Raw genomic sequence first — 55110 nt, forward strand, 5'->3', positions numbered from 1 at the left:
GATCACCGCCGGGGCTGACGGCACGGCAGGCGGCACAACCGGGGCCACCACCGGAGGAGGGGCGACCGCAGCCGGTGCTACCCGAGCCGCCCCGCCCACCGCCGCCGCCGCCAATCGGTCCGGTGATGATCGGAATCGGAATCGGGAACGGGATCACCGCCGGGGCTGACGGCACGGCAGGCGGCACAACCGGGGCCACCACCGGAGGAGGGGCGACCGCAGCCGGTGGTTCCGGAAGCACCGGGGCCACAGCGGGTTTGGGCAACGGTGCCTGCGGCGGGGGAGACGTCGGCGCCGGTGGCGGACACACCGGTAGCAGCCATCCCGGCGGTGAATCCGGGGCCGGTGGCGATGCCGGCTCTGGTGGTAGTGGTTCCGGTGGTACCGGTTCTGGTGGAACCGACTCGGGCGGGAGCGGTTCGGGTGGTACCGGTTCTGGTGGAACCGACTCGGGCGGGAACGGTTCGGGCAGCAACGATTCCGGCGGAAGCCATTCCGGCGGTAGCGGTACCGGTGGAGATGAGGGCAGTGCGGGCGGTTCCGGCACCAGCCCCGGCGGGTCGGGTAGCGGCAGCGACTCGGGCGGTTCCGACGACAGCGGGGCCAGTGGTCATCCCGGCGGTTCCGGTGGCACATCCGGCGGCTCGGGCAGCACGGGGTCGGGCAGTGACGCGGGCGCGTCCGAGGGCAGTGGATCTGGCAGTGGTGGCTCCGGTGGCGATTCGAGTAGCTCGGGGAGTGGCGGATCCGGCAGTAGTGGGTCGGGTACGGAGTCGGGAGGTACCGGCGGCAGTGGATCCGGCAGCAGCTCCGGAGGTTCGGACAGCAGCGGTTCCGGCGGTGGGCTGGGCGGGAGCTCCAGCGGCGGCGGCTCCAGCTCGTCGGACTCCGGTGGCGGCTCCAGCGGTGGCTCGAGCGGCGGATCCAGCAGCGGCGCCAGCGGTGACTCGGGCGGCGGATCCAGCGGCGGCTCGGGCGGTCACTGACCGAACCGACGCGCCAACGCTTTTCGGTCCAGCTTCCCGATCCCCAAGCGCGGCAGCGCATCCACGATGTGCAACTCACGGGGCGCTGCCGTGGCGTCCAGCGATTCTGCGACGTGGGCGCGCAACGCCTCCAGGGTCGGCGGCTTAGCACCCGCCACCACCACCGCGGCCGCGACCCGCTGCCCCAGCCGATCGTCGGCGACCGGAAACACCGCGCAGTCGGCGACCGCCGGATGGGTTGCCAATACGGCTTCCACCGGGCCGGGTAGCACGGTCAGCCCGCCGGTGCTGATCGCGTCGTCGGCGCGCCCCAGCACGCTCAAGCGTCCCGAAGCATCCAGGGCGCCAACGTCGTTGGTGTGAAACCACCCTGGTTCGGCGAACGGGTCGGGGTCGACGCGATTGCGGTAACCCCGGGCCAGCGTCGGCCCTCCGATCGCGATCCGCCCATCGGCACCGATCCGTACCCGAACCCCCGACAGTGGCACGCCATCGTAGACGCAGCCCCCGGCGGTCTCGCTCATGCCGTAGGTGCGCACCACTCGCACCCCCGCACCAGCCGCAGCGTCCAGGATCGGTTGCGGCGCCGGCCCGCCGCCCAGCAGCACCGCGTCCAGTTCGGCCAGCGCCGCCGTTGCGGCCGGAGCCGTCAGCGCTTTGGCGAGCTGAGTGGCCACCAGGGAGGTGTAGCGCCGCCCGGACCCGAGTTCGGCGACCGCCGCCGGCAGCCGGCAAACGTCGAAACCCGCTGCCACGTCGAGCTGCACCGGGGTGGTGCCGGCCATCAGGCTGCGCACCACCACCTGGATTCCGGCGATGTGGTGCGGCGGCAACGCCAGCAGCCAGCGGCCCGGGCCACCCAGCCGATCCTGGGTGGCGGCCGCGCTGGCCTGCAGCGCCGCGGCGGTCAGCAGCGCCCCCTTGGGCACCCCGGTGGTTCCCGACGTCGTCACCACCAGCGCGACGTCGTTCTCGACCGGCTCTCCCACCCGCAGCGCGGTCAGGACCGACGGATCAGCGTCGGGAGCAACCGGGGTCAATGCGGCGTCGTGGCCGTCCAGGACGGCCGCCACGGCGGGTAACAGCGTGGACACCGCACCGTCGGGTGGCACGACCAGCGCACGCAGGCCGGCTATGGGGTCCCTCCGCTGGTGGGGGCGTCGTCCAGCAGCCAGCCCTTGGCGGCCAACCGCTCCCGCACCCGCTCGACGTCCTCCGGGGCGGGCAGTTCGTTGGTCAGGCGCGCGATGAGCACCCCGATGTCGATGCGGTCGAATTCACCGCGACCGATCAGTTCCCCGGCGACCGCTTTGACCTCGTCGTTGGTCAGCCGCCGGGACAGCAGCGCCAGCAGCGGCACGTAGTCGGTCTGCGGGACGCCGTCGGGATATCCGGCGCGCAGCCAGGCCACGATCGAGGTGAGAAATTTGTTCATACTCAACTTCCCCGCGCCGAGGCTTATGTCGGGATCGATATTACGTCTATTCGAGGCCGAAGACGTCGTCCCAGCCGCCCCAGTCGTCCCACTGCCAGCCGATGCGGTGCTCGATGAAGTCACGCGCGATGAACAACACCCCGGCCAGCACCGCCACCGACAACAGCGTGAAGACCGCCCACCGCAGCACGTTCAGTGCCCGCGGGTGCCCGGTGGGGCCGTCCGCGGCGGCGCCCAGGCGTACCCCGATTGCGAAGAGTGCGGGCAGCGCGGTGCCGATCAGCAGACCGAAGATCAGGATCTTGGCGGTGGCCACATAGTTGAACCAGGTGCTGAGCGTGTTCATGCGCCGATCTCCTCCGCGCCGACATCACCTGACGATCCGGACACTGGGTGCGGTTGCGGCGCAACGACATCCAGACCGTCGGTCATGTGGTTACCCCAGTCGGCGGTGACGTTGGTGTGATCGACCGGGACTTTGCGGGACTGCTGCCAGATCAGCGCCGACACGCCCACCAGCAGGACCAGCCCGACGATGGTGCCCGGGTAGCCGCCGATGGTGTGGATCACCCGGTAGGTGAGCGCCCCGATGGCGCCGGCCATCGGAAGGGTGACCAGCCACGCCGTCGCCATCCGGCGGGCCACCGTCCAGCGCACCTCGCCGCCGGGTTTGCCCAGCCCCGAGCCCAGCACCGAGCCGGTCACCACCTGGGTGGTCGACAGCGAGTAGCCGAAGTGACTGGAGAGCAAAATAATGGCCGCCGATGACGATTCGGCGGCCATGCCCTGCGGGGATTCGATCTCCACGAGCCCCTTGCCCAGGGTTCGAATCACCCGCCAGCCACCGAAGTAGGTGCCGGCCGCCATCGCCAGCGCACAGCTCACGATCACCCACAACGGCGGCATCACGTCGGTCTTGCGGGCGGCGCCATAGGAGATCAGCGCCAAAAAGATGACGCCCATCGTCTTCTGGGCGTCGTTGGTGCCGTGCGCCAGCGACATCAGGGCGGCCGAGAAGACCTGGCCGCGGCGGAACTCCCGCCGGGTGCGCCGGGGGGAGACGTTGCGAATCAGCCGGTAGACCAGCCAGGTCCCGACGGTGGCGACCAGGGTGGCGGCCAGCACGGCCACCACGGTGGGGACCAGCACCTTCGACACCACGCCGTCCCAGCGCACGCCGGACCCGCCGGCCGCGGCGAGCATCGCGCCGACCACCCCGCCGATCAGCGCGTGCGACGAGCTGGACGGGATGCCGAACAGCCAGGTCAGCAGGTTCCAGACGATGCCGCCGACCAGACCACCGAACATGATCTCCAGCGTCACCAGATGGGTGACCACCAGATCTTTGGCGATGGTCGCCGCGACCTGCGTCGACAGGAACGCACCGATCAGATTCAGGGTGGCGCAAAGCGTCACGGCGGTTTTCGGCTTGAGGGCGCCGCTGGCGATCCCGGTGGCGACGGCGTTGCCGGTGTCGTGGAAGCCGTTGGTGAAGTCGAAAGCCAGGGCGGTGATCACGACCGTGATCAACAAGAACAGCTCCAAGGTCACCGGGCGAATTTTTGCAGCTGCCCGCCCGCCTTGTCGAACCGGGTTACTTCGCTTTCGCCCCGAGTAGGTACCAGCCGAAGTGATGGCCCAGGAAGTCGCGAGCGATGAACAACACCCCGATGACCACCACGGCCAGCACTACCAGGAAGATCGCCCAGCTGAGCGCGAGCAGCGCCGGCCGCTTCGCGCTCGCGGTGCCATCAGCGGTGGCGGAGACGCTGCTGCCGATCGCACTGACCCGCACCCCGACCGCGAACAGCGCCGGCAGTGCCCCGCCGACCAGCAGCCCGAATACCAGGATTTTGAGGGTTGCGGCGTAGTTGAACCACTCGCTCATGACCGGACGACTTCGCGGGCGGAGGGGTCGTCGCCGGTGACGACGGTCAGCTGCGGCACTTCCGGGTCGGCGTCGAACGCTGTCCGCAGGGCCTGCTCCACCAGCGGGCTCTGCGCCGGTGCCGGGACGTGACCGTCCAAATTGGCCAGGCCGCCGGTCAGGGTGCCGTCCCATTCGGCGTTGACGTTGTTGTGGTCGATGCGCGCCCGGCGGGAGCGCAGCCAGATGGCCAAGGTGGCGGTGATCAGCAGCGCCACGCCGACGATGATCCCGGGGTAGCCGCCGATCCCGTGCACCAGCCCGTAGGCGCCGGAGCCGACCGCGCCAGCCATCGGCAGCGTCACCAGCCAGGCCGAGACCATCCGGCCGGCGACGCCCCAGCGGACCTGTGCGCCCGGCTTGCCGACACCGCTGCCCAGCACCGACCCGGTGGCGACCTGCGTGGTCGACAGCGAATAGCCGAAGTGGCTGGACAGCAGGATGACCGCGGCGGCGGCCGATTCGGCGGCCATGCCCTGCGGGGGTTTGATCTCGACCAGGCCCTTGCCCAGGGTGCGGATGATGCGCCAGCCGCCGGTGTAGGTGCCGGCCGCCATCGCGAGCGCGCAGCTGACGATCACCCACAGCGGCGGCAGGGTCTCGGACTTGCTCACCGCGCCGTAGGACATCAGCGCGAGGAAGATCACTCCCATGGTCTTCTGCGCGTCGTTGGTACCGTGCGCCAGCGAAACCAGCGCGGCCGAGCCGATCTGGCCGCGCCGGAACATCTTCTCGGAATGCTTTTCGTCGACCCCGCGGGTCAGCCGGTAGACCAGCCAGGTGCCGACCGAGGCGATCAGCGTGGCGATCACGGTGGCCACCACCGCCGGAACCAGCACCTTGGAGACCACACCGCTCCAGATCACCCCGTGCCCGCCGACGGCGGCGATCATCGCCCCCACGATGCCGCCGATCAGGGCGTGCGAGGAGCTGGACGGGATACCGAGCAGCCAGGTCAGCAGGTTCCAGACGATGCCGCCGACCAGGCCGGCGAAGACCAGCTCCAGGCTCACCAGGTGGGCGTCCACCAGACCCTTGGCGATCGTCGCCGCCACCGCGGTCGACAGGAACGCGCCGAGCAAGTTCAGGCACGCCGACAGCGTGACTGCCGCCTTGGGCTTGAGCGCACCGCTGGCGATCGACGTTGCCATCGCGTTGCCGGTGTCATGGAAGCCGTTGGTGAAGTCGAAGGCGAGCGCCGTGACCACCACGATGATCAAAAGGAACAGATCAAGGCTCACGAGAGCATCACAGCGCCAATTCTGGCGGGCGGCGATGCTGTTGTCTAACGATCATGGGCGCGAAACGCCGCTGTACTTCGAGACGTTCCGAACTGTTCGCCTGCCGTTAACCTTCGGCGCGTTTGTCCTGGCGGGTGTCCCGGCGCAGCGGGTGCTCGGGCGGAACCTCCACGAAAATCAGGGTGGTGCCGTCCGGATCGGTGACATGCATCTCATGCAGCCCCCACGGTTCCCGCCGGGCGGCCCGGGCGATCGGAACGCCGCGGCTCTCCAGTTCGGACTGGGTGGCGGCGACGTCGCGCACCTGCAGCCACAGCGCCCCCGGAAACGGCGCTTGCGGACGCTCCGGGTTGCCGTGGCCGGCCAGCTCGATCAGCGACTGTCCGGCGTAGAACACCATGCCGGCGCCGTAGTCGCGGGCGATCGCCAGCCCCAGCTCGTCGCGGTAGAACCGCAGCGAACGCTGGTAATCGGTAGGCCGGAGCAGCACCCGGCTGGCCAGGATCTCCATCAGTTCTCGACGGGCTCGATCCGGTTCCGCTTGACCAGGGCGGTGGCCCAGCCCGCGTTGAGGTTGTCCAAGGCGCGGAACGCCAGCGCCAGCCGCGGCGCGATGCGGATCGGGCGGTAGCGAGCCGCGTCGATCATCCACTCGCCGGCCTCGTCGGCGGTGAGCGCCGGCTTGCCTTGGAACGCCTCGGTCGGCGCGATCATCGGGGTGGCCACCAGCGGGTAGTACAACGTGGTGGACTGCACGCCGTAGCGGGCCCACTCGCTGTCGATGACCCGGCTCACCGCGCTCAGCGCCGACTTGGAGGCGTTGTACACCCCGAACAGCGGCGAGGAGTCGGTGAAGACGCCCCAGGTGGCGACGTTGATGATGTGGCCGTCGCCGCGCTCGCGCATCCCCGGGGCGAACCCGCGGATCAACCGCAGCGGCGAGTAGTAGTTGAGCTGCATGGTCCGCTCCACGTCGTGCCAGCGGTCCAGGGATTCGGCCAGCGGCCGACGGATGGACCGGCCGGCGTTGTTGACCAGGATGTCCACCCCGCCGAACCGCTCGTCGACGTCCTTGACCAGGGCGTCGACGGCGTCCAGGTCCGACAGGTCGCAGGCGATGGCGTGGGCGGTGCCGCCGGCGTCGGTGATCCGCTCGACGAGCGCCTCGAGGTTCTCCTGGCGCCGGGCCACCGCGATCACCGTGGCCCCCGCTTTCCCGAAGCGTTCGGCGCCGGCCTCCCCGATGCCCGACGACGCGCCGGTCACCAGCACCCGCTTGCCGGTCAGGTCGATCGGCTTGGCACCGGGCCGGTGCATCAGTTGCGCGGCGACCGGGGGGCGCATGGTCGCGAGCGTGAGCTGATCGGTCAGGCGGCGTAACGGGCTCTTGCTCATAAATAGCCACTCTATGCGGGTCTGTGCGGGGCGAAGCGCCCGCTCAGAAGTAGCGCGGGAAGGCGCTCCAATCCGGGTCGCGCTTCTGCAGGAACGCATCACGGCCCTCGACGGCCTCATCGGTCATGTAGGCCAGCCGGGTAGCCTCGCCGGCGAACAGCTGCTGGCCCACCAGCCCGTCGTCGAGCAGGTTGAAGGCGAACTTCAACATGCGTTGCGCCTGAGGGGATTTGCCGTTGATCTCCTTGGCCCACTGCACGCCGGTGGCCTCCAGCTCGGCGTGGTCGACCACTTCGTTGACCGCACCCATCTGATGCATCTGTTCCGCGGTGTAGGGCCGGCCCAAAAAGAAGACCTCGCGGGCGAACTTCTGGCCCACCTGCCGGGCCAGATACGCCGAGCCGTAGCCGCCGTCGAAGCTGCCGACGTCGGCGTCGGTCTGCTTGAACTTGGCGTGCTCGCGGCTGGCCAGGGTCAGGTCGCACACCACGTGCAGGCTGTGCCCGCCGCCGGCCGCCCAGCCGTTGACCAGGGCGATCACCGGTTTGGGCATGAATCGGATCAGCCGCTGCACCTCCAGGATGTGCAGCCGCCCGGCCCGGGCGGCGTCCACCGTGTCGGCGGTCTCGCCGCTCGCGTACTGGTAACCGCTGCGCCCGCGGATGCGCTGGTCCCCGCCGGAGCAGAACGCCCAGCCGCCGTCTTTCGGGGAGGGCCCGTTGCCGGTCAGCAGCACCACGCCGACGTCCGGGGACATCCGGGCGTGATCGAGCGCCTGATACAGCTCGTCGACGGTGTGCGGGCGAAATGCGTTGCGCACCTCGGGGCGGTTGAACGCGACCCGCACCGTGGCGTCGGTGACGTGGCGGTGGTACGTGATGTCGGTCAGGTCGGCGAAGCCGTCCACCGGCCGCCAGATGCTCTCATCGAACGGGTTGCTGCTCACGCCTGCGACCGTACCGGGGCGTCGCCGTTAGGTCGCTGGAGCTTCCCGGAACGTGTCGTGCAGGCTCGCCGCGTAGTCCGGTCCCTGTCCCGGTGCGGTGATCGCATCCAAGCGGGCGATGGCGTCGTCGCTCAAGACGATGTCGGCCACGGCCATGTTCTCCTCCAGGTGCGGGATGGATCCGGTACCGGGAATCAGCAAAGTGTTCGCCGAGGTGGTCAGCAGCCAGGCCAGCCCGATCTGGGCCGGTGTGGCGCCGAGCTCGCCGGCGATCTCACGGACGACGGCATTGTCGGTGACTTTCGGGAGGCCGGGGAACGCCGAGCCCAGCGGGAAGTAGGGCACCCAGGCGATGCCTTCGTCGGCGCAGAAGTCGAGCGTCTCCTCCTGGGTGCGGTCGAGCAGGCTGTAGGCGTTCTGCACGCAGACGATCCCGGCCGGCAGGGCCCGCTGCACCACGTCCAGGCCCACGCTGCTGATGCCGATCGCGGCGATCTTGCCCTCGTCGCGCAGCGCGATCATCTCGGCCAGCTGATCGTCCAGGCCGACGTTCTGGTCGCCCTCCGGGATGGGGGCGGGGCCGAGATCGTAGCGCCGCAGGTTGACCACCGGCACGGTGTCCAAACCCAGTTGGCGCAGGTCGTTTTCGACGGCGGCGCGCAGCTCGGCCGGCTTCTGCGCGGCGGTCAGCGGAACGGGGCCGACGCCGGTGTAGGCGGCGCCGACCTTGCTAACGATGACGAGGTCGTCGCGATAGGGCGCCAAGGCTTTTCGGATCCGGTGATTGACCTCGCCGCCGGCGTAGAAAGAGGCGGTGTCGATGTGGTTGACGCCGAGTTCCAGGGCGCGCCGCAGCACCGCCACGGCGTCGTCGGTGGAGATCCTCTCGTCGAGCTGCATGGCGCCGTAGCCGATGCGGGCCACGTGCTGCGTGCCGATGCGGCCGGGTTGGGGCTGGTCTGTCATGGTGGCTCCTATTGGCGGGAAGTGAGACACTGGACGATATGCGGAGGGTCCTCCGCTTCGGCAGCGTAGCAGAAACGGAGGTTCCTCCGCTTTGGTTGGGAAATGTCGTGCCGATGCGCGCCGCAACCGGGAGCGGCTGTTGGCGGCCGCCGCCGCGGCGTTCGGCGGCTCGGACGGGAGCCCGGTGCCGCTGGAAGCGATCGCCCGCGAGGCCGGGGTGGGGATCGGCACCCTCTACCGCCACTTTCCCAACCGCGAGGCGCTCGTCGAGGCCGTCTACCGCGCCGAGTTGGGCGACGTCGCAGCGGTGGCCGAACAGTTGCTCACCCGCCACCCGCCGAAGGTTGCGCTGCGACGCTGGATGGATCGCTACGCCGGCTTCGTGGCGGCCAAGCGCGGCATGGCGGAATCGTTGCGCGCCATGGTCGAATCCGGTGCCGTGACGACCAACGAGACCCGCGAAAGCATCACCGGCGCAGTCGATCTCCTGTTGCGCGCCGGCGCCGCCGACGGCAGCCTGCGCGCCGACGTGCAGGCCGACGATGTGGTCTCCAGTCTGGTGGGCATCTTCTTGACCAGCGCTTCACCCGAGCAGACCGGCCGCCTGCTGGACTTGCTGGTCGCCGGAGTTGCCGCCACCGCTTGAGTCAGGTGGCTACGGTGGGGACGATGACCATCGACGTCTGGATGCAGCACCCGACCCGTCGCTTCCTGGCCGACGACATGCTGGCGTCCCTGCGTCGCTGGACCGGCGGGTCCATGCCCGAGGATGAGATCCCGATCGAGGCCACCGTGTCGGCGATGGACTCGGCCGGCGTGGATTTCGGGTTGCTCAGCGCGTGGCGTGGCCCCAACGGCATGGACCTGGTGTCCAACGACGAGGTCGCCGGCTGGGTGCGGGCGCACCCGAACCGGTTGGCGGGCCTGGCCACCGTCGACCTGGATCACCCGATGGAGGCCGTCCGCGAACTGCGGCGCCGGGTGCGCGACGACGGGTTTGTCGGCCTGCGGGTGGTGCCCTGGCTGTGGAACGCGCCGCCCACCGACCGGCGCTATTACCCGCTGTTCGCCGAATGCGTCGAGCTCGGTGTGCCGTTCTGCACCCAGGTCGGCCACACCGGCCCGCTGCGGCCCTCGGAGACCGGTCGCCCGATTCCCTACATCGACCAAGTGGCACTGGACTTTCCGGAACTGGTCATCGCGTGCGGGCACGTCGGCTATCCCTGGACCGAGGAGATGGTCGCCGTGGCGCGTAAGCATGAGAACGTCTACATCGACACCTCGGCCTACACCACTAAGCGGCTGCCGGACGAGCTGATCAGGTTCATGAAAACCCGGACCGGGCAACGAAAAGTGTTGTTCGGCACCAACTATCCGATGATCATGCCCGATCATGCGCTCGACGGGCTGGACGATGTCGGCCTCGATGACGAGGCGCGGGCGGATTATTTGCACGGCAATGCCGAGCGGGTGTTCAAGTTGGAGATCGGACACTCGGGCGAATAGCCGCCTTCAACTGGTCAGTCGCATATACGGGTGACTGGCGGAACGGCCATTAACCTTGCTAGCTTTCTGCTCACAGCTCCAACGGAAGTGTGAGCATGGCTTCGGTACCGAGTGATCCCACGAAGCTATCGGTTGATCCGGCGCAGTTGCACGCCCACGCCTCGCGGGTGGCCGACGCGACCGAGGTGTCACGCACATTCGCGGCCAGACACGCCGGCTAGTTGGGCGAATGTGCCGCGGCCTGGGCCGGGTCCTCCGCGGAAGCCCTGGTTGAGTTGAGCGCGCACTGGGAGGCCGCCGACGCGAGGTTGCACGGGCGGGTGCACGCCTTCTCCGAGGCGATGCGTGACGGCGGCCGCCACTACACGGCGATGGAGGAAGAGCACGCCGGCAGGTTCACCGTGCTCGTTCCCCGAGGTACCGGCGCCTCGTAGCGGATGACGATCACCACCGACGGCATTGAGAAGTGGAACCTCGAAACTCTGGACACCGTATTCGAGATCGCCACGGAGCGCTCCGCGCGCAAAGCCGACTTCGGTGCGGCGTTAGGTGACGCCGGCAGCGGACTCAAGGACTGGGAAGGCCACGGCGGCGACGCATTTCGACAGGAGCTGGGCAAGCACCGCGCTGACATTGCCGATCACCAGGGTGAGGCAACCTCGATCGCCAACGCTTTCTACACTGCCCGGGCAGAGGTCGCGGCGTGCAAGACGGAGTGGTCCTCTATCAAATCGGCTGCGGCGAGCAACGATTGGGCGATCAGTCCGGATGGGCGGTTGAGCGGGAAAGTCACGTCCCAGAACCGCCATGACTTCGATGCGCTGCAACGTCGGCTGACCAAGCTGATGGCCGACGCCAGCAGGACCGATCAGGATCTGGCCACCGCCATCCGGGCAGTGGTCGGCGACACCAAGGTCACCGTGGACGGTCGCGCGATATTCGGCCCGCCGATGCCCGACAACGGCACGACGACCGCTCAGCAGGTGCCGCCGACCGGCGCGTCGCGTACCCCGGGCGACGCCGCTGGTGATGCAGCGGCCGGAAGTCTGCCGTGGCTGTTGAATCAGGCGCGGCAGGGTGGTGGCTCCGTCCCCCCGGTGCCGCTGAACCCCAAGGACGTCGAGAGCTTCAAAGTAGCGGCTAGGCAGGTACTGGCCAACGACGGTGTTCCGCCGGATCAGATCGAGGCGCGGATCAACGCGGCCGTGGTCGCCGCCCAACAACCGCTGCCGCGCTATATCCCGCCGGCGCCGCAGCGGGGGCCGGCGCCCGGGTTCGGCGACGGCTTCGGTGACCGGTGGAGAGCCGCCGAACAAGGTGTGAAGAATCTGCTAGGCCAGGGCGGACCGGGCGCCCCCGGTGTGCTGGAATCCTGGGGCGGAATGGCCAAGGGCGTCGGCAGTGCGATGATCAACCCCGTCGGCGCCGGCGTCGCGGAAGTCAAAGAGGCGCTGAGGCGCCCAGTCTCCCGTACTACCTCGGAGAGAAGACCTTCGATGCCGGCTCCGCTGCGGCCACCCTTCCGTTCGCTGGGGAAGGTGCCATGGTCCGGGCGGGGCTTCCGGCCGAGGTCCTTACTCCGGGCGGCGAGCCCGCCGCAGTTCTGCGGGACTGGCACCCCACCGGCGGAATGCCGTCGGCGGAGTTTGAAGCCCGGTTTGGCACCCCAGAACACCGGATCTGGCCGGGCAACGACGGGTTTCCGCCGGGGTACGTACCGCAGCCTGCGCAGCTGCCGGAAGGTTCGATTATCGACCGATTTGGTCCCAACCGTGGCCGCTATCTCGCGCCAGACGGCACGCCATTTTCGGATCGTTCATTGGCTCCCGAATCCGTAGGAGGGAACTACAATAGATACATCGTTACCGGGAAGCCTCTGCCCTCTGGGTGGCAAATTGTAGAAGGGCCGGTTGAGCCGTTCTACGGGCAGACGCCATCACCCGGATCGATTCAATACATGATCGTGGGTCCGATGGCGTAAAAGCGACCGTTAAGGAACTAGTCGATAGGGGGATACTGAATGAATACGGACCGCCCCTCGGACGATAAATCTCGAGAGCTTCAAAGTGAAATAGATCGACTGTCGGAGGAGTTGGGAGTTCGCTCGATTCCCGTCGGGATGCGGACTAATGACGGGCTGAACATATTTGTTGCCGATGATGGCTCCTACCACTTTGCTTGCTACGAACGCGGGAAACTTGGCTTTGACCAAGCAGGTGATCTTGATGACCTTCTTTACTGGTATTGTGAGGACATTGTCACAAGTCAGGCTTCCAAAGCGGTGGGTGACCGCGCGGAACGCTTTGTTTACGAGTACGAGGTGCTAAGCGATTTCAGCGTCGCTTGGTCCAAAAGACGAGTCCGCGAGCTCGCTGAGATGTTCAGAAATGGGCAGCCGGAGGATATTGCGCTACTTCCCGCCATGGGCGAACCATTATGACGACTCGCCGGAAGAGCATGCGTACGTCAAACCTCGGGCATGATCTCAACCGGACGTTCGCTCAAAGGGTCGATTACAATTCCCGTGTCTTTCAGCAGCTCGATTGAGCGGATCGTCTTCATTACGCTCGGGATGTCACCCTCTATCATCAGATAACCGGCGCGATTCTTTAGCGCATAGAATTCTTTTATCGATTCGACGCTACGGAAGACGGGGAAAAATCGCATGCCGTCGCGTTCGAGCAAAAAGAGCTTTTGTTCGCCGTCATTTGTCTCTCCGAAGGGGGTGGAGTAGTAGACACTGGCCTCAGTGGGAGGCGTTCCGGTCTGCTGCTTTTTCCTTTTGAACAGGCCCATGGGCTCCCCTCATCGCGGCAGCGTTGACTCTGACGACCTGCTGATCATAATTACCCGACCACGCGCGCCCACCTGGCGCAACTCACCGCCGCACCGGCACCATAGACCCATGCCGCCGCCCCTGGACGACATCCTCGACCGCCTGCACGTGGTGGCGTTGCCGATGCGCGTTAAGTTCCGCGGTATCACCGTTCGCGAACTGACACTGATCGATGGCCCGGCCGGCTGGGGAGAGTTCGGCGCATTCCCCGAATACGAACCCCCCGAGGCGGCGCACTGGCTGGCCGCCGCTCTGGAAAGCGCCTACCAAAATCCGCCACCAGCCCGTCGTAACCGTATCCCGATCAACGCGACCGTCCCCGCCGTCGACGCCGCCGAAGTCCCCGAGGTGCTGGCACGATTCCCCGGCGCAACAACCGCCAAGGTCAAGGTCGCCGAGCCCGGCCAGACCCTTGCCGATGACGTCGGGCGCGTCGAGGCCGTCCGCGCCGTGATCCCCACCGTCCGCGCGGACGCCAACGGAGGCTGGAGCGTCGAGCAGGCGGTGCAAGCGGCAAAGGCGTTGGGGCCGTTGGAGTATCTGGAACAACCCTGTGCCACCGTCGCCGAACTCGCCGAGCTGCGCCGCCGCATCGAGACCCCGGTCGCCGCCGACGAGAGCATCCGCAAGGCCGGCGACCCGCTGGCTGTCGCCAGAGCCGGCGCCGCCGACATCGCCGTGCTGAAAGTCGCACCACTGGGCGGTATTTCACAACTCCTAACCATCGCCGGCCAGATCGGCATCCCGGTGGTGATCTCCAGCGCTATCGACTCCGCGGTCGGTATCAGCGTCGGCCTGCACGCCGCGGCAGCGCTACCCGCCCTGCAACACGCCTGCGGGCTCGGCACCGGATCACTGTTCGTCGAGGACGTCGCGGAAACGCCGCCACAAATCGACGGCTACCTGCCGGTGCAGTCGATCACCCCGGACCTAGAAAGGTTGCACGCCTTGGCCGCCTCGCCGCAGCGGCGGCAGTGGTGGATCGACCGGATCAAGGCCTGCCATCGGCTGCTGGCCGCCTGAGTTCGCGACGCGCCGCAAGTTGTCGCGCAGAGCCGGGCACAACACCACATGGTCGAACCCGCGACACGCCCGTCACCGGCCGCCCACAACTCACACGCTGGGCAGGCGCGCGTCGATCCCGTTCGCGATCGTGACCGCCTCGTCGCTGACGTAGAGCTTGCACGCCAACACGTCGATGGCGACATTGTTGGCCACCCGCAGCGCCCGCTGACATGACCAGCCCGCGCTGTCGTCCTGGTGCTGGGTCATCCACACCGTGGAGTCGACGCCGGCGACCGTGTCGAACGTCCACGGCGTATCGCCGTAGCCGTCCTTGGTGGTGGTGAAAGACCGCTCGCCGCACGGCGCCCACCGCCGGGCGGTCGCGTCGAAGAAGCCCTGCGCATCGGCCCGGTTGACGAACACCGTCGCCGCCTGGATGACGAAGTGGTCCAGGTCGGGTTCGGAGAGGGTCTGGACGATCGTGGCGGTCCAATTGGTGCCGGTGTAGACCGACTGCTCGACGGGCATCCAGGCGGCCATGCAGTCGTGGTCGGGGAATTGCCCGCCCGAGTCGAACATCCGCGACCTCGAGTCTTTGACCCGCATACCGGAGGACCCCATGATGTCGCTGACGGTGGAGGCGTCCAACAGCAGATCCGGCAGCATCGACGCCGCCACCGGCCGGGGCCCGTCGTGGTCGGCCGGCACCGCCCGACCGCCGGTCACCCGCGAACAGCCCGGCAGCATGGCGCAGGCCAGCACCAGCGTGCAAGCCACCCCCGCGGTCCGTCTCCGCATCACCGTCCCCAGCTGCGCAGTTGCGATCCTGACACCATAAGGCGTCGGCGGGTCGCGTACCTTCACACCCGTGACCAACCTCGCTTACGACGACCGTAATCAGGATGGCGATCCGGTTCTGTTCATCGCCGGGCGTGGCGGTGCGGGCCGCGGCTGGCATCTGCATCAGGTCCGCGACTTCCAGCTCGCCCGCTACCGCCCGATCACCTTCGACAACCGTGGTATCGGCGCCACTGAGAACGCCTCGGGGTTCACCACCGCGACCATGGTGGCCGACACCGCGCAGCTGATCGAATCGCTGGGCCTGGCCCCAGTGCGCATTGTCGCAGTGTCGATGGGGGCCTTCATCGCCCAGGAACTGATGCTGGCGCGGCCCGAACTGGTGAAATCTGCCGTGCTGATGGCCACCCGCGGCCGCCACGACCGCGCCCGGGAGTTCTTCTACCAGGCCGAGGTCAGACTCGCCGAGGCCGGGGTGTCGTTGCCCGCCGAGTACGAGGCGAAAGTGCGGATGCTGGAAAGCTTTTCGCCGAAGACGCTCAGCGACGACGCCGCGATCAAAGACTGGATCGCGATGTTCACCATGTGGCCGGTCAAGAACACCCCGGGGCTGCGCTGTCAGCTCGACGTGGCGCCGCTGACCAACCGGCTGCCCGTCTACGCCAACATCACCCAGCCGGTGCTGGTGATCGGGTTCGGCGACGACGTCGTCACTCCGGCGCACCTGAGCCGCGAGGTCGCCGACGCCATTCCGGGCGCGCGCTACCTGGAGATTCCCGACGCCGGCCACCTGGGGTTCATCGAGAAACCCGACCAGGTCAACAAGGCGGCGCTGGAGTTCCTCGCCGAGGTCGACGGCAGGCCGTTGCGCTGGGCACCTCCGCCGTCGGCACACGACTAACCTGGTACCAATGACCAACCCCTCGACGGCACAGGCCCGCATCGTCGTCGACGAGCTGATCCGCGGCGGCGTCCGCGACGTAGTGCTGTGCCCGGGTTCGCGCAATGCGCCGCTGGCGTTCGCGCTGCACGATGCCGACCGCGCCGGTCGGCTGCGCCTGCACGTGCGCATCGACGAGCGCACCGCCGGCTACCTGGCGATCGGGTTGGCCGTGGGTGCCGGCGCGCCGGTGTGCGTGGCGATGACCTCGGGCACCGCGGTGGCCAACCTGGGGCCCGCGGTGGTCGAGGCCAACTACGCGCGGGTCCCGCTGATCGTGCTGTCCGCCAACCGGCCGTACGAGCTGCTGGGTACCGGCGCCAACCAGACCATGGAGCAGCTCGGCTACTTCGGCACCCAGGTGCGCGCGACGATCAGCCTGGGCCTCGCCGAGGACGCTCCCGAGCGGATGGACGCCCTCAACGCCACCTGGCGTTCGGCGGTATGCCGAGTATTAGTGGCCGCCAACGGATCTCGTACCGCCAATGCCGGTCCGGTGCAGTTCGACATTCCGCTGCGTGAGCCGCTGGTTCCCGACCCGGATGACTCCGGTTCGTTGCCGCCGGGCCGCCCGGACGGCCGGCCCTGGACCTACACCCCGCCGGTCAGCTTCGATCAGCCGTTGGAGATCGATCTGACGCCGAACACCGTGGTGATCGCCGGGCACGGTGCCGGCGTGCACCCGAACCTGGCAGCGCTGCCCACGGTCGCCGAACCCACGGCCCCGGTGCCGGAGAACCCGTTGCACCCGCTGGCGTTGCCGCTGCTGCGCCCGCAGCAGGTCATCATGGCCGGCCGGCCGACCCTGCACCGGCCGGTGTCGGCGCTGCTGGCTGACCCGACGGTGCCGGTCTACGCGCTGACCACCGGGCCGCGCTGGCCCGACGTGTCGGGCAACTCGCAGGCCACCGGCACCCGGGCGGTCACCTCCGGGGCGCCGGATACGGCCTGGCTGCGCCGCTGCGCCGAGCTGAACGCCCAGGCCAACGCCACCGTGCGTGAGCAGTTGGTGGCGCACCCGCTGACCACGGGCCTGCACGTGGCCGCGGCCGTCGCCGACGCACTGCGGCCCGGCGATCAGCTCGTGCTGGGTGCCTCCAACCCGGTGCGGGACGCCGCACTGGTGGGGCTGGGCAACGTCGAGGCGGCCCGAGCCATCACCGTGCGGTCCAACCGCGGGGTCGCCGGTATCGACGGCACGGTGTCCACCGCGATCGGTGCGGCGCTGGCGCACGAGCGTGAGCATGCCGATGGCCGCACCATCGCGTTGATCGGGGATCTGACGTTCGTGCACGACAGCTCTGGGCTGCTGATCGGGCCCACCGAACCGACACCACGGCGGCTGACCATCGTGGTGTCCAACGACAACGGCGGCGGCATCTTCGAGCTGCTGGAACAAGGCGACCCGCGGTTCGCCGACGTGTCGTCGCGCATCTTCGGGACCCCGCACGACGTCGACGTCGGCGCCCTGTGCCGCGCCTATCACATCGAGTCGCAACAGATCGAGGTCGACGCACTGCCCGCCGCGCTGGCCGAACCCGCCGGGGGCATGCGGGTAATCGAGGTCAAAGCCGACCGGTCTTCGCTGCGCGCGCTGCACGCCGCGATCAAGGCCGCGCTGTGAGACTACCGCGTTTCACGTCGTTGAAGCCGGTGCTGCACAGCCTGATTCACGGCGCCGGAGCCATCGCCCCCAACACCACGGCCGGGCGTGTGCTGCGCTGGTCCCGCATGGGAGTGCTGATCATGGTGGCCGTGGTGACGCTGCAGTCGGTGCTGTTGGTGGCCGGGGCCTGGCGCAACGACATCGCCATCGAACGCGACATGGGGGTGGCCGAGGCCGAAGTCCTCAACGCGGGCTTTCGGCGCTCGACCATCGAGTTCGTCACCCCGGAGCGGATCACCTACCGCCCCGAGCTCGGGGTGCTCTATCCGTCCGAATTGGCAACCGGGATGCGCATTTACGTCGAATACGACAAGGCCGACCCGGACCTGGTGCGGGTCCAGCACCGCACCGCCGTACTGGCGATCATCCCGGCCGGCTCGATCGTGGTGATCGCCTTGCTGGTCGGCACCGCGGCGCTGGCCGGGCTGGCCTTCGTCGAGCGACGCCGGGCCCGCGACTAGCGCTCTTGCACCAGCCGGTCCAGCCAGCCGGCGTCGTCGGTGTCGACGACAGTTCTCGTGGCGACATCGAAAACCGTTGGGGTGCCGGGGCTGTCCGGGTTCGCCGCCAGCAGCTGAACCCGGTTGAAGGCGTTCATCGAAGTCGGGTCGACGGCCTGCTGACCCGCGGCGATCCGGTCCACCACGTGGGCGGGCAGACCGCTCTCGCGGGCGGTGACCGCGATGTCCTCGAGGCTCGGTGCCCCGCCCTTGCGGTACAGCTCGTTCACGAACGCCTGATAGGTCGCCGCCGCGGTGGCCGGGTCGGCGGCCGCCATCAACGCGTTGCCGACCCGGGCGGAGGTGTCGTTGCCGCGCCGGGCGTCCAGAAACGTCATCCACCGGTAGGTCACCGCGACGTCCCCGGCGGCCAGGTGCCGGCCCAGGTCGTCACCGGAGGCCGCCTCGAACTTCGCGCACTCCGAGCACTGCGGGTCGCAGAAGATCTCCAGCTGCACAGCGGCGTCCGGCGAGCCCGCCAACACCCCGAAGTGGTCGGGAGCCAGCACGGTGCCCGGCGCTACGTCGGCGGCTGCCGGAGCCGCCAACCCGACGCCGAACATCACCAGTACTGCCAATGTGCCTAGCCAAGACCGCATTCCAAGCACCCTATCGGAGGCGGGTAGCGTCGACACCGTGAGCCGCGCGAGCCTGGACAAAGACCCCCACGCGGTGGCATCGATGTTCGACGGTGTCGCGCGCCGCTATGACCTCACCAACACCGTGATGTCGCTGGGCCGCGATCGTGCGTGGCGGCGGGCCACCCGCAAAGCGCTCGGGCTGCAGCCGGGGGAGAAGGTGCTGGATCTGGCCGCCGGCACCGCGGTGTCCACCGTCGAACTCGCGAAATCCGGCGCGTGGTGCGTGGCCGCGGACTTCTCGGTCGGCATGCTGGCCGCCGGCCGCAAACGCTATGTGCCCAAGGTGGCCGGGGATGCCACCAAGCTGCCCTTCGGCGACGGGGTATTCGACGCGGTCACGATCAGCTTCGGGCTGCGCAACGTCGTCGACCACGCGGCGGGCCTGCGGGAGATGGCCCGGGTGACCAAACCCGGCGGCCGGCTGGTGGTCTGCGAGTTCTCCACTCCCAACGTTCCGGTGTTCGCCACCGTCTACAAGGAGTACCTGATGCGGGCGCTGCCGGCGGTGGCGCGCGCCGTGTCGTCGAACCCGGAGGCCTACGTCTACCTGGCCGAGTCGATCCGCGCCTGGCCCGACCAGGCGGCGCTGGCCGAGCAGATCGCCGCGTCGGGCTGGTCGCAGGTGAGCTGGCGCAACCTCACCGGCGGCATCGTCGCACTACACACCGGCCACAAGCCGCTGGACTGACAGCGCGAACACCACGCAGTTCAGGGCCAGAAAGCCTGTGGCGAGCCCGAATTGAGCCGAGATGTCGTGAGCGAGCACGTGGGTGTACATCGCGCAGACGAAGAACAGGACCAGCCCGGCCGACGCGGCGACCCCGATGACCGGGAACCATAGCCCAGCGAGCAGCCCGAGCGCCCCGACGGTTTTACACGTGCCGATCGGAAACCTCAGCCACGCCTCCGGCACGCCGGCGGCCTGCATGCCGGGAATGATCGGTGCAAACCGCAGCAGGGCGGCCACCCCGGAAAACCCGTTGAGTGCTATCGCCGCCACGGTGGCGGTCAGATAGACCGGGGACACGGCCGACTCAGCCGGGTAGCGCGTCGAACCGGAAGACCGAGATGCGCCCGGCGAGCGCCTCGACCTCGTCGGGCGTGCCGTTGGCGACCAAGCCGGCCTGTTTGAGGAAGCGGACGCCGACCGGCACCTGCGCCGGAAACGCCCGCAGCACCGGGCGGGCCGCCTCTGGTGACAGCTCCACGATGCGCACCGGCCGCGTCTTACGGCCGTGGCGCAGCGTGCCCGAGCCGGCCGCGCGCGCGTTGAGCGCCCAGTCGGCGTTCGGGAACCCCGCCACGGTGTAGAGCTGCCCGTCGACGGTGAACGGTGTCATCGGGGTGCTGCGCGGCTGCCCGGACTTGCGGCCGGGCACCGTCAGCACCATCGGCGGCCCGGTCGGAACGCCCAGCTTCTGCAGACCGATCATCACCTTGTTGACCGGCTTGAGCCAGCGCGGTGGCTTCAGGTTGGCCATGGCCGTCAGCCCAGGTGCGCCGAGAGCAGCCATCCCGCGGCCGACTTGCGGCCGTTCGGCTCGTCGCGCAGCGGCACGCCGCCGAAGCCGGGGAAGTCGTCGGGGAACACCGCGTACAGCCGGGCCGGCTTGATCTCGTCGATCACCCAGTACTTCGACACCACGTCCCGCAGCTCGTCGGCGGTCACCGCGAACGGCGGGCCCTCCGGGATCGCGGCCTTGTCGAAGACCAGCACGAAGTACGACGCCCCCGGCGCGGCGGCCCGCACGATCGACTGCTGGTAGCCCTCGCGCGCCTCCACCGGGATGGAGTGGAACAGCGTGCTGTCGACGATGGTGCCGAACCGGCCGTCATAGCCGGTGAAGTTGCTGATGTCGGCGACCTCGAAGGTGGCGTTGGTCAGGCCGCGCTTGGCCGCTTCGCTGCGGGCCAGGTCGATGGCGGTCGGCGACAGGTCCAGGCCGACGGTGGTGTGGCCCCGCTCGGCCATGTGCAGCGAGATGGCGGCCTCGCCGCAGCCGACGTCGAGGATGTCGCCATGGAACTTGCCCTGCTCGATCAGGGCCGCCAGCTCGGGCTGGGGCTCGCCGATGCTCCACGGTGGTTTGGCGCCCAGACCCATTTGCTCGGATTCACCGCGGTAGGCGGCGTCGAACTGAAAATCCAATGATTCACTCATGCATCCGGTATATCAACCGAGCTGATATATGTCAATCGTCCTGATACCACCGGTGGAGCACAGGTCTAAGCCCCCTGACACGCGCTGTCAGGGGGCTTATGTGTCTTCAGTGTCAGGCGTGTCAGCCGAACGGCCGGCGGCGGTCGACCAGCCGGGACAGCCGGCCCCCGCCGCGCCAGGCCCGCGCCACCACGTCGGCGTCGTCGTCGGTGACCAGGTTGGCCATCACCCGCACCGCCACTCGCATCAACGTGCTCGAGCGCATCGCCAGCGGGCCGGTGGCCGGCAGGAACTTCGGGAACGTCAACAACAGCGCCAGCCGCCGGGCCACCGAGAACCCGCGGCCGTAGCGGGCGGCCAGCAGCTCCGGCCAGGCGTGGGTGAGGTCGCCGCCGTCCAACAGCTCGGCGGCCAGCCGCCCGGTCTCCAGCCCGTAGTCGATGCCCTCGCCGTTGAGCGGGTTGACGCAGGCCGCGGCGTCGCCGATCAGCATCCAGTTGGGCCCGGCCACCCCCGAAACCGCCCCGCCCATCGGCAACAGCGCACTGGCTGGCGCGCGCACCGGGCCCTCGAAGCCCCATTCGTCGCGGCGCAGGTCGGCGTAGTAGGACATCAGCGGGCGCAGCGCCACATCGGCGGGCCGCTTGGCGGTGGCCAGTGCGCCGACGCCGATGTTCACCTCGCCGTTGCCCAGCGGGAAGATCCAGCCGTAGCCCGGCAACACCGTGCCATCGGGGGAGCGCAGTTCCAGATGCGACGTCAGCCACGGCTCGTCGCTGCGCGGGGAGGCCAGATATCCGCGGGCGGCCACCCCGTACACCGTCTCCTGATGCCATTGACGGCCCAGCACCCGGCCCAGCGTGGAGCGGGCGCCGTCGGCGACGATCAGCTGCCGGCAGGTCACCTCGGTGCCGTCGGCCAGCACCACCGTACGCACCCGCCCGGCCGAGTCATGGTGGACGCCGACGGCCTTGACCCCCAACAACATCCGAGCGCCGGACTCCTCGGCGACCTTACGGATCCGCTCGTCGAGTTCGGTGCGCGGTGCGGCACTGCCGGTCGACGGGAAAGACGGCCCGGGCCAGTTCACCTCGACCTCGCCGCCGAACCCGGACATCCGCAGTCCCCGGTGCCGGATGTGGCTGTCCAGCCACTCGCCGAGCCCCAACAACTCGAGCTGCTCGACGGCGCGCGGGGTCAGCCCATCGCCGCAGGGTTTGTCGCGTGGGAAGCTGGCCGTGTCGACCACGAGCACGTCGCGGCCCGCCCGGGCGGCCCAGGCGGCCGCTGCCGATCCGGCCGGTCCGGCGCCGACTACCACCACCTCGGCCACCATCTCAGCGCTGGACTTCACACTGACCAGTATGTTGGAGCCGTGAGGACACCGGCGAGTGTGGTGGCGGGGCTGGATTTCGGGGGCTTGGGCGACCCGGCGTTCGCGGGCAACGTCCGCGACGGGGTGGCGCGCATCGAAGAGCTGATGGACACCGAGTTGCGCGGCGGCGACGCGCTGATGACCGAAGCCGTCACCCACCTGTTCGACGCCGGGGGCAAGCGTTTCCGTCCGCTGTTCACCGTGCTCTCGGCCCAGCTCGGACCGGAGCCGGACGCCTGGCAGGTGACCGTGGCCGGCGCGGTGATCGAGCTGGTGCACCTGGCCACGCTGTATCACGACGACGTGATGGACGAGGCGCAGATCCGCCGCGGGGCGCCCAGCGCCAACGCGCGGTGGGGCAACAACATCGCGATCCTGGCCGGTGACTACCTGTTCGCGACGGCGTCGCGGCTGGTGTCACGGCTGGGCCCGGAGGCGGTGCGGATCATCGCCGAGACCTTCGCCCAGCTGGTGACCGGCCAGATGCGCGAGACCCGCGGCGCCGCCGAGGGGGCGGACGCGATCGAGCACTACCTCAAGGTGGTCTACGAGAAGACGGCCTGTCTGATCTCGGCATCGGGCCGGTTCGGGGCGACGTTCTCCGGCGCCGACGACGATCAGATCGAGCGGCTGGCCCGTCTCGGCGGCATCGTGGGCACCGCGTTCCAGATCTCCGACGACATCATCGACATCGATTCCGACCCCGACGAGTCCGGCAAGCTGCCCGGCACCGATCTGCGCGAAGGGGTGCACACCCTACCGGTGCTCTACGCGCTGCAGGACAACGGCCCGGACGCCGAGCGGCTGCGTACGCTGCTGGCCGGCCCGGTCACCGAGGACGCGGTGCTGGCCGAGGCGTTGGCGCTGCTGCGCGCATCGGCGGGCATGGCGAGGGCCAAGGAGACGGTGGCCGACTACGCCGCGCAGGCGCGCGCCGAGCTGGCCGCGCTGCCCGATTGCGTCGGCCGTGCGGCGCTGGCCGGCCTGGTCGACTACACCGTCAACCGCCACGGCTGAGCACAGTGCGGAACCCGCGTTGTGCCCGCGGCGTTTAATGAGCAAGACCGAGGTTCTTCAAGGTCCTTTAAGGAGGAGTCGATGACCTGGCACCCGCATCAGAACACGGCGAAGACGTTCTTGCTGCTGCTCCTCATGTCGGGGCTGATCGTCCTGGTCGGTCGGGCCTTCGGACCCGGGATGATGTGGGTGGCGGTGTTGTTCGCCGTGGCGATGAACGCCTACACCTACTTCAACAGCGACAAGCTGGCGCTGCGGGCGATGCGCGCCCAGCCGGTCACCGAGGTCCAGGCGCCGGAGATCTACCGGATCGTGCGCGAGCTGGCCACCGCGGCGCATCAGCCGATGCCCCGGTTGTACGTCAGCGACACCAACGCCCCCAACGCATTTGCCACCGGCCGCAACCCGCGCCACGCCGCGGTGTGTTGCACCAGCGGAATCCTGCGGCTGCTCAACGAGCGCGAGCTGCGCGCGGTTTTGGGCCACGAGCTGTCCCACGTCTACAACCGCGACATCCTGATCTCCTGCGTGGCCGGTGCCCTGGCGTCGGTGATCACCGGGCTGGCCAACATGGCGATGTTCATGGGCAACCGCCGCGACGGCAACCCGTTGGCGATGCTGCTGGTCGCGTTGGTGGGGCCGCTGGCGGCCTCGGTGGTGCGGCTGGCCGTGTCGCGGTCGCGGGAGTATCAGGCCGACCAGTCCGGCGCTGTGCTCACCGGTGACCCGCTGGCGCTGGCGTCGGCGCTGCGCAAGATCTCCGACGGGGTGCAGGCAGCGCCGCTGCCGCCCGAGCCGGAATTGGCGAGCCAGTCGCACCTGATGATCGCCAACCCGTTCCGGGCGGGCGAGAAGGTCGGGCAGCTGTTCTCCACCCACCCGCCGATGGCCGACCGGATCCGCCGGCTGGAGGAGATGGCCCGGGGGTAGTTCTCCCCAGCCGCTGCCTTCGGGCCGTCCCTGCCGTCCCCGGCGTCCCACCGGTCACTTCCGCACCTTCGCCTGGGGATAGACGTCTTGTCGAATCGGATAGCGCATGCGCTACTGCCGGCCATGAACCACTACACGTACCGGGCCGAATGGTCGCGCGAGCACGACGAGTACGTCGGCCGCTGCATCGAAATGCCCTGGCTGACGCACTGGGCGCCGACCATGCGGGAAGCCGTCGCCGGTGTCGAGGCGGCCGTCGACGAGGTGTTGGCCGAGCGGGAGGGGGAAGGCGTGCCCGAGCCGATCACCGAACGGAAGTTCAGTGGCACGTTCCTGGTCCGGACCTCACCGTCGCTGCACGCCCGGCTTGCCGTCGAGGCCGCCGATCAGAACGTGTCGATGAACCACTGGATCGTCCAGAAGCTCGCTGACCGCCCGCCGAGCGGCCTGCTGGACTGGTGATATCGCCCGCGCTATCCGATTCGAACTCATCACACCCCTTCTCCGGAGGTGCGCAAGTGACTCCTGTGACGGGGACGGCAGTGGCTCACGGCCAGAACCTCAGAACCCGGTGCCCTCCACCTCGTGCCCGGGCGCCTCGGCGATCAGCCCGCGGTAGGCCTGCTCGACGGTCGAGCCGTGGTTGATCACGCCGTCGACCTCGCGGGCGATCGGCATATTCAGCCCGTACTGCGCAGCAAACTTCATAATCACGCTGGCGGCCCGCACCCCCTCGGCGACCTGGTTCATCGACGCGATGATCTCGTCGATCGGCTTGCCGGTGCCCAGCTGTTCGCCGACATACCGGTTGCGGCTGCGCTGGCTGGTGCAGGTGACGATCAGATCGCCCATGCCGGCCAAGCCGGCGAAGGTGTCGCGGGCCCCGCCCATCGCTTCGCCGAGCTTGGACATTTCCCGCACCGACCGTGCCATCACCATGGCCCGGGTGTTCTCGCCGATCCCCAGCGAGTAGCCCATCCCCACCGCGATCGCATAGACGTTCTTCAGCGCCCCGGCCATCTCGACGCCGGTCACGTCGTCGCTGGTGTAGACCCGGAACCGCTTGGTGCGGAAGAGCAATGCCAGCTGGGCCGCCAGATGCTGATCGGGCATCGCCAGCACCGCCGCGGCCGCGTAGCCCTCGGCGATCTCGCGGGCGATGTTCGGCCCGGCCAGAATGCCCGCCGGATGCCCGGGCAGCACCTCGTCGACGATCTGCGACATCCGCATGTTGGTGCCCTGCTCCAAGCCCTTGACCAACGAGACCACCGGCACCCACGGTCGCAGCTCGCCCGCGAGCTCGGTCAGCACGCCGCGGAACCCGTGCGACGGTACCGCCATGACGACGACGTCGGCGCTGTGGGCGGCCTCGGCGAAATCGGTGGTGGCGCGCAAGGTCTCGGACAGCACGACCTCATTGCCGAGATAGCGGCTGTTGCGGTGGTTGTCGTTGATGTCGGCAGCGGTGGATTCCGAGCGCACCCACTGCAGCGTCGGCGCGCGCCGCGAGCAGATGGACGCCACCGTGGTCCCGAACGATCCGCCGCCGAGCACGACGACCCTGGGTGTGCGAGTAGCAGCTGGCATGCAGCGAAGTTACCCCGGCCTAGCCGGCCAGCGGCACGCTTTCGCCGGCTCGCCCGAACACCATCGCCTCCTCGATCCGGTCGAAGCGGTAGTCCAGCGCGTCGGCGAAGTAGTTCTGCCGCACGTTCCAGGGCCGCTTGGTGCCCGATTTCGGCAGTGCGTGCAGCGCCCGCAGCACATAGCCGGCCTGGATATCCCAGGCCGGTTTCTCGGTGAGCGGCTCGTCTCCGCGATGCGGGTAAGCGTGGGTGTACCCGCGGGCAGCCATGTGCGCCATTAGTTTTGCGGTGGCCCGGGCCGTCATGTCGGCGCGCAGTGTCCAGGAGGCGTTGGTGTAGCCGACGCACCAGAACAGGTTGGGCACGCCTTCGAGCATGTGCGCCTTGTAGACGAAGCGGTCGGTCGGCTTGATCTCGTTGCCGTCCAGGCTGATCCGCACCCCGCCGAGTGCTTGCAGCTGCAGGCCGGTGGCGGTCACGATGATGTCGGCATCCAGGTGCGCGCCGGACTGCAGCGTGATCCCGTCGGCGTCGAAATGGTCGATCCGGTCGGTGACCATCTCAACGCGCCCGGCGCTGATCTCGGCATACAGGTCGGCGTCGGGGATCAGGCACAGCCGCTGGTCCCATGGCTGATACGGCGGCTTGAAGTGGGTGTCGACGTCGTAACCCGGCGGCAGGTTCTGCACGGCCGTCCGGCGCAGCATCCACTTCAACACCGGCGGCGTCTTGCGGGCCAGGAACCACACCAGGCCCTCGAACAGGGCCATGGTGAACCGGATGATCGGGTGAGCCACCTTGCGCGGCAACAGTTTCGCGACGGCGTCGACGAAACGACTGTATTTGGACGCCGAGATCAAATACGTGGGGGTGCGTTGCAGCAGGGTCACGTGGCCGGCGCGCTCGGCCAGCGCCGGGACCAGTGACATCGCCGTGGCGCCGCTACCGATCACCACCATCTTCTTGCCCGTGTAGTCCAGGTCCTCGGGCCAGTGCTGGGGGTGCACCACCGTGCCGGTGAACGACTGCACGCCCGGGAAGTCCGGCGTGTAGCCGTCGTCGTAGTTGTAGTAACCGGACCCGAAGAACACGAACCGGCCGCGGTACACCCGTTGCGTCCCGCCCTCGTCGGCCGTCACCGTCCAGGTGTCGGTCGACGAATCCCAGTCGGCGGCGACGACGTGGCTGTTGAACCGGATGTGGGAGTCGATGCCGTACTTGCGCGCGGCGTCGGTCAAGTACCCGCGGATCTCGTCACCGTCGGCCACCCGTGCGCGCCCCGTCCACGGCTCATACGGCAGGCACAGCGTGAAGATGCTGCTGTCCGAGCGCACACCCGGGTAGCGGAACAGGTCCCAGGTGCCGCCGATGCGCTCACGCCGCTCCAGGATGACGTAGCGGGTGCCGGGGTTGCGTTCGCTGATGCGGTAGGCCGCGCCGATACCGGAGATGCCCGCTCCGATGATCACGACGTCGACGACATCTTCGGTGGTCACGCCCCCCAGCCTAGGCACCGCCCGGCTCGGCGGGCCAGGGTTTGCGCTACCGGTAGTTGACGAACTGCAGCGCCACGTCGAGGTCGGCGCCCTTGAGCAGCGAGATGACGGCCTGCAGGTCGTCGCGCTTCTTCGACGACACCCGGATCTCGTCACCTTGGACCTGGGTCTTGACGCCCTTGGGTCCCTCGTCGCGGATCAGCTTGTTGATCTTCTTGGCGTGCTCGCCGTCGATGCCCTGCTTGAGGCTGCCGCTGACCTTGTAGGTCTTGCCGGAGGCCTGCGGCTCACCGGCGTCGAACGCCTTCATCGAGATGTCCCGGCGGATCAGCTTCTCCTTGAACACGTCGACGGCGGCCTTGACGCGCTCCTCGGTGGAGCTGACCAGCTCGATGGTCTCCTCGCCCTTCCAGGCGATGGTGGTGTCGGTGCCGCGGAAGTCGAACCGGGTGGCCAGCTCCTTAGCGGCCTGGTTCAAGGCGTTGTCGACCTCCTGGCGGTCGACCTTGCTGACGATGTCGAACGATGAGTCGGCCACGAGACGTCCTTTCTCCATGCCATTCGGCAGGTGCTGGCCCGTTTGTGTTCGGGGTACATCTTCGTTGTAGTCTGCTAGGCGCGATACGGCAGGTTGCCCGAGCGGCCAATGGGAGCGGACTGTAAATCCGTCGGCGCAAGCCTACGCAGGTTCGAATCCTGCACCTGCCACCCCGGTCAGGCCCCTTTTCGGAGGGGCCTGATTGCGTTTAGAGCTCGTCGGAGAAGTCGGCGCTCAACCAGCGGTCGGGCCGGATGGTGAACAGCACGCTGGAGGCGCCGTCCATCTTCGCGGCGAATGCCCGACCGCCCTCCTCGCCGAGATAGCGGATGGCGATGGCTTCCCGGGGTTCCAGCGGCGCCGGGTTGGCCGTCTCCACGACGGTGCCCTCAACGACCACGTACTGATAGGGCAGATCTTCGCGCTGCACCACCAGGGTTACCGCCCCGGCCTGCTCGATGAGCTTGGCCTTGCGGCTGCCGGCGCCGGTGTTGACCAGGATGTCGCCGCCGGGGGTGTAGTCGTACCAGATCGGGACGCTGGCCGGGGGCCGGCCGTTGGTGGCGTCGACGGACAGCACCGCGACATGCTTGTCGGCCAGGAATTGCTGACGTTCGGTTTCGGTCAAGGGTCTCGGCATGCCGACACCAACAGCGGCGGTCTCGGGGCTATTCCGCCAGGAGTCGGTCCCAGCTCGCCGCACCACACCGGGCACCGATTTAACGGAAATCTGGGGTCTAAAGTCCTCTAGCGGTTCAACCCTGGTAAGGCTAACCTTCGTCGCATGACGCTTCCGATGCCCGACCGCAAAACCGCTGATCTCCCCGGCCACTGGTTGTTCGCGCGGCTCGGCAAACGGGTGCTGCGGCCCGGCGGTCTCGGGTTGACCCACCGGATGCTCGCCGATGCGCAACTGTCCGGTGCCGACGTCGTCGAACTGGCGCCCGGTATGGGGCGCACCGCAAAAGAGATCCTGGCGCGCACGCCCGGCACCTACACCGGCGTCGAGGCCGACCCGAACGCCGCCAGCGTGGTCCGGTCGGTGGTCGGCGACAAGGGCAAGGTCGTCACCGGTGAGGCGTCGGAGACCGGCCTGGACGCCGCCAGCGCCGACGTCGTCATCGGTGAGGCGATGCTGACCATGCAGACCAACGCGCACAAGTCCGAGATCATGCGCGAAGCCTTCCGGGTGCTGCGCCCGGGTGGTCGCTACGCCATCCACGAAATGGTGCTGCAGCCCGTCGACGTGCCGGAGGCCGTCAAGGACGAGGTCCGCACCGCGCTGGCCCGCGCCATCAAGGTCAACGCCCGCCCGCTGACCGCCGCGGAATGGGCGGAGCTGCTCACCGAGGCCGGCTTTGAGGTGGAGAAGATCTCCTATGCGCCGATGGCGCTGCTCGAACCGCACCGGCTGATCGCCGACGAGGGCCTGTTCGGGGCGGCGCGCTTCGTGTTCAACGTGCTGCGCGACGCCGACGCGCGGACCCGGGTGCTCAACATGCGCGCGACGTTCCGCCGTCACCGCAACAACATGGCCGCCATCGAGGTGATCGCCGCCAAACCGGCCGCCTGACCCACTTGCGATGATGGACGGGTGACAACCCGCGACCGTGACGACGCCGGCCGCCCCCGCAACGCCCGCCCGCGGGATCGGCTGGGCCGGCCGCTGCCGCGCGGCAGCAAGGGTGGGGTCGAAGGCGTTCCCGACGATCTCGACCTGCCGCCGGCGCAGACGCTGGCCTACGCGCAGCTGTTGCTCGACGACGGTCTGGCGTTCAACGCCCACGAGGTGCTCGAAGCCGCCTGGAAGCACCGGCCCGACGCCGAACGTGATCTGTGGCAGGGCCTGGCGCAGCTGGCCGTCGGGGTCACCCACGTGCAGCGCGGCAACGTCGTCGGCGCGGTCAGCCTGCTGCGCCGCGGCGCCGACCACCTGGCGGCGGTGCCCACGCCGGCGCCCTACGGGATCGATCTCGCCGGCCTGTTGGGGTTCGCCACCACCCTCGCCGATGATCTGGCGGCCGGCGTCGAGATCGCCCCGCAGCGGCTGCATCCGCGGCTGGTCGCGTGAGCCACCCGACGCGCTGGACGCTCGCCGACGGCCGTGACCTGTTGTTCTTCTCGCTGCCCGGCCACACCCCGGCGCCGGTGCCGGACCGCCGGCCGCTGCCACCACGCGACTCCCAACCTTCTGATCTGCGGTTCGACCGCACCACCGGCCAGTGGGTGATCATCGCCGCGCAGCGCCAGGACCGCACCTATCACCCGCCCGCCGAGGCGTGTCCGCTGTGTCCCGGACCGACCGGGCTGACCAGCGAGGTGCCCGCGCCCGACTACGACGTGGTGGTCTTTGAGAACCGCTTCCCCAGCCTGGCCGGGGCGGGGCCGAGTCTTGCGACGCCGGCGCACAGTGCCGGAATCGGCGCCGACTTTGTGTCCAAGCCCGGCATCGGCCGCTGCGAGGTGATCTGCTTCTCGGCCGATCACACCGGTTCGTTCGCCGACCTGCCGGCCGCACACGCCCGGCTGGTGGTGCAGGCCTGGCGGCACCGCACCGCCGACCTGTTGGCGCAGCCCGGCGTTGAGCAGGTGTTCTGCTTCGAGAACCGCGGCGAAGAGATCGGGGTGACGCTGGCCCACCCGCACGGCCAGATCTACGGCTATCCGTATCTGACCCCGCGCACCGCCACGATGCTGGATCAGGCCCGCGGTCATCGAAACAACCACGGCAGCAATCTGTTCGCCGATCTGCTGGCCGCCGAGTTGGCTGACGGTGCCCGGGTGGTGGCGCGCACCGAGCTGTTCACCGCGTTCGTGCCGTTCGCGGCGCGCTGGCCGGTGGAGGTGCATCTGTATCCGAATCGGCGGGTGCACAACCTGACCGAGCTGACCGAGGCGGAGCTGGACGACTTCGCGGTGCTCTACCGAAATCTGTTGGGCCGCTTCGACCGCATTTATGACGCGCCGCTGCCATATATGGCCGCCCTGCACCAATACCGCATCGATGGGGCGCAGAGCGAGGGGTATTTCCACGTCGAGTTGATGTCGATTCGGCGCAGTGCCACCAAGCTGAAATATCTGGCGGCCTCGGAGTCGGCGATGGACGCGTTCATCGCCGACGTCACCCCCGAGTCCGTCGCGGCCAGGCTGCGTGAGCTGTGATCACCTACTCCGCGCCGGGCCGGGTCAACCTGATCGGCGAGCACACCGACTACAACGGGGGTTTCGCGCTGCCGATCGCGCTGCCGCAGCGCACTACGGTCACCTTCACCCCAGCCGAGGTCGACATCCTCACCGTGCGGTCCGATCGCGCCGACGCCGCCGTGCGTATCCCGCTGGACACCGCGCCCGGCGGGGTCACCGGCTGGGCCGCCTATGTCGCCGGGGTGGTCTGGGCATTGCGCGGCAACGGTTTCCCGGTGCCGGGAGGCACCATGTCGATCAGCAGCGACGTACCGATCGGTTCGGGTTTGTCGTCGTCGGCGGCCCTGGAATGCGCGGTACTCGGCGCGCTGGCGTCCGGGGCACAGCTCGACCGGTTTGCGCAGGCCCGTCTCGGGCAGCGCGCCGAGAACGACTACGTCGGCGCCCCAACGGGTTTGCTCGACCAGCTCTCGTCGCTGTTCGGGGAGGTTGGCACCGCGCTGCTGATCGACTTCCGTGATGTGGCGGTGCACCCGGTGCCGTTTGACCCCGATGCCTGCGGGGTGGCGCTGCTGTTGTTCGACTCCGGTCAGCGCCACGGCCACGTCGACGGGGAGTACGCCGCGCGGCGAGCATCCTGCGAGCTGGCCGCCGCCGCACTGGGCGTGGCATCGTTGCGCGAGGTGCAGCACCGCGGCGTCGAGGTGCTCGACGCCATCGGCGACCCGGTCGATGTGCGCCGGGCCCGCCACGTGCTGACCGAGAATGACCGGGTGCTGGATTTCGTTGCGGCGCTCTCGGATTCAGATTTCGTCGCCGCCGGGCGGCTGCTCACCGCGTCGCACGCCTCGATGCGCGACGACTTCGAGATCACCACCGCGCATCTCGATCTGATCGTCGATGCTGCACTGGCCGCCGGGGCGTTGGGTGCCCGGATGACCGGCGGCGGCTTCGGCGGGTGCGTGATCGCGCTGGTGCCGGCCGAGCTGACGCTGAAAGTCGGCGACGCGGTGCGCGCTGCGGTGATCGGGGCAGGCTACGCCGAGCCGGAGGTCAGCCGGGTGTATGCGGCCGCGGGTGCGGGCGGCGCCTAGATCATCTCGTTCTCGGTGAGCCAACGCATCACCGGCCAGCCGACGAACACCGGCAGCCAGCAGGTCAACACCCGATACAGCAGCACCGACGGGACCGCCAGCGCGGCGGGGACACCGAACGCGGCCAAGCCACCGATCAGGGCGGCCTCCACCGCGCCGACCCCGCCGGGCGTCGGGGCGGCCGAGGCCAGTGTGCCGCCGACCATCGTCACCACCGTCACGGTGACGAACGAGGTGTTGCCGCCGAAGGCCTCCACGCTGGCCCACAGGGCCAGTGCCGCACCGAGAGTGGTGCCGGCCGCGCCCAGCACGATCAATGCCAGCCGTTTGGGTTCGCGGGCCAGCTCCACCAGGTCGCCGGTGACCTCGGTGAGCCGGGGGCGCAGCGCCGTCGTCAACCACCGGCGCAGGTTGGGTACCAGCAAGAAGATGCCCGCCACGCCCAGTGCCACACCGGCGATCAGATACAGCATGGTGGCACTGGGCACGAAATGCGACAGATCCGCTCGGGCGCCCGCGGCGGTGGTGAAGACGATCAGCAGGATCACGTGCACGATCACCTGCACCGACTGCTGCAACGCGACCGCCGCGGTGGCCCGCAGTGTGCTCAGCCCGCCCTTGACCAAAAACCGGGTGCTCAACGCCAATCCGCCCACACCGGCCGGGGTGGTGGTGGCGGCGAACGTGTTGGCCACCTGCATGATCGCCAGATTGCGGAAGCTCACCAAGCCGTTGACGCAGGCCCACAAGGCACCGGCGGCACCGACATAGGTCAGCGACGACACCAGCAGCCCCAGCAACGCCCACGACCAGTTCGCGTGCCGCAGTTGGGAAAAGAACGTCGGCACTTGGCTGATGAACGGATAGGCGACGTAGACCAGTCCGACCAGCAGCACCAACTGGATGAGCTGGCTGCGGGTGAACCGGGTGATGGTCTTGGTGTGGATCTCGTCGGTGTTGGTCTGCCGCTTGACCTCTTCGCGAGCGGCCGCGATCACTGCGCCGACGTCGGGCACCGCCTTGCGGAGCCGCGACGGCACCGCCGATTTGGTGAGGCGGCGGGAGGCGGCCAACACCGCGGTGCGGCCGAAATGCTCGATGGCCGCGGCCACCGCCGCCGACGCGTCGTACAACGAGGACGTCGTCACCAGCAACTGGGCGATATCGGACTGCAGCTGGGTGTCGGTGGCGCCGTACTCGGCGTTGCCGAACCCGCCGAACAGCACCCGGTCGCCGTCGACCGTCATCTCCTTGGCGCGCAGATCGCCGTGGGAGATCTGCTGGTCATGCAGCCGCCGCAAAGCCTCCCACGGTTTGCCCACCGGCGTGCTGGCGGCGCATTCGGCGATCGGCACGCCGCGCGGCGGGGTGTGCGCGTACAGCGTCCAGCCCCGGTCCAGCGAGGCCACCGCGACGGTGTCGGTGTTGGCGACGCCGGACTCGGCGATGGCGATCGCCATCAGCGCCCGATGCTCGACGGCGCGGTGCAGCGAGGCGTGCAGCGGCGCCGTCTCGGTGGTGCGCAGCCGCAGTTTGCGCCAGAGCTGACGCAGTGCGCCGCCGCTGCGCTGGTTCGGTCCGTACAGCTCGATGATCGCCGGGTGTCTGCCGACGGTGGACAGCACCAGCGGGCCGCGGCCGGCTGGGCGGACCACGGTGAGCTCAGTGATGGTGCAGCCGCGGCGGGCCAGGGTGCGCACGGTGCCGTCCAGTGGCACCTCCAGGGCGGGGGTGCCGACGATCAGGATCACCAGGGCGCCGACGAACCAGCCGACGGCCAGGCCGAGCAGCGAGCGAGCCGGCACGATGGCGCTGACCACCAGATGGATCGGCACGAACGCCAACAGCAGCGCCCACCACCAACGGCGCCAGCGGGCCGGTAGCCACGGCCCGGAGACGGTGAGCATCGCGGCCAGCATGGCGATCCACCGCGGGTCGTCGAGGAACTGGGCCAGCGTGGTGGCCAGCCGTTCGGACAGGTCGAAGTGCCAGCGCGGCGCGGCCAATCCGTTACTGCGGATCGACAGCGACGCCACCGCGAGCAGCCCGGCGACCGCGTAGGCGCCGAGCAGTTTCCATTGCCGGGAGACCACCAGGCCGATCAGGATTGCAAACGGCAGCACCACGATCGCGATGCCGTAGGCCAGGTAGACCTGGTTGGCGTGGGTGGGGGAGAGCACCCCGACGATCTGGGAGACCGAGCGTTCCAGCGACACCCACTCGTAGCGGGTGACCAGGGAACTGGTGATGACGGTCGCGAGGAACAGGGTCGCCAGCGCCAGACGCAGGATGTCGTTGGTGCGTCGGGTCAGCGGCTGCAGCAGGTTGCCGGTGACGGCGACCTCGCGTCCCTCAACTCGCATGATCACTTTCGGTTCATCTGGTGCCGTCGATTGCGGCTCGCCACAACTTAACCGGTGAGCTGGGGTGCGGGGCTAATTTGCTGCGCGCCCGGTCGCCGCGTCACCGGGTCTGAGTCCCGTCTGCCACAGCTGTCACCGGTGGACGGGGGTGTGGTGTGTGCCCGGCTTGTAGCGACAAATCGGGTCGCGTTGACCCGCCTGATGCCATGCCGCCGGGCGGTACCCGACATAACGTCAGTTGTCGCGCACAGGCGGGCGCAACCCCATATCCCCGAGGCCGGGTCAGAGCGGGTAGTGGACCCCGGTCATCTGCTCCGATTCCTCCCACAGCCGACGCCACAGCCGCTGGTCGCGCGACAGCTTGCTCGACGGGCACGCCCCGACCGGGCCGCGGGCCTGGTTCAGCTTGGTCGGCCCCCAGTAGGTGTCCGGGTCGACGTCGGGGACGGTGGCGGCCAGCACGATCGATTCGGCGGCCCGCTCGGGGGCCTGGCCGATCACCGCCAGGCTGTACTTGGTGACCAGACCGGGCAGCGTCTTGTCGTTGTCGAACAGCTCGGTGTCCGACACACCCGGGTGCACCGCGTAGGAGCGCAGCGGCGAGCCGGCGGCGATCAGCCGGCGCTGCAGTTCGCGGGCGAACATCAGGTTGGCCAGCTTGGACTGCGCGTAGGCCAGGTTGCGCTGATAGAAGCGGTGCTCATAGTTGAGGTCGTCGATCCAGAACTTCGGGGTCTGCTTGTGCGCGATGCTCGACACCGTCACCACCCGGTCGCCGATGCGGTCCAGCAGCAGGCCGGTCAGCGCGAAGTGGCCGAGGTGGTTGACGCCGAACTGCATCTCGAAGCCGTCTACGGTGCGGCGCATCGGGATGTTCATGATCCCGGCGTTGTTGACCAGCACATCGAAGCTGCCCTGCTGGGCGGCGAAGTCGCGCACCGAGGCCAGGCTGCCCAGGTCCAGCGCCGCCACCGTGACGTCGCCGGCGATGCCATCGGCGATCTGCTGGGCCTTGGCGGTGTTGCGGCAGGCCATCACCACGGTGGCGCCCTTGGCGGCCAGGGTGCGGGTGACGACCTCGCCCAGTCCGCCGTTGGCGCCGGTCACCACGAAGGTGCGGCCGTGCTGGTCGGGTGTGTCGGCGAGTCGGAAAGCCATGTTCGTCACGTTACGCGACGGTCAGGGCGGGCCTTCGGTGGTCAGCACCACGCCCCGATGGGTGATCACCTGCGTCTGGTCGTTGGGCCGGACTCCGCTCACGGCCTCCAGGTAGCCGCACCGCAGCGTGACCCGGATTCCGCCGGGTAGCCCCGGGATCACAAAGCGCACCGACCGGCCGGGCGCCTCGTGCAGCACCGCCACCGGGGGATAGCGCAGCATGGTGCGCAGGTCGTGGTCGCTGCAGCCCTCGAAGAGTTGCGCGGTGCGGAGGAGACCGTCGATCGCCCACTCCAGGTTGGCATCGAGGCGACGGATCCGCTCGGCCGACAGCGGCGACGGCGGTGGGGCCAGTTGGGAACTCAGCGCCGGCGGGTGCCCGGCGTCGTCGGCGATGTCACTCGCCGTGAATCCCCGGGCGTCGCGCAGACAGCGCAACGCGCCGCGATCGAGCAGCGCCGCAATGGTTTTCGCCGACGCGCCGTGGCGGGCAGCCTGGTGTAACGGGGTAAGCCACTCCGGACCGCCGGGCCGCCCCTGGTTGACGCTGAGCGCCGGTGTGGCATCTAACAGATCGAACAACGCCGGCCAGTCGCCGGCTTCGGCCGCATCGGCCAGTCGATGCCCGGCCGTGATGGCATCCTTCGGCAAAAGCGAAGGTTCCAGCACGCCGGGCCAATCTAGGGGTGGTTCGTCCATATCGGTGAACTTAGCGACGGCTGCCGACAAAGCCCGTCGGCGACGTCGAGCGGCCCGACGCTGTCGGTGGTCGCCGATACCCTGACGCACGCGAAAGGGGATTGCCATGGACTTTACTGCTGCACAGCGTGATCGAGCCTGCGGGGCACTGCTGGGCACCGCCGCCGGAGACGCCCTGGGCGCCGGCTACGAATTCGATCCCCCGCGCGGCCCGGCCGAGCCGGTCGGCATGATCGGCGGCGGACTCGGCCCGTTTCAACCCGGCGAGTGGACCGATGACACCGCCATGGCCATTGCGATCGCCGAGGTCGCCGCCACCGGCGCCGACCTGCGCGACGAGGCGGCGCTGGATGTCGTGGTCCGGCGCTGGCATGAGTGGTCGACGACCGCCAAAGACGTCGGCGTGCAGACCCGCTCGGTGCTCTCGGCGGCGGCGCGGCGCGGCATCGGTGCACGAAGCGCGTGGCAGGAGTCCGTGGCGCTGCACGAGCACACCGGCCGCAGCGCCGGCAACGGCTCGCTGATGCGTACCGCGCCGGTGGCGCTGGCCTACCTCGATGACGAGGCCGGGCTGGTCGCCGCCGCCCGCGCGGTCAGCGAGCTCACCCACTACGACCCCGATGCCGGGGATGCGTGCGTGCTGTGGTGCACCGCGATCCGCCACGGCGTGCTGACCGGAGAGCTCGATGCCCGGATCGGGTTGGGGCACCTCGGCGCCGAGCCTCGTGCGCTGTGGAGCGAGCGTCTCGACGAGGCGGAAAACACTGACCCGAGCACTTTTTCATCCAACAACGGGTGGGTGGTCGCCGCCTTGCAGGGCGCGTGGTCGGCAATCAGCGGGGCCGCGGTTCCCGAGGAGGATCCCGCCGCCAGAGTGTGTCGCGCCGATCACCTGCGGCTGGCGTTGGAGGCCGCGGTGCGCGGCGGCGGCGACACCGACACGGTCGCCGCGATCGCCGGCGGGCTACTCGGCGCGGTTTACGGGGCGTCGGCGGTGCCGTCGCAGTGGCGGCTGCTGCTCGGCGGCTGGCCGGGCCTGCGGGCGCGCGGCCTGATCCAGCTGGTGGACCGGATCCTGGCCAAGGGCGCACCCGATGAGTTCGACGACAGCCATCGCGGCTTTCCGTAGACCCGAAGGCAGGGCGCCGGCGGCGATGAAGCATTGGCGGATCTGTCTGCGGCGCTGCGGGATTCGTCACCAGTTGGCTACTTCCGGCAGGTGCTGCGGCGGTTGGCGCCGGGGCAGCGATGAGCGCCGAAAAGGGATGGATCGAGGAGCCGCAACCTCCGCGAGAGTATTACCCGGGCGAAGAGTACAAGCATCACGGAATGGCTGGATGCCCACTGCCATCGTCCTACTACCGGGCGCACAACACTCGTGACCGTCGTGCTGTCGAAGAACGCCGCCGCCGGTCGGAGCGGACTCCCGAATTCCCCGAGGAGGCTTCGTGACTTGGGCTGCCTCCCGACAATGGGGCACTCCCCTCCCCGTACGATCCCTTCTCATGCACGCGCTGTTCCCGGCCGGCGGTCTCCCGCTCATGCCGTAGCCCCCGCCCCGCGGACCAACCGTGGGCTCGGCGGGGGCTACCCCGCCCGAGGAGACCGTCGTGTCCCGCACCGATGCCCACAGCCCCTACCGCGTCCGCCTCGCTCGCCGTGAAGTCCGCGTTTGCGCAGTACATTCCTGCGCCGGTTTCGACTGCGAGCTGCCTGCGCCCGATCCCGGCTGGTCGATCGGCCGTATCGGCCGCTGCTACTGGGAATTCGTCTACACCGGAACGAACGTGTGCAGCTGCTGGATGTGCCACTGCCATCACCGCCCGGAGCGCCGCCGCTCCGCGGTGCGCACCGAGTTGCGTGCCGTCGCCCGCGAGTGGAACGCCGGGGAACGGGAGGAGTGAGCGGCTACCCCCGGGTAGCCGGCCGGCAGAACTTGTCGGTGGCCGCCGATACATTCCTTTCACCAGCACTTCCCCACGGGGGCTTGACAAATCGGGAGGTATCGATGCCACACTCCACACCCGTCATTCTGCTCGGAGACCGTGACACCGCAGCCCACCGCGCCGACTTGGCCACCGACGCCGGCGAGCGGGGCTACACCATCGTCGACACCTTCGGATTCGACGACGGGGCGGCCGCCCGCGAACACGACCTGACCCAGGTCGAGGCCGTCGTCGACGCACTGAGCCGCGCAATCGCCGGCCGGATCGACATCTGGGTGCCATTTCCAGGCCCGGACTTCCTGCGCGAGCAGCACTTGCGACGGCTCAGCCTGGTGCTGCAGCGCCACGGCCTGAATCTGCTGGTTTACCGGGAGCTTTTCCGGGTGCCCACCGACGGCGGAATCAGCGAGATCGACCAGGCGCTGCGGCTGGAGGTGCGGGCCGTCGACGAGCTCGACCGTGCGGCGCTGGCGGCGGCCGGGGTCACGAGTCTGAGCCGTGAGATCGAGCTGGCGCTGGCCAAGACCGCTGCCACACCGGCGGTGCGGAGACTGCCGGATCGCGGTACTACAGCGGCACACTCGCTGCCCCCGGTGCTGCCGCCACCGTCGGTGCCGTGGCCGCAGCGCAAGCGGCTCCTCAAGTTCTACGCGAGCTGGCTGGTGTATGGCTGCGGTGTCACCCAGGCGGCCACCGCGCGGGTGCTGAACTCGGCGGGGCAGCGCACTCCGACCGGCCGGCACTGGAAGCCGGCTACGGTGTCGAAGCTGCTCACCGGCAAGTACGACGATCCGGGCCGCGCCGGTGACTTCAGGCCAGATGCAGTAGCTGGGTGACCACGAAGGTCGGGATGACGGTCAGGGCGACCGTCAGGGGAGTGGCGAGAAGGCCGATGAGGATTCCTCGGCCAACTTCGCCTTGTTCCCCTGGCATTTCGCGCAGGAACAGCCCCGCCGACCCCAATATGACTGTTGCCACGCCGAAGAAGAACAGCTCGATGATCCAATAGGGAAACCACGCCCACGTCGCAGTCTCGACGACCGCGATGGTCACCACCGCGGCGACGAAGCCGTACGGGCCATAGCGGGCCGAGCGCTGCGAGCTCTGCGGAGTTGTCATCGCACCGCGGCATCCGACGGCAACATCAGGAACAGTGCGTAGGTGGTCGCGCCGATCAAGACCGCCAACCCCGACCCCACAAGACTGAACCCGAAAGCCCGGCGGCGCACCGACGCCGACGGCGTCAGCGCCACGCCGATCGCCGCCGACACTGCGGTCGTGATAGCCGTGGCGATCAAGACGACCGCTCGGAAACCCAGATCCGGGCCCAGCAGCCGGTCCGTCAGCAGCGAGGTGACGACGGCCAGCAGCGCCAAGGTCGGCTGGATGGCGACCGGTATCAGCCAGGTGGCGCGGCGCCACACGTCGAGGTCGCTCTCGCTCCTCTTGGTGGTCATGGCAGCGCTCCGTTGCTCTTGTTGAACGGTGACGATGTCGGTACCGACGGCGGCGAATACCTCGGCCCGAAATCGGTTGCTGCTTCGGTGTCGAACTGGTCGAAGACGAAACTACCCAGCCCGACCTCGTGATGGAAGGGCAGATTGAACAGCGGTCCGGTGCTCCCTCCCGACCGCGCGGGGTCGATCAATACCGTCCGAGCGCCGCCGTTGGGCAGGTCTTGGTAGACCTCCAACGAGGGGTAATCGGTGCGCGTGCCGTCGACGTGCACGCCGCCCGAGCCCGGGGCGAAGACCAAGTCGCCGTTGACGCTCAACCGGTGGTCGTTGAGAGGTCCGGTTCGGTCGGTGGTGAAGCTGGGGACGAGTGGGTTGCCGGCATCGTATTTGATCCGTACCGACCCGTCGGGAGCTTGCATGACGCTGCCTTGTGGCGCACCGCATTTCACCCGCACCGAGGAGCCATCGGGGCGGAGTTCGACCGACGGGTTCTGGCGCATCACGACGATGCCGTTGTCGAAGTCGATATAGGTGGTGACCTTGGTGTCCTCGGGATCGAAGCGCGCGTCGGGGCGTCTGCCGTTACCGGCGTCGCGTGAGCTCCGGCCGCCTCTGACCCAGGGTTGCTCAATCCACTGCGACGCCCGCACCACTCCCTGCCCGGGCACCGGCTCGATCCGGGCCACGCGGACCTCGGACTCCACACCCTGGAACTTCGGGTCGTAGGTGTGCGAGTCCAGTGCCGCGGCTGTCGTCCAGTCGGAGGTCGACACCGGATCGCGGCCAAAGACCTCCCGGAAGGCGTCGATCTGATTCTGCCGACGCTCGTCGCCGGAGGCGGGGGACCGTTTGACGGTGTGGTCGACGGCCTGGATCTCCGGTCGGTGCGGTTTGTCGACTGCATACCCACCGCCGAGTGATCGCAGCAGGGCTGCCTTCTGCGCGCTGTCGGCGGCGGCGTCGGTGATGACGGTGAGAATGTCGCGGGTCTTGGCGGTCAGGAACCGCTGGAACTGGCGGGCGCCCGCCGGGGTGTCCAACGCCAGCGCACGCTGATCGGCCAGGACACCGCGGATCTCGGCCTCGATGGCGTCCAACCGCTTTCGGCTGGCCAGCGCCATCCGGTAGGCGTCGTGCAGCGTCGCCGCAAAGGCCCGGTCGGTGGCCACGGAGGTATGCAGGCGCCGCACCAGCACGGCCTCTCGGGCGCGCGCCGCGTCGGCGTGGGCGCCGGTCTCCGCTGGCATATTCGGGAGGTTAACGCAGCGGCGCCCGCGCGGGTATTCACCCCGTGGCGCTCAGTCCTTGACGATTTCCGACATCACACATACCAACTCACCGGGTACAGATGTGGCGCATGGGACGGTGAAGGTCGTCGTCGGACCGCCAATTGCGGCCACGACAGCACCAGCCGCGAAACCCGTAGGCTGGCGGATATGCCGCTCCCGGACCTGACCGCCGACTTCGCCCGCGACTTTCCGGAGCTCTCGGTGCGCTGGCAGGCCGAGACCCCACCGCAGCCGCAGCTGCTGCTGCTCAACGAGGCGCTCGCCAGCGACCTGGGCCTGGACCCGCAGTGGCTACGCGGCCCGGACGGTCTCGGTCTGCTGACCGGGACGACGGTTCCCGACAGCGCGACTCCGGTGGCGCAGGCCTACGCCGGACACCAATTCGGCAACTATGTCCCCCTGCTCGGCGACGGCCGGGCCCTGTTGCTCGGCGAACTCACCGACCGCAACGGCCACCAGCGCGACCTGACCCTCAAGGGCTCCGGGCGCACGTCGTTCGCCCGGGGTGGCGACGGGCTGGCGGTGGTCGGCCCGATGCTGCGCGAGTACCTGATCAGCGAGGCCATGCACGCCCTGGGCATCCCCACCACCCGCTCGCTGTCGGTGGTGGCCACCGGCCGGCAGGTGCAGCGCGAGGGACTGCTGCCCGGCGCGGTGCTGGCCCGGGTCGCGGCCAGCCACCTGCGGGTCGGCACGTTTCAGCTCGTCGCCCAGCAGGCCCGCGCCACCGGCGATCTCACCCTGCTGCGCCGGCTGGCCGATCACGCCATCGCACGCCATCACCCGGCCGCCGCGCAGGCCGAAAACCCTTACATCGCGCTGTTTGCCGCCGTGGCCGAGGCCCAGGCGTCGCTGGTGGCGCAGTGGATGCTGGTCGGCTTCGTGCACGGCGTGATGAACACCGACAACACCACGATCTCCGGGGAGACGATCGACTACGGGCCGTGTGCGTTCATGGAGGCCTACGACCCGGCCACCGTGTTCAGCTCCATCGACCATGCCGGGCGCTACGCCTACGGCAACCAACCCCTGGTCATGCAATGGAATCTGGCCCGGTTCGCCGAGACCCTGTTGCCGCTGTTCGACGACGACGAAGACCAGGCCCTCAACGTAGCGGTGGAGATCCTGGAAGGGTTCATGCCGCGCTATCACGGATTCTGGTCGGCTGGGATGCTGGCCAAGTTCGGGCTGTCCAAGAGTATGGAGGCCGCCGGCGTGATCGATCAGGCGCTGGCGCTGATGAGCGAGCACGCCGTCGACTACACCTCGTTCTTCCGGGCGCTGAGCGCCGCGGGTCGCGGTGAAGAGTCGTTGCCGGGCAACGTCTTTGGTGACTGGCTGACCCGCTGGCGGGCGTTGGGCCCCAACGTCGAGGCGATGGACCGGGTCAATCCGATCTACATTCCGCGCAACCACCTGGTGGAGCAGGCGCTGACCGTGGCGATGCGCGGGGATCTTGCCCCGGTGCAGCAGCTGTTGGAGGTGCTCGCCGAGCCGTGCCGGGAGCGCGACGGCCTTCAGGACTATGCCGCGCCGGCGCCACCGGAGTTCGGTGGGTATCGGACGTTCTGCGGGACGTGACGGCGCTCAGCCTGGATTGACCGCGGTGACCACCCAGGTGCGGCCCGGGAACCTCACCACACCGTCGACACGGTGACGGCGCAGCTCGTCACGCAGCTCCTCGATGACCGCGGCCCAGCCGTCCGTGCCGAGTCGGTCCGGCAGCTCGGCGCGGGCCTGGCGGCCGGTGGAATTGGACAGGATCAGGCTCAGGCGCTCCTCGACGCCGTCGCTGCCGTCGATGCCGAAGTCGCAGATCCCGTCGAAGGCCGTCACCGTGACGTCGCTCCAGCCGGCGCCGGCCAGAATGGCGCGCACCCGCTCGGCGTTGCCGAAGGCCAGCGGACCAGGCGCGTCGGGATCGGGTTTGGCGGGTGGTGTTTCAAGCCGATCGGCCAGGATGTCGACGCCCGCGGTGAACATCGGGTTGTCGCCTTCCCGCCAGCACACGAACGCCAGCCGGGCGCCCGGCGCCGCTGCGTCGCGGATGTTGGCGAACGCAGCCACCGGGTCGTCGAAGAACATCACCCCGAACCGCGAGACGACCCGGTCGAAGGCCTCGCCGGTGGCCGGCCGCAGGGCGAGGGTCTGGGCGTCACCGAGCGACACCGTGGCCGTCGGCACCCGACGGCGTGCGGCCTGCACCATCGGCTCGGAGATGTCGACGCCGAACGGGATCGCTCCGAGCGCCGCCGCACGCTGCAGCAGCGTCCCTGAGCCACAACCGATGTCGAGCACCCGCGCACCGGCGCCGATATCGGCGGCCTGCAGCACCGCGTCAGCGAACGGCGCCAGTACCGCCTCGAAGATCGCCGCGTTGTCCACCCAGTCGATGCCCTGCGCAGCCCACGCCTGCTGCTGTTCCTCGTTCGCCATGACGGTCAGCGTAGGCGCCGCCGGTGGCGGCGATCTCACCCCGGTGGAAACGCTGGTGCGGGTGCCTGGCGGGGCCAACGATGCCGCCCCGTCGAACTGCTTTCCCGGATCTCGAACCGGCGGGCCAGCCACGCCAGCGGCGCGGGTGCCCACCAGTTCCACCGGCCCATCACATGCATGAAAGCCGGGACCAACACCATCCGAACCAGGGTGGCATCCACCAACACCGCCAGCGTCAGGCCCAGGCCGAGCATCCGCATGAACGACACCTGCGCAGCGATCAACGCGGCGAACGAGATCGACATCACCAGTGCCGCGGCGGTGATCACCCGCGCGGTCCGGGCCACGCCCAGCGACACGCACTCGTCGTTGTCGGCGCGAGTACGCTCCGACGCCAGCCAGTACTCCCGGATGCGGGACACCAGGAACACTTCGTAGTCCATCGACAGCCCGAACGCGATGCAGAACAGCAACACCGGCATGTTGGCCACCAACGTCCCGGTGGGCGTTGTCCCCAATGCCCACAGATGCCCGTCCTGAAATATCCAGACCAGCGCACCGAACGCGGCAACCAGCGACAACACATTGAGGATCAGGGCCTTGACCGGCAGCACCACGCTGCCGGTGAGCAGGAACAGCAGCGTGAACATGATCGCCGCGATCAGGCCCAGCACCACCGGCAGCCGGTCGGTGATCGCGCGCACGCTGTCGCGGTTGATCTGCGCCAACCCGGCCAGCTGCACCGGCCGGTCGCCCGGCGTGGGCACCCGGTGCAGGTTGTCGAGCTGGGTGTCAGAGCGCTGCGAGAACAGCGGCGCGGTGCTGGCGACCGTCAAAAACGCGGTGTCCGGGTCGATTCCGGTGGCCGCAGCGGGTTCACCGACCCGGACACCACCGACAAAGGTGCCGGTCGGAGCCGACACCGACGAGACGTCGGGCACCCGGGACAGCGCCGCGGCGTAGCGGCTGAGCTCGTCGGCCGGCACGCCGTGCAGGTCGGGAACGACGATCGGCACCGCCCGGTCGGAGTCGTCGGCGAACTCGTGGCGTAGCGCGTCACCGACCTGATGCGCCGACGCCGACCGCGGCAGCACCCGGTCATCGGGGTAACCCCATTTCACCGCGAGGAACGGCAACCCGACCGCCACCAGGACCGTCACCACCGTTAGGCCGATCGGCACCGCGCGTCGTGTCACGAATTTCGTTGACCGGTACCAGAACCCCAGCTCGACCGGGCGCACGGGCGGCGCAGGCCGGCGCAGCAGCCGGCGGGCGGGCCGGCGCACGTCGAGTGCGTCCAGGCGCGGGCCCAGCATCGCGATCGCCGCCGGGGTCACCACGATCGCCGCGAGCGCCACGAAGGTCACCGTCGCCACCCCGGCGTAGGCGAACGACTTCAGAAAGTACATCGGAAACAGCACCATGACCGCCATCGACAGCGCGACCGTGCATGCCGAGAACAGCACGGTGCGACCGGCGGTGGTCATGGTCGCGATCAGCGCCCGATCCGGGCTAACACCGTCGGCCAGCTCATCGCGGTAGCGACTGATGATCAGCAGTGTGTAGTCGATCGCCAGCGCCAGGCCCATCGCGGTGCTGAGGTTCAGGGCGAAGATCGAGACGTCGGTGACCAGCGTGATCAACCGCAGCACCGCCATCGCCCCGACGATCGCCAGCCCACCCAGGGCCACCGGCAGCGCCGCGGCCAGCAGGCCGCCGAACACCCACGCCAGCACCGCGAAACTCAGCGGGATCGCGATCGACTCCATCAGCAGCAGGTCGTGTTCGTTCTGGTGGTTGATCTGCGCGTACACCATCGCGCCGCCGCCGGCGCGCACCGTGACCCCGTCGCGGTCGTGGGCGAGCTGATCGGCCAGGATGCGGGCATATTTCTGGGCGTCGTTCTCGCCGCCTTTGAGGTTGGCCACGATCAGCCCGGAAGCACCGTCGGTGCTGAGCAGCCGGGAGGTGGCCGACGCCGGCCCGGCCCACGGCGAGGTGACGTTGTAGACGAACGGCGAGCGTTGCAGCTGCTCGGCGATTTCGGTGCCGACCGTGCGGGCGGGTTCGGTGGTGGCGCCACCGGGTGCACTGACCTGGAGCAGCAGCTGCTGGTCGCTTTGGCCGAACCGGTCGGTCAAGGTCCGGGTGGCCTGGGCCGACTCGGAGGTGGGGTCTTGGAAGCCGCCCGCGGACAGCTTGTCGGCCACCGGGATGCCGAAGACCGCGGCGGCGATCAGCACCACGGCGGCCCCGGCGAGGACGCGTCGCGGAACGGCGAGGGCCAGCAGTGCGATCCGGTGCAGCACGTCAGCAACCTTCCGCCGAAATGGTCGACGAGAGGTGCCGCTGGCACCCCCACCGAACAGTGACACGAATCGGGGGCCGGTACGGTTCACCGCTCAAACCCGGCACCGGACGCGCGCAGCCGCCGGATGGCCGGGCACGCGCCCGCCTTTCAGCGACAAGTTCCGCCAAGTCGCTGTCGCCGCAACAGGTGTCGCGCGGCACCGTTGAACCGCAGCACCGCCCGCACCGTGACTCTCGACATGAACAACACCCCGACCGTGGCCGCTGTGGCCGTCGAATTCCCGCCCCACCAAAGCAGCCAAGCCCAGGTGATGGCGGCCCTGTCCGATTTCGCCGGACCGGAGTTTGCGCGGTTCACCGCGAGCAGCGGCGTCTCGAGACGTCAGCTGGCGCTGCCGCTGTCGCGCTACCCCAAGCTCAGTGGCTTCACCGAAGCCAACGGCGCCTACCTCGACATCGCGCTCGACCTGAGCGAACGCGCGTTGCAGTCGGCCCTGGATCGGGCCGGTCTGGTCGCCTCCGACGTCGACGTGGTGTTCTCGACCACGGTCACCGGGCTGGCCGTTCCCTCCCTGGAGGGGCGGCTGGTGACGCGGATGGGACTCCGGGCCGACGTCAAACGCATCCCGATGTTCGGTCTGGGGTGTGTCGCCGGCGCGGCGGGCCTGGCCCGGGTGCACGACTACCTGCGCGCCTTCCCCGAAGATGTGGCGGTGCTGCTGGCGGTCGAGCTGTGTTCGTTGACGGTGCAGCGCACCGATCATTCGATCGGAAACCTGGTGGCCTCCAGCCTGTTCGGCGACGGTGTCGCGGCCGTCGTCGCGACGGGCAGCGGCCGGGCACCGGCCGGGCCGAAGGTGCTGGCGACGCGGAGCCGGACCTATCCCGACACCGAGGAGATCTTGGGCTGGAACATCGGCAGCGACGGTTTTCGTATCGTGTTGTCCGTCGAGATCGCCACCGTCGTCGAGAAATACCTCGGTGACGACGTCCGCGACTTCCTGGCCGACTACGGCTTGGTGACCGAGGACATCTCCACCTGGATTGTGCACGCTGCCGGCCCGAAGGTGATCGACGCGGTCGAACAGGTGCTGGATCTTCCCCCGGATGCGCTCGACCGCACCCGAAACTCGTTGCGCGACCACGGCAACCTGTCTTCGGTCTCGGTGCTGGACATCCTGCACGACACCGAAACCGACCCGCCGGCGCCGGGCTCGATCGGCCTGATGATCGCGATGGGGCCGGGGTTCTCCGCCGAACTCGTGCTGCTGAGCTGGTAGCCATGTACTACCTGCTGATCCTGGCGGTCGGCGCCGAACGCCTGGCCGAGCTGGTGGTGGCCGACCGCAACGCGCGCTGGGCATTCGCCCACGGCGGCACGGAGTTCGGTCACCGCCACTATCCGGTGATGGTCAGCATCCACGCGGCCCTGCTGTTCAATTGTGTGGTCGAGGTGGGGTTGCTGCACCGGCCCTTCATCCCAGCGCTGGGCTGGCCCATGCTCGCCGCCGCGCTAGCCAGCCAGGGGCTGCGGTGGTGGTGCATCGCGACCCTGGGCCGGCGTTGGAACACGCTGGTGATCGTGATGCCGCAGGCTCCGCTGGTCCGCCGTGGACCGTATCGGTGGTTGCACCATCCCAACTATGTGGCAGTGGTGGTCGAGGGGTTCGCGCTGCCGCTGGTGCACACCGCCTGGCTGACGGCGATCGGGTTCACCCTCGCCAACGCGGCGGTGTTGCGGGTGCGTATCCGGGTAGAGAACGCCGCCCTGGGGTACCGGTGAGCGCCACCGATGCTGACCTTCTGGTCGTCGGCGGCGGACCAGCGGGCCTGGCCACTGCGTTATATGCACGCCAGCACGGGCTTTCGGTGATCGTCGTCGAGCCGCGCGAGAACCCGATCGACAAGGCCTGCGGTGAGGGTCTGATGCCGGGCGGGCTGGCCGCCCTGACGTCGCTGGCGGTCGATCCGGCCGGTACGCCGTTGCGGGGCATCGCCTACCTGGACGAGCAGCGCCGGGTCGAAGCGCCTTTTCGCGACGGGCCGGGCCGCGGCGTGCGCCGCACCACCCTGCACGCCGCACTGGCCGATCAGGCCAAGCAGCACGACGTCGAATGGGTCCGCAAGCGAGTTGGCGTCGTCGACCAGGACGCCCGAGGAGTGACGGCGGGCGGGGTGCGCGGCAACTGGCTGGTAGCCGCCGATGGGCTGCACTCCACCGTGCGCCGGACCGTCGGGATCGCGTGTGTGGCCGGCACGCCGCGGCGCTACGGGGTGCGGTGGCACTACCGGATCCCGGCCTGGTCGGAGTTCGTCGAGGTGCACTGGTCCCGGTGGGGTGAGGCGTATGTGACCCCGGTGGAACCGGATCTGGTGGGGGTGGCGATCCTCTCGCCGCATCGCCCACAACTTGAATGGTTCCCGCAGCTGGCGGCCCGCCTCGACGGTGCCGACCACGGACCGGCCCGCGGCTGCGGCCCGATGCGGCAACGGGTTTCGCGGCGGGTCGCCGGCCGGATACTGCTGGTCGGGGACGCCGCCGGCTACGAAGACGCGCTGACCGGGGAGGGCATCAGCCTGGCCGTCAAGCAGGCGGCCGCCGCCGTGGCCGCGATCGTCGACGACGATCCGGCGGCCTACGAGCGGGCCTGGCCGGCGATCACCCGCCGCTATCGGCTGCTCACCCGGGCACTGGTGCGGGCCGGCGCGATCCCGCCGAGCCGACGGGCGCTGGTGCCGGCCTGTGCGCTGCTGCCCGGGGTGTTCGAACGCGCGGTACACCTGCTGGCGCACTGAGTGTCCGATCGAGGATGGACGCCACCGTCCGGGACACGCCGGCGCCGATCGGGACGCGCACCGCTGCATCGGGATAGTGGTGGACCTGCAGCCGGTGCCGGCGATGTCGATCCGGAGATAGGCCGCGTCGTAGCAGGTTTGCGCCGTCGACGCCGAAGATGTGTCGCACTGGCGCCGCCGGCAGTTGGGTGACGATGTGGTCGACGACGGCGTAGTTCGGCGCGACCGGTATTGGTTCACATGATGCGCTCTAGGAGCACCTTGCCGTTGTCGGCGGAAACCACTTGTACCGAGGCGATTTGGTCGCTTGGTGTCGAGATGCTGCCGGCCGGTGTGGCGGTGTGCCCAGGCTCGGCCACCCACGTCGCCAGACGGGTCTGGGTGCCGTCACGGTCGACGACGACCAGCGCCAAGGTGTCGTGGTGGGCGGTCACCGGGGCCAGGCAGACGCAGCTCAAGTCGATGACGCTGCCCCAGGGCATGCGGTTGACCGCGACCGTCGAGGCCAACGCGGTGGTGCCCACCTGCGTCATCGGCAACGACGCGTGCTGGGACGACGGCGAAGGATGACTGTCGATGCCGACCAGCACACCGATCCCCAACACAGCGGCCGCGGCACTGGTTGCTGCCCAGGACATCAGGCGGGCCCGGCGGCGTCGTCGCCGCACCGTGCTCAGCAGTGACGGCAGCAGCTCCTCCGGCGGGTGCGCTACTACGGTGCCGTCGGCGATATCGGCCATCGTGGCGTGCTCAAGCTGGGAGAGCAGGGCTGGCACGCCGCTGATCTCGGCGACCGCGTCCCGGCATGCCGGGCAGCCGGTCAAGTGGTCCTCGAACTCGCGACGGTCGGCGGCGGACAGCGAACCCAGCACGTAGGCGGCGTCCCACATCGCGTACGGGTGGTCAGGCCTGGAATACGCGGTCATCGTGTCACCCCCATCTCCTGCAAAGCCAGTCGCAGCGCGCGCACCGCGTAGTGCAGGCGTGATTTCACCGTGCCCTCGGCGATCCCGAGGTCTTCGGCGACTTGTCCGGTGGTCCAGCCCCGGTAGTAGGCCCGCTCGATCACGGCCTGGTGGTCCGTCGATAAGTGGGTCATGGCGTCGGCGATCAACATCCGGTCCAGGGCGGTGTCCACCTCGTCGCGGGTGGGTTGCTCGGGTGTGTCCGATTCGTCGAACACCCCGACGACGTTGCGGAACGCGGCGCTGCGTCGTTCATCGATGATCAGGTTGCGCGCGACGGTGCACAGCCAGGCCCGCGGTGACCGCTCGGCATCGCCGATGACCTCCGGGTGTTGCCAGGCCCGCAGCAGCGTCTCCTGCACGACGTCTTCGGCGCGGCTCCGGTCGCCGGTCAGGCGCAGCGCGTAGCGCCACAACACCGCGGCGTGCTCGTCGTAGAGCGTCTTCATCAGCGCGGCTTCAGGGTCCGGCGGGATACCGACTCGAGGCACGGGTGATCACCTCCTGCCTAGTGACACGGGGTGCGCGCCCGCCGAGTTCATGCGGCACCGCGTGCTAGGAGCATCAGTCGGGGATCCAGTTCCCGTGGAATCCGTGCGGCACCCGGCGGGGCAGCCGCACCCGGGCGGCCGGTTTGGCGTCGAAGTCGGCAGCGTCGATGATCACCAGGTCGCTGCCGTTGCGCACCGGGTCGTAGACGTAGCTCAGATACCAGCCGGCCGATTCGTCGGCCTGTCCCGGCGCCGGCGCGAACACCGCTTCGCCGGGCGCACCCGAGAGGCCGTTGACGCCGAACCGGTGGACCTGCGCGCCGCCGTGCGCCAGGTCGTAGCGGACCAGGCTGTCCTGGGAGATCGTGACGGCGTAGCGCGCGTCGGCACCGACCAACCGATCGTCGATGCGGGGGAACTCGATGTCGCGGTCATCGAGCTGGTCCTCGTCGACGACACCGGAGTCCAGGTGGATCGTCCAGCGCCACAGTGTGGCGTCGGTTTCGAAATCGCTGTTGTGTCGCCACATCTCCGGGTAACGGACCGCCTGCAGCACAATCGCATCACCCGAGGGCGTGTCGAACGCGTTGGCCAGATGGAAGACGTAGCACGGGTTGATGTCGAACCAGCGCACCGGACCGTAGGGGTCGTCGCGGCGCAGCACGCCCAGCCGGGCGCCGTAGTCGTCGTCCCAGCGGTAGGGCAGGTCGCGTTCGTAGCGGCCGGTGAGCGCGATCGCCAGGTTGAACACCAGCGGCAGGTCGAGGAACACGACATGCTCGGCGGTCAGGGCGAAGTCGTGCATCAGCGTCATCCCGGGCACATCGATCGGACGGCGGATGATCAGCTCACCGTCGGCGTTGGCGCGGTAGTAGTTGACGTGCGGGTCGAGGATGTCGCCGTGGCCGAAGAAATGCAGCTCGCCGGTGGCGGGACAGATCTTGGGGTGCGCGGCCATGGAATCGGCCAGCTTCCCGGCGAAGTCGTAGACGCCCAGCGTGTGCAGGTCGTTGGTGATCTCATACGGCAGGGAGGATTCCATCAGCGCCAAGGTCTTGCCCGCGTGGCGGATCACGTGGGTGTTGGCCACGCTGGAGTGCAGGTTGCGGGTGCCGTCGGGGTTGTAGAGCGCCAGCGGCCGCTCGAAGCTTTCGGTGCGCACCCACCGGTTGCGGTACCAAGCCGCCCGGCCGTTCTCCAGCCGGACCCCGTGCACCATGCCGTCGCCGGTGCACCAGTGCCCGCCCGCCGCGCGCGGGTTGGGTCCGTTGCGCAGATACCAGCCGTTCAACTCGGCGGGGATGTGGCCCTCGACGGGGAGGTCGAACGCGGTGAGCTCGTCGGGGACCGGCGCGTAGTTGCCGGTGCGGAAGATCGGGAAGACGGTCTCCGGCGGTTGCAGCACCGCGACCGGGGCGCTGGATTCCGCGCGCTCTGAGCCGCCGTGCGCGGCGACGGTGGCCAGCGGGCGGGCGCTTCGGTGAACGTCGTCGATGGCGGCGATGTCGTCGCGCGTCAACAACGACAGCAGCGCCGGCATCCCGGACAGCTCGGTGACGGCGTCGCGGCAGGACGGGCATTCGTCGAGGTGGTTTTCGAAGTCGCGGCGATCGGACTCCGATAGCGATCCCAGCACGTAGGCGGCGTCCCACATGGCGTATTCGTGACGGGGGGTCGTCATGGCGCCATCCCCATGTCGCGCAGGGTCTGCTGCAGGGTGCGCAGCGCGTAGTGCAATTGGGCTTTCACGCTGGCTTCGGCGATGCCCAGGTCGGCGGCGATCTGGCCGGTGGTCCAGCCGTGATAGTAGGCGCGCTGCAGCAGCACCCGGTTGTCGGAGGACAGCTGCGCCATGGCGTCGGTGACCAGGGTTCGGGCGAAGTCATGCGGCAGGGCGGCCGCGGCCTGCCCGCGGTCGGGTATCCATCTATTGCTGGCTTCGCCTAGATCCATAGACCAGCCTCCCGGAAGAGACACGAGGCAGCGGGGCGTTCGGTTCACCTCTGGTTTGCGCCGGCTTGAGGCCCGCGTTTCCAGTGTGCGCCGCTTGGGCTTGTGGTGGCAGGGGCAGCCGAGTCTTTGACGGGGTCGCTAGTTTCTATCGCGTCGTGGTGACCAGCGTCAGCTCCCAGGCGGCGAGCCACGGCTTGATCGTCTGCGCGACGGAGTACTGATGCGGTCCGTCGCAGGTGGGCTCGGAGTAATCCCCGTTGGACACCGCGGTGAAGATCCCGACGGCTTGCGCGGTGGCGTCGGGCAGGATCTTGTAGACGGGCCCGCCGGAGTCGCCGCAGGTGCCGGTGGCGGTGAACCGGACCTTGTTCTCCTCGGCCGCCACCACCGGCCCGCACATCGCGCCCCCGCTGCGGATCCCGAAATGGCAAAGGGTGTCACCGATTTCGACGTTTTCGGCCAGCCCGGTCACCGGATGCCCGTCGACTTCGGAGCTCAGCGGGATCTTGCCGGGGTGGTCCAAGGTGATCAGAGCGATGTCGTAGTCGTTCCAGCCGTTGCCGTCGTAGACGCTTTCGGTGAAGGTGCCCACGACCGGATACTTGTAGAGCCCGCCGTGGTGCACGGCCACCGTGCCGGGCCCGCCGGGCTTGTTGCAGTGCCCGGCCGCCAGCAGCCCCGGCTGGCCGTCTTTGGTGCGGACCAGGAAGCCCGCGGTGCAGCTGATGTTGTCGGAGCCGTCGGCGGGCGTGACGTTGATGCCGATCCCGGGGCCGAGGGTCTTGGCGGTCGGGGTGGGGATCGGGTGGCCGACGGGGTGGGTGTGGTTGACCCAGAACAGGGCGACGAAGATCGCGATGACGCTGATCGCGACGACTGGGGCGCTGGTGAGGGCGTTGAACAGGCGGCGGCGCAGCGGGGGTGCTGGCGGCTCGGTGGCGGGGTCGTCGCTGTCGGTCATCGTCAGGTGAGCCTACGAGTCAGGTCGGCGGCGGGGCGATCACGCGTACCTGGCGGCGGGTGGGCCGGTGAGCCACGGCGACGCCGACTTGTGCGCACGCCTGCACCCCGGGAACCGGATTGGGGTCGGTGAGCCAATCATGTTGCCCGGCAGTGTCGAACAGCGCCACCGCATTGGGCTTTGCCCCGGTGCTGAATCGGGTCTGGTAGCGGATGCCGCTGTGCCGGCCGCTGACGAACCAGGCCGCTGCCCACAACTGCGGAATGTCGTACGACGAGCAGGTCCCGATCTCGCGGGTCATCCCGAAGGCTGCCGCTGCTGTCGTGCAGGTGTTCGCCAGCCAGCGCTGGGACGGAAGCTTCAGGGTCGATACCTGCGTGCGAGCGGCCGCCTGGAAGGTGACCACCCCCTGTCGGATCAGGTCGTGGCCGAATCGTTCCCGCAGCGCGGTGTCGAGGTCGGTGGCCAGGTAACACGTCCCGTTGGGCCGGATCAGATCGAAGCGTCCCGATAGGTCCGAGGAGAACCACCAGGGTGGGTTTCCGACGGTGTGGGCGCGGTGCAAGATCGCGGTGGGCAGCAGGCGTGAGCGAGGGAAACCGGAGAGATCGGCCGGCGGCAAGCCGAGTGCGAGGCGTTGACGCGAACCACTCACGCGGCCCAACCCGACACTGTCTGACGTGCCATGGCCAGCACCTGCTCGGGGTCACCGCCGCTGCGCAGCCAGTCACTGGGGCAGGCGCCGGCGAGGTCGTCGCTGGGTGCGCGCATCCACAACGCGATCATCCAGGGATCGTCGGTACCGGCCACCAGGCAGTTGAGCACCTCTGCCAACGACGGGATGGTCGCGCCGCTGTCCAGGAATTGCCACGTCGGGTAGACGACTCCTCCATCGTCGAGGGGGCAGGCCAGCACTGCGTGCCGGGTGACCTTCTGGTGCAGGGCCTGGCGGGAGATGCCCAGCCAGCGGATCAAGCCACTGGTGTCGTAGAACGGGCCGGAGATGTCGTCGAAAACATGCCCGAGGGGCAGGGCAGCGACCATGGCGTCCGCGACGCGTTCGGGATCGCCGAAGGCGTCCGGGCTGAGCTGCGCTTCGTCGGCCTTCGTCAGCCGTGCGTGCACCTTCTGGCTGACCAGCCGCATCACCTGTTGCTCGAAGGCGGCAAGGTCGGTCATTGCGGGTCATCTCCGGTGTGGTGGGGCTCGTCGTCCATGCTACGTCAAGCGCGTCAAGTTCATGCGGTCAAGCTCGTCAAGGTGCCCAAATCGAATGGAAAACGTGGCCGGTGAGCCGCGGGTGTCAGCGGCCTGACGCTATCCCCGGGGTACGACCGCCAAAGGCGGGTCGGGCGGCGATAGCGCCCGCGTTATCGCTTTCGACCACCTCCTACCCCGACCCGACGGTGCCAGCGGGGCGAATGGGGCTGTTGATACCTCGGTGCGACTTCGCCGACACCGCGGCGGCCATGGTCCGCGACCCTGGGCAACGGTGTCGGCACCGACCTCTAGGCTGCTCGGCAATGCGACACCTTGTCGGTGCCGCCCCGCCCCAAGGAGCACGACGGTGACCGCTGCCGACCATGACGCATCGGCGACTTCCCACGGCCGGCACGCTAAACCCGAACCGCTCGCCAGCGCCGCGGAAGCCCCGCGCATCGAGATCCACGCCGTCACCGACCTGAGCTACCCGATGGCGCACTGCCGTATCCCGGTGATCGACCACATCGCCGTAACCAACCACGGTGAAGAATTACGCGGCGCGGTACTGCAACTCGAGGTCACCAGCGCCGGCGGCACCCAAGGCAGCAACGAGCTCCACCTGGATCTGGCCGGCCACGCACCCACCGTGCTGCGCGACGCCGCCCTGTTGCTGGATCCGGCGGCGATGCTCGCCGTCGATGACCCGCGGCCGGGCACCATCCGCGCCGTGCTGCGCGACGCCGACGGCACCGTGCGCGCCCAGGCCGACAAAGACGTGACGGTCCTGGCCGGCAACCAGTGGAAGGCCCGCCCACTGCAGCTGGCCCTGGAGATGCTGGCCGCCCACGTGCAGCCCAACGCGCAAGCCGTCATGACCCTGATGCTCAAGGTCTCCGATCGGCTGCAGGCGCTCACCGGCAGCTCGGCGATCGACGGCTATCAGAGCGACGACCC

Annotated in this window: 62 protein-coding genes and 1 tRNA gene (1 of these 63 only partly in view); 27 read left to right on the plus strand and 36 right to left on the minus strand. The window is 68.9% G+C overall.

All coding sequences use genetic code 11. The features are described 5' to 3' along the window. Nucleotides 1-979: 979 nt before the first annotated feature. The 10 genes from menE to A5694_RS09995 form a co-directional block, all read right to left on the minus strand. The gene (menE, locus tag A5694_RS09950) at nt 980-2059 is read right to left on the minus strand and encodes an o-succinylbenzoate--CoA ligase (protein WP_207515973.1); all 1080 of its coding nucleotides are present in this window, start codon (nt 2057-2059) and stop codon (nt 980-982) included. A gap of 59 nt (nt 2060-2118) precedes the next feature. After that, nucleotides 2119-2421, minus strand: coding sequence for a DUF3349 domain-containing protein (locus tag A5694_RS09955; protein ID WP_064921675.1), 303 nt, complete (start codon nt 2419-2421; stop codon nt 2119-2121). Between the two features lie 46 nt (nt 2422-2467). After that, nucleotides 2468-2767 (minus strand): hypothetical protein, encoded by a 300-nt coding sequence (locus A5694_RS09960; RefSeq protein ID WP_064921676.1) that lies wholly within the window; start codon nt 2765-2767, stop codon nt 2468-2470. After that, nucleotides 2764-3972 carry an inorganic phosphate transporter gene (locus tag A5694_RS09965; protein WP_064921677.1) on the minus strand — a complete coding sequence of 403 codons (1209 nt, stop codon included), beginning with the start codon at nt 3970-3972 and terminating at the stop codon, nt 2764-2766. The genes A5694_RS09960 and A5694_RS09965 overlap by 4 nt, the downstream gene beginning before the upstream one ends. A gap of 43 nt (nt 3973-4015) precedes the next feature. Continuing rightward, nucleotides 4016-4309 carry a hypothetical protein gene (locus A5694_RS09970; protein ID WP_064921678.1) on the minus strand — a complete coding sequence of 98 codons (294 nt, stop codon included), beginning with the start codon at nt 4307-4309 and terminating at the stop codon, nt 4016-4018. Beyond that, a complete protein-coding gene (locus A5694_RS09975) occupies nt 4306-5589 on the minus strand; it encodes an inorganic phosphate transporter (protein WP_064921679.1) in 1284 nt (427 codons plus the stop codon). The genes A5694_RS09970 and A5694_RS09975 overlap by 4 nt, the downstream gene beginning before the upstream one ends. Nucleotides 5590-5695: 106 nt before the next feature. After that, the gene (locus A5694_RS09980; protein WP_064921680.1) at nt 5696-6100 is read right to left on the minus strand and encodes a VOC family protein; all 405 of its coding nucleotides are present in this window, start codon (nt 6098-6100) and stop codon (nt 5696-5698) included. Then, nucleotides 6100-6984 (minus strand): SDR family oxidoreductase, encoded by an 885-nt coding sequence (locus tag A5694_RS09985; protein WP_064921681.1) that lies wholly within the window; start codon nt 6982-6984, stop codon nt 6100-6102. Before A5694_RS09985 ends, A5694_RS09980 begins: the two co-directional genes overlap by 1 nt. 43 nt (nt 6985-7027) lie before the next feature. Then, a complete protein-coding gene (locus tag A5694_RS09990) occupies nt 7028-7930 on the minus strand; it encodes a 1,4-dihydroxy-2-naphthoyl-CoA synthase (protein ID WP_064921682.1) in 903 nt (300 codons plus the stop codon). Between the two features lie 27 nt (nt 7931-7957). After that, complete coding sequence (locus A5694_RS09995; RefSeq protein ID WP_064921683.1) at nt 7958-8896, minus strand: aldo/keto reductase; 939 nt, start codon at nt 8894-8896, stop codon at nt 7958-7960. Between the two features lie 91 nt (nt 8897-8987). Here A5694_RS09995 and A5694_RS10000 point away from each other — a divergent pair, with 91 nt between their 5' ends. From A5694_RS10000 to A5694_RS22535, 6 genes are all read left to right on the plus strand, one after another. Further along, complete coding sequence (locus A5694_RS10000) at nt 8988-9542, plus strand: TetR/AcrR family transcriptional regulator (RefSeq protein ID WP_064921684.1); 555 nt, start codon at nt 8988-8990, stop codon at nt 9540-9542. A 23-nt stretch (nt 9543-9565) separates the two neighbouring features. Next, nucleotides 9566-10402, plus strand: a complete 837-nt coding sequence (locus A5694_RS10005; protein WP_064921685.1) for an amidohydrolase family protein — start codon at nt 9566-9568, stop codon at nt 10400-10402. Nucleotides 10403-10623: 221 nt separating this feature from the next. Then, nucleotides 10624-10836 (plus strand): hypothetical protein, encoded by a 213-nt coding sequence (locus tag A5694_RS10010; protein WP_064921686.1) that lies wholly within the window; start codon nt 10624-10626, stop codon nt 10834-10836. A 3-nt stretch (nt 10837-10839) separates the two neighbouring features. Beyond that, nucleotides 10840-12240: a hypothetical protein gene (locus A5694_RS24590; protein WP_064921687.1), complete on the plus strand. Its 1401-nt coding sequence runs from the start codon at nt 10840-10842 to the stop codon at nt 12238-12240. Beyond that, on the plus strand, nt 12153-12383 hold the full coding sequence (locus tag A5694_RS25250; RefSeq protein WP_419179739.1) for a TNT domain-containing protein: 231 nt from the start codon (nt 12153-12155) through the stop codon (nt 12381-12383). Before A5694_RS24590 ends, A5694_RS25250 begins: the two co-directional genes overlap by 88 nt. A gap of 39 nt (nt 12384-12422) precedes the next feature. After that, nucleotides 12423-12842, plus strand: coding sequence for an immunity 63 family protein (locus tag A5694_RS22535; protein ID WP_234786549.1), 420 nt, complete (start codon nt 12423-12425; stop codon nt 12840-12842). A gap of 26 nt (nt 12843-12868) precedes the next feature. Here A5694_RS22535 and A5694_RS10020 read toward each other — a convergent pair whose 3' ends face one another. Beyond that, complete coding sequence (locus A5694_RS10020) at nt 12869-13198, minus strand: SseB family protein (protein ID WP_064921688.1); 330 nt, start codon at nt 13196-13198, stop codon at nt 12869-12871. Between the two features lie 109 nt (nt 13199-13307). Between A5694_RS10020 and A5694_RS10025 the strand changes: the two genes are divergently transcribed. Further along, entirely contained in the window at nt 13308-14261 is a 954-nt protein-coding gene (locus tag A5694_RS10025; RefSeq protein ID WP_064921689.1) for an o-succinylbenzoate synthase, read from the plus strand. Between the two features lie 90 nt (nt 14262-14351). Here A5694_RS10025 and A5694_RS10030 read toward each other — a convergent pair whose 3' ends face one another. Then, nucleotides 14352-15041, minus strand: a complete 690-nt coding sequence (locus A5694_RS10030) for a sensor domain-containing protein (RefSeq protein ID WP_234786548.1) — start codon at nt 15039-15041, stop codon at nt 14352-14354. A 70-nt stretch (nt 15042-15111) separates the two neighbouring features. Here A5694_RS10030 and A5694_RS10035 point away from each other — a divergent pair, with 70 nt between their 5' ends. The 3 genes from A5694_RS10035 to A5694_RS10045 are packed head-to-tail and all read left to right on the plus strand — an operon-like array spanning nt 15112 to nt 18108. Further along, complete coding sequence (locus A5694_RS10035; protein WP_064921690.1) at nt 15112-15942, plus strand: alpha/beta fold hydrolase; 831 nt, start codon at nt 15112-15114, stop codon at nt 15940-15942. 10 nt (nt 15943-15952) lie between these two features. Then, complete coding sequence (gene menD / locus A5694_RS10040; RefSeq protein ID WP_064921691.1) at nt 15953-17605, plus strand: 2-succinyl-5-enolpyruvyl-6-hydroxy-3-cyclohexene-1-carboxylic-acid synthase; 1653 nt, start codon at nt 15953-15955, stop codon at nt 17603-17605. Next, a complete protein-coding gene (locus A5694_RS10045; RefSeq protein WP_065019436.1) occupies nt 17602-18108 on the plus strand; it encodes a DUF3592 domain-containing protein in 507 nt (168 codons plus the stop codon). Before menD ends, A5694_RS10045 begins: the two co-directional genes overlap by 4 nt. On the opposite strand, the gene A5694_RS10050 is transcribed toward A5694_RS10045, so the two are convergent. Beyond that, a complete protein-coding gene (locus tag A5694_RS10050; RefSeq protein WP_064921693.1) occupies nt 18105-18746 on the minus strand; it encodes a DsbA family protein in 642 nt (213 codons plus the stop codon). The genes A5694_RS10045 and A5694_RS10050 overlap by 4 nt on opposite strands. Before the next feature lie 37 nt (nt 18747-18783). On the opposite strand from A5694_RS10050, the gene A5694_RS10055 reads away from it, so the two are divergent. Further along, nucleotides 18784-19476: a demethylmenaquinone methyltransferase gene (locus A5694_RS10055; protein ID WP_064921694.1), complete on the plus strand. Its 693-nt coding sequence runs from the start codon at nt 18784-18786 to the stop codon at nt 19474-19476. Here A5694_RS10055 and A5694_RS10060 read toward each other — a convergent pair. From A5694_RS10060 to menJ, 4 genes are all read right to left on the minus strand, one after another. After that, on the minus strand, nt 19447-19815 hold the full coding sequence (locus A5694_RS10060; protein WP_064921695.1) for a DoxX family protein: 369 nt from the start codon (nt 19813-19815) through the stop codon (nt 19447-19449). The genes A5694_RS10055 and A5694_RS10060 overlap by 30 nt on opposite strands. Nucleotides 19816-19822: 7 nt before the next feature. Further along, on the minus strand, nt 19823-20269 hold the full coding sequence (locus A5694_RS10065; protein ID WP_064921696.1) for a nitroreductase family deazaflavin-dependent oxidoreductase: 447 nt from the start codon (nt 20267-20269) through the stop codon (nt 19823-19825). Between the two features lie 5 nt (nt 20270-20274). Then, complete coding sequence (locus A5694_RS10070) at nt 20275-20949, minus strand: class I SAM-dependent methyltransferase (protein ID WP_064921697.1); 675 nt, start codon at nt 20947-20949, stop codon at nt 20275-20277. Between the two features lie 121 nt (nt 20950-21070). Then, on the minus strand, nt 21071-22285 hold the full coding sequence (menJ, locus tag A5694_RS10075) for a menaquinone reductase (protein ID WP_109535656.1): 1215 nt from the start codon (nt 22283-22285) through the stop codon (nt 21071-21073). Nucleotides 22286-22324: 39 nt separating this feature from the next. On the opposite strand from menJ, the gene grcC1 reads away from it, so the two are divergent. From grcC1 to A5694_RS10090, 3 genes are all read left to right on the plus strand, one after another. Next, nucleotides 22325-23341, plus strand: a complete 1017-nt coding sequence (gene grcC1 / locus A5694_RS10080) for a nonaprenyl/(2E,6E)-farnesyl/geranylgeranyl diphosphat synthase (protein WP_165604375.1) — start codon at nt 22325-22327, stop codon at nt 23339-23341. 81 nt (nt 23342-23422) lie between these two features. Further along, a complete protein-coding gene (htpX, locus tag A5694_RS10085; protein WP_064921698.1) occupies nt 23423-24271 on the plus strand; it encodes a zinc metalloprotease HtpX in 849 nt (282 codons plus the stop codon). 123 nt (nt 24272-24394) lie between these two features. Then, on the plus strand, nt 24395-24733 hold the full coding sequence (locus A5694_RS10090) for a type II toxin-antitoxin system HicB family antitoxin (RefSeq protein WP_064921699.1): 339 nt from the start codon (nt 24395-24397) through the stop codon (nt 24731-24733). A 99-nt stretch (nt 24734-24832) separates the two neighbouring features. Here A5694_RS10090 and A5694_RS10095 read toward each other — a convergent pair whose 3' ends face one another. The 3 genes from A5694_RS10095 to A5694_RS10105 are packed head-to-tail and all read right to left on the minus strand — an operon-like array spanning nt 24833 to nt 27891. Continuing rightward, nucleotides 24833-25858 carry an NAD(P)H-dependent glycerol-3-phosphate dehydrogenase gene (locus A5694_RS10095; protein WP_064921700.1) on the minus strand — a complete coding sequence of 342 codons (1026 nt, stop codon included), beginning with the start codon at nt 25856-25858 and terminating at the stop codon, nt 24833-24835. 19 nt (nt 25859-25877) lie between these two features. Next, nucleotides 25878-27362 (minus strand): flavin-containing monooxygenase, encoded by a 1485-nt coding sequence (locus A5694_RS10100; RefSeq protein WP_064921731.1) that lies wholly within the window; start codon nt 27360-27362, stop codon nt 25878-25880. 37 nt (nt 27363-27399) lie between these two features. Beyond that, a complete protein-coding gene (locus A5694_RS10105; RefSeq protein WP_064921701.1) occupies nt 27400-27891 on the minus strand; it encodes a YajQ family cyclic di-GMP-binding protein in 492 nt (163 codons plus the stop codon). An 87-nt stretch (nt 27892-27978) separates the two neighbouring features. Between A5694_RS10105 and A5694_RS10110 the strand changes: the two genes are divergently transcribed. After that, nucleotides 27979-28061, plus strand: a tRNA-Tyr gene (locus A5694_RS10110). Nucleotides 28062-28099: 38 nt separating this feature from the next. On the opposite strand, the gene A5694_RS10115 is transcribed toward A5694_RS10110, so the two are convergent. After that, the gene (locus tag A5694_RS10115; RefSeq protein WP_064921702.1) at nt 28100-28531 is read right to left on the minus strand and encodes a pyridoxamine 5'-phosphate oxidase family protein; all 432 of its coding nucleotides are present in this window, start codon (nt 28529-28531) and stop codon (nt 28100-28102) included. 144 nt (nt 28532-28675) lie between these two features. Between A5694_RS10115 and A5694_RS10120 the strand changes: the two genes are divergently transcribed. The 4 genes from A5694_RS10120 to A5694_RS10135 are packed head-to-tail and all read left to right on the plus strand — an operon-like array spanning nt 28676 to nt 32129. Further along, nucleotides 28676-29464: a class I SAM-dependent methyltransferase gene (locus A5694_RS10120; RefSeq protein ID WP_064921703.1), complete on the plus strand. Its 789-nt coding sequence runs from the start codon at nt 28676-28678 to the stop codon at nt 29462-29464. 21 nt (nt 29465-29485) lie between these two features. Continuing rightward, nucleotides 29486-29962, plus strand: a complete 477-nt coding sequence (locus A5694_RS10125; RefSeq protein WP_064921704.1) for a DUF309 domain-containing protein — start codon at nt 29486-29488, stop codon at nt 29960-29962. Beyond that, complete coding sequence (gene galT / locus A5694_RS10130) at nt 29959-31053, plus strand: galactose-1-phosphate uridylyltransferase (RefSeq protein WP_064921705.1); 1095 nt, start codon at nt 29959-29961, stop codon at nt 31051-31053. The genes A5694_RS10125 and galT overlap by 4 nt, the downstream gene beginning before the upstream one ends. Beyond that, entirely contained in the window at nt 31050-32129 is a 1080-nt protein-coding gene (locus A5694_RS10135) for a galactokinase (protein ID WP_064921706.1), read from the plus strand. The genes galT and A5694_RS10135 overlap by 4 nt, the downstream gene beginning before the upstream one ends. Here A5694_RS10135 and A5694_RS10140 read toward each other — a convergent pair. The 3 genes from A5694_RS10140 to A5694_RS10150 form a co-directional block, all read right to left on the minus strand. After that, complete coding sequence (locus A5694_RS10140; protein ID WP_064921732.1) at nt 32126-34492, minus strand: lysylphosphatidylglycerol synthase transmembrane domain-containing protein; 2367 nt, start codon at nt 34490-34492, stop codon at nt 32126-32128. The genes A5694_RS10135 and A5694_RS10140 overlap by 4 nt on opposite strands. Before the next feature lie 282 nt (nt 34493-34774). Then, on the minus strand, nt 34775-35650 hold the full coding sequence (locus A5694_RS10145) for an oxidoreductase (RefSeq protein ID WP_064921707.1): 876 nt from the start codon (nt 35648-35650) through the stop codon (nt 34775-34777). Between the two features lie 21 nt (nt 35651-35671). Further along, entirely contained in the window at nt 35672-36349 is a 678-nt protein-coding gene (locus tag A5694_RS10150; RefSeq protein ID WP_064921708.1) for an ankyrin repeat domain-containing protein, read from the minus strand. 106 nt (nt 36350-36455) lie between these two features. Here A5694_RS10150 and A5694_RS10155 point away from each other — a divergent pair, with 106 nt between their 5' ends. From A5694_RS10155 to A5694_RS10165, 3 genes are all read left to right on the plus strand, one after another. Continuing rightward, nucleotides 36456-37478 carry an ADP-ribosylglycohydrolase family protein gene (locus A5694_RS10155; protein ID WP_082952600.1) on the plus strand — a complete coding sequence of 341 codons (1023 nt, stop codon included), beginning with the start codon at nt 36456-36458 and terminating at the stop codon, nt 37476-37478. A gap of 481 nt (nt 37479-37959) precedes the next feature. Then, on the plus strand, nt 37960-38253 hold the full coding sequence (locus A5694_RS10160; protein WP_064921709.1) for a hypothetical protein: 294 nt from the start codon (nt 37960-37962) through the stop codon (nt 38251-38253). 104 nt (nt 38254-38357) lie between these two features. Then, the gene (locus A5694_RS10165) at nt 38358-39131 is read left to right on the plus strand and encodes a hypothetical protein (RefSeq protein WP_064921710.1); all 774 of its coding nucleotides are present in this window, start codon (nt 38358-38360) and stop codon (nt 39129-39131) included. Here A5694_RS10165 and A5694_RS10170 read toward each other — a convergent pair. From A5694_RS10170 to A5694_RS10180, 3 genes are read right to left on the minus strand one after another with little or no spacing between them, the layout of a single operon-like run. Continuing rightward, nucleotides 39106-39414 (minus strand): hypothetical protein, encoded by a 309-nt coding sequence (locus tag A5694_RS10170; RefSeq protein WP_064921711.1) that lies wholly within the window; start codon nt 39412-39414, stop codon nt 39106-39108. The genes A5694_RS10165 and A5694_RS10170 overlap by 26 nt on opposite strands. Next, on the minus strand, nt 39411-39752 hold the full coding sequence (locus tag A5694_RS10175) for a hypothetical protein (RefSeq protein ID WP_064921712.1): 342 nt from the start codon (nt 39750-39752) through the stop codon (nt 39411-39413). The genes A5694_RS10170 and A5694_RS10175 overlap by 4 nt, the downstream gene beginning before the upstream one ends. Next, nucleotides 39749-40999 carry a DUF4226 domain-containing protein gene (locus A5694_RS10180; protein ID WP_064921713.1) on the minus strand — a complete coding sequence of 417 codons (1251 nt, stop codon included), beginning with the start codon at nt 40997-40999 and terminating at the stop codon, nt 39749-39751. Before A5694_RS10180 ends, A5694_RS10175 begins: the two co-directional genes overlap by 4 nt. A 189-nt stretch (nt 41000-41188) precedes the next feature. Here A5694_RS10180 and A5694_RS10185 point away from each other — a divergent pair, with 189 nt between their 5' ends. Beyond that, the gene (locus tag A5694_RS10185) at nt 41189-42622 is read left to right on the plus strand and encodes a protein adenylyltransferase SelO (RefSeq protein ID WP_064921714.1); all 1434 of its coding nucleotides are present in this window, start codon (nt 41189-41191) and stop codon (nt 42620-42622) included. A gap of 6 nt (nt 42623-42628) precedes the next feature. On the opposite strand, the gene A5694_RS10190 is transcribed toward A5694_RS10185, so the two are convergent. Together A5694_RS10190 and A5694_RS10195 are read right to left on the minus strand one after the other, a co-directional pair. Further along, a complete protein-coding gene (locus A5694_RS10190) occupies nt 42629-43477 on the minus strand; it encodes a class I SAM-dependent methyltransferase (protein WP_064921715.1) in 849 nt (282 codons plus the stop codon). 35 nt (nt 43478-43512) lie between these two features. Continuing rightward, on the minus strand, nt 43513-45786 hold the full coding sequence (locus A5694_RS10195; RefSeq protein WP_064921716.1) for an MMPL family transporter: 2274 nt from the start codon (nt 45784-45786) through the stop codon (nt 43513-43515). Between the two features lie 240 nt (nt 45787-46026). Between A5694_RS10195 and A5694_RS10200 the strand changes: the two genes are divergently transcribed. Genes A5694_RS10200 through A5694_RS10210 form a run of 3 tightly spaced genes read left to right on the plus strand, consistent with a single transcriptional unit; the run spans nt 46027 to nt 48583 of the window. Next, on the plus strand, nt 46027-47067 hold the full coding sequence (locus A5694_RS10200; protein ID WP_064921733.1) for a type III polyketide synthase: 1041 nt from the start codon (nt 46027-46029) through the stop codon (nt 47065-47067). Nucleotides 47068-47069: 2 nt separating this feature from the next. Next, on the plus strand, nt 47070-47570 hold the full coding sequence (locus A5694_RS10205) for an isoprenylcysteine carboxyl methyltransferase family protein (protein ID WP_064921717.1): 501 nt from the start codon (nt 47070-47072) through the stop codon (nt 47568-47570). Next, on the plus strand, nt 47567-48583 hold the full coding sequence (locus A5694_RS10210; protein WP_064921718.1) for an NAD(P)/FAD-dependent oxidoreductase: 1017 nt from the start codon (nt 47567-47569) through the stop codon (nt 48581-48583). Before A5694_RS10205 ends, A5694_RS10210 begins: the two co-directional genes overlap by 4 nt. A gap of 236 nt (nt 48584-48819) precedes the next feature. Here the strand turns inward: A5694_RS10210 and A5694_RS10215 are convergent, their stop codons facing one another. From A5694_RS10215 to A5694_RS10245, 7 genes are all read right to left on the minus strand, one after another. Then, on the minus strand, nt 48820-49509 hold the full coding sequence (locus tag A5694_RS10215; RefSeq protein ID WP_064921719.1) for an anti-sigma factor family protein: 690 nt from the start codon (nt 49507-49509) through the stop codon (nt 48820-48822). Further along, entirely contained in the window at nt 49506-49997 is a 492-nt protein-coding gene (locus A5694_RS10220; RefSeq protein ID WP_064921720.1) for a sigma-70 family RNA polymerase sigma factor, read from the minus strand. Before A5694_RS10220 ends, A5694_RS10215 begins: the two co-directional genes overlap by 4 nt. Nucleotides 49998-50112: 115 nt before the next feature. Beyond that, nucleotides 50113-51720, minus strand: coding sequence for a carotenoid oxygenase family protein (locus A5694_RS10225; protein ID WP_207515971.1), 1608 nt, complete (start codon nt 51718-51720; stop codon nt 50113-50115). Further along, nucleotides 51717-51992, minus strand: coding sequence for a sigma factor-like helix-turn-helix DNA-binding protein (locus A5694_RS10230; RefSeq protein ID WP_064921721.1), 276 nt, complete (start codon nt 51990-51992; stop codon nt 51717-51719). The genes A5694_RS10225 and A5694_RS10230 overlap by 4 nt, the downstream gene beginning before the upstream one ends. A 145-nt stretch (nt 51993-52137) precedes the next feature. Further along, entirely contained in the window at nt 52138-52953 is an 816-nt protein-coding gene (locus A5694_RS10235; RefSeq protein ID WP_064921722.1) for a S1 family peptidase, read from the minus strand. A gap of 19 nt (nt 52954-52972) precedes the next feature. Beyond that, nucleotides 52973-53608 carry an RES family NAD+ phosphorylase gene (locus tag A5694_RS10240; protein ID WP_234786547.1) on the minus strand — a complete coding sequence of 212 codons (636 nt, stop codon included), beginning with the start codon at nt 53606-53608 and terminating at the stop codon, nt 52973-52975. After that, nucleotides 53605-54132, minus strand: coding sequence for a hypothetical protein (locus tag A5694_RS10245; RefSeq protein ID WP_064921724.1), 528 nt, complete (start codon nt 54130-54132; stop codon nt 53605-53607). Before A5694_RS10245 ends, A5694_RS10240 begins: the two co-directional genes overlap by 4 nt. Before the next feature lie 388 nt (nt 54133-54520). On the opposite strand from A5694_RS10245, the gene A5694_RS10250 reads away from it, so the two are divergent. Continuing rightward, nucleotides 54521-55110, plus strand: the 5' end (the start) of a protein-coding gene (locus A5694_RS10250) for a DUF3320 domain-containing protein (RefSeq protein ID WP_064921725.1). The gene runs 5290 nt beyond the window's last position; only the first 590 of its 5880 coding nucleotides appear in the window; it begins with the start codon at nt 54521-54523; its stop codon lies beyond the right edge, outside the window.

It is taken from the genome of Mycolicibacter sinensis, from assembly GCF_001667945.1.
Lineage (GTDB): Bacteria > Actinomycetota > Actinomycetes > Mycobacteriales > Mycobacteriaceae > Mycobacterium > Mycobacterium sinense_B.

Bases quoted from the DNA above. Each gene is read 5' to 3' on its own strand.
- A5694_RS09955 (WP_064921675.1), bottom strand. From the start codon at position 2,421: ATGAACAAATTTCTCACCTCGATCGTGGCCTGGCTGCGCGCCGGATAT.
- A5694_RS09960 (WP_064921676.1), bottom strand. From the start codon at position 2,767: ATGAACACGCTCAGCACCTGGTTCAACTATGTGGCCACCGCCAAGATC.
- A5694_RS09970 (WP_064921678.1), bottom strand. From the start codon at position 4,309: ATGAGCGAGTGGTTCAACTACGCCGCAACCCTCAAAATCCTGGTATTC.
- A5694_RS09980 (WP_064921680.1), bottom strand. From the start codon at position 6,100: ATGGAGATCCTGGCCAGCCGGGTGCTGCTCCGGCCTACCGATTACCAG.
- A5694_RS09985 (WP_064921681.1), bottom strand. From the start codon at position 6,984: ATGAGCAAGAGCCCGTTACGCCGCCTGACCGATCAGCTCACGCTCGCG.
- A5694_RS09995 (WP_064921683.1), bottom strand. From the start codon at position 8,896: ATGACAGACCAGCCCCAACCCGGCCGCATCGGCACGCAGCACGTGGCC.
- A5694_RS10005 (WP_064921685.1), top strand. From the start codon at position 9,566: ATGACCATCGACGTCTGGATGCAGCACCCGACCCGTCGCTTCCTGGCC.
- A5694_RS24590 (WP_064921687.1), top strand. From the start codon at position 10,840: ATGACGATCACCACCGACGGCATTGAGAAGTGGAACCTCGAAACTCTG.
- A5694_RS22535 (WP_234786549.1), top strand. From the start codon at position 12,423: ATGAATACGGACCGCCCCTCGGACGATAAATCTCGAGAGCTTCAAAGT.
- A5694_RS10020 (WP_064921688.1), bottom strand. From the start codon at position 13,198: ATGGGCCTGTTCAAAAGGAAAAAGCAGCAGACCGGAACGCCTCCCACT.
- A5694_RS10025 (WP_064921689.1), top strand. From the start codon at position 13,308: ATGCCGCCGCCCCTGGACGACATCCTCGACCGCCTGCACGTGGTGGCG.
- A5694_RS10030 (WP_234786548.1), bottom strand. From the start codon at position 15,041: ATGCGGAGACGGACCGCGGGGGTGGCTTGCACGCTGGTGCTGGCCTGC.
- menD (WP_064921691.1), top strand. From the start codon at position 15,953: ATGACCAACCCCTCGACGGCACAGGCCCGCATCGTCGTCGACGAGCTG.
- A5694_RS10050 (WP_064921693.1), bottom strand. From the start codon at position 18,746: ATGCGGTCTTGGCTAGGCACATTGGCAGTACTGGTGATGTTCGGCGTC.
- A5694_RS10065 (WP_064921696.1), bottom strand. From the start codon at position 20,269: ATGGCCAACCTGAAGCCACCGCGCTGGCTCAAGCCGGTCAACAAGGTG.
- A5694_RS10070 (WP_064921697.1), bottom strand. From the start codon at position 20,949: ATGAGTGAATCATTGGATTTTCAGTTCGACGCCGCCTACCGCGGTGAA.
- menJ (WP_109535656.1), bottom strand. From the start codon at position 22,285: ATGGTGGCCGAGGTGGTGGTAGTCGGCGCCGGACCGGCCGGATCGGCA.
- htpX (WP_064921698.1), top strand. From the start codon at position 23,423: ATGACCTGGCACCCGCATCAGAACACGGCGAAGACGTTCTTGCTGCTG.
- A5694_RS10090 (WP_064921699.1), top strand. From the start codon at position 24,395: ATGAACCACTACACGTACCGGGCCGAATGGTCGCGCGAGCACGACGAG.
- A5694_RS10095 (WP_064921700.1), bottom strand. From the start codon at position 25,858: ATGCCAGCTGCTACTCGCACACCCAGGGTCGTCGTGCTCGGCGGCGGA.
- A5694_RS10115 (WP_064921702.1), bottom strand. From the start codon at position 28,531: ATGCCGAGACCCTTGACCGAAACCGAACGTCAGCAATTCCTGGCCGAC.
- A5694_RS10120 (WP_064921703.1), top strand. From the start codon at position 28,676: ATGACGCTTCCGATGCCCGACCGCAAAACCGCTGATCTCCCCGGCCAC.
- A5694_RS10140 (WP_064921732.1), bottom strand. From the start codon at position 34,492: ATGCGAGTTGAGGGACGCGAGGTCGCCGTCACCGGCAACCTGCTGCAG.
- A5694_RS10145 (WP_064921707.1), bottom strand. From the start codon at position 35,650: ATGGCTTTCCGACTCGCCGACACACCCGACCAGCACGGCCGCACCTTC.
- A5694_RS10150 (WP_064921708.1), bottom strand. From the start codon at position 36,349: ATGGACGAACCACCCCTAGATTGGCCCGGCGTGCTGGAACCTTCGCTT.
- A5694_RS10155 (WP_082952600.1), top strand. From the start codon at position 36,456: ATGGACTTTACTGCTGCACAGCGTGATCGAGCCTGCGGGGCACTGCTG.
- A5694_RS10165 (WP_064921710.1), top strand. From the start codon at position 38,358: ATGCCACACTCCACACCCGTCATTCTGCTCGGAGACCGTGACACCGCA.
- A5694_RS10170 (WP_064921711.1), bottom strand. From the start codon at position 39,414: ATGACAACTCCGCAGAGCTCGCAGCGCTCGGCCCGCTATGGCCCGTAC.
- A5694_RS10175 (WP_064921712.1), bottom strand. From the start codon at position 39,752: ATGACCACCAAGAGGAGCGAGAGCGACCTCGACGTGTGGCGCCGCGCC.
- A5694_RS10180 (WP_064921713.1), bottom strand. From the start codon at position 40,999: ATGCCAGCGGAGACCGGCGCCCACGCCGACGCGGCGCGCGCCCGAGAG.
- A5694_RS10185 (WP_064921714.1), top strand. From the start codon at position 41,189: ATGCCGCTCCCGGACCTGACCGCCGACTTCGCCCGCGACTTTCCGGAG.
- A5694_RS10190 (WP_064921715.1), bottom strand. From the start codon at position 43,477: ATGGCGAACGAGGAACAGCAGCAGGCGTGGGCTGCGCAGGGCATCGAC.
- A5694_RS10200 (WP_064921733.1), top strand. From the start codon at position 46,027: ATGAACAACACCCCGACCGTGGCCGCTGTGGCCGTCGAATTCCCGCCC.
- A5694_RS10205 (WP_064921717.1), top strand. From the start codon at position 47,070: ATGTACTACCTGCTGATCCTGGCGGTCGGCGCCGAACGCCTGGCCGAG.
- A5694_RS10215 (WP_064921719.1), bottom strand. From the start codon at position 49,509: ATGACCGCGTATTCCAGGCCTGACCACCCGTACGCGATGTGGGACGCC.
- A5694_RS10220 (WP_064921720.1), bottom strand. From the start codon at position 49,997: ATGAAGACGCTCTACGACGAGCACGCCGCGGTGTTGTGGCGCTACGCG.
- A5694_RS10225 (WP_207515971.1), bottom strand. From the start codon at position 51,720: ATGACGACCCCCCGTCACGAATACGCCATGTGGGACGCCGCCTACGTG.
- A5694_RS10230 (WP_064921721.1), bottom strand. From the start codon at position 51,992: ATGGATCTAGGCGAAGCCAGCAATAGATGGATACCCGACCGCGGGCAG.
- A5694_RS10235 (WP_064921722.1), bottom strand. From the start codon at position 52,953: ATGACCGACAGCGACGACCCCGCCACCGAGCCGCCAGCACCCCCGCTG.
- A5694_RS10245 (WP_064921724.1), bottom strand. From the start codon at position 54,132: ATGACCGACCTTGCCGCCTTCGAGCAACAGGTGATGCGGCTGGTCAGC.